Origin of the sequence: Pseudomonas baltica, assembly GCF_014235765.1 — a bacterium.
Classification (GTDB): Bacteria; Pseudomonadota; Gammaproteobacteria; order Pseudomonadales; family Pseudomonadaceae; genus Aquipseudomonas; species Aquipseudomonas baltica.
On the sequence record NZ_JACMYH010000001.1, the window covers coordinates 113737 to 165631 of the forward strand.

Sequence of the window (51895 nt, forward strand, 5' to 3'; positions counted from 1 at the left end):
TATGGCCGCCACGGTTTCGAGGTGGTGGGGGAGCAGGACAGTTTCCTGCGCATGGAGTACGTGCTGCCCAGCCCCGCCCGTTGACCATGTGCGGTCAGCGCTGGCCGTTCTCCAGTGCTGCGCTGATGGTGCCCAGTTTCATGCCCAGCAATACGGCGACCCGGTGCGCCTCGCCACGCCGCCCCTTCTTGCGTCCTGCCAACACCTGATAGGTGGTGGCAGGGTCCACGCCGTGCTCGCGCGCAAACTCTTGTACCGATTTCCCTTGCTGATCGAGCCAGGCTCTGGCTTGTGCGGCAGTCCGTATACCATGCATAGTTCAAGTCCGTTTTAGAGGGTTCAAAGTAGTTTTATTTCGCACCGTTTCGGGTGTTTCGATAAAGGATTATACATTCAAATGACTGGAATCGGTCCCCGACTAAGGGAAGAGCGCGAGCGTTTGGAGCTCACGCAACGAGAGTTTGGCCAGGTGGGTGGTGTCGAACCCAATGCGCAGGGCAAATACGAAAACGGCGAAAGATCACCACGGGCCGATTACTTGGCTGCCGTTTCGACGATAGGCGTCGACGTTCTCTACGTCGTGCTGGGCCGCCGGACGCCATTGGCCGAGCAGGCTCTCAGCGGCCGAGAAGAAAATGTCCTAGAGACATATCGGACGCTTCCTACTTCCGGCCAAGCCGTCTTGAGCAATCTGGCCAGCAGCCTGGCCGAGATGGCGGCGAACTATTCAACGCGCAGTACGGTCCAGAAAAAAACCCGGGCGAGAAATACCCCGGACTGATCTTCCGCACCGACGCCCCACGCCATATTCATGACGCTTTGAGCTAGGTCCGAGGCGGCAATGTTTGGTAATGTGGCAGCATTCCCCGAGACCACTATTACGAGGTGTCCGTTTGATTCGGGTTCTAGTAGTCGACGATCACGACCTGGTCCGTACCGGTATCACCCGCATGCTGGCCGATATCGACGACCTGCAGGTCGTGGGACAGGCAGAGTCGGGCGAGGGAGCGTTGCAGTATGCTCGCGATCTCAAGCCGGACGTGGTGCTGATGGACGTCAAGATGCCCGGTATCGGTGGTCTCGAGGCGACTCGCAAATTGCTGCGCAGCCATCCCGACATAAAGGTGGTGGCCGTCACTGTCTGCGAGGAAGACCCGTTTCCGACGCGCCTGCTGCAAGCCGGTGCCGCCGGTTACCTGACCAAGGGGGCAGGGCTGGCCGAAATGGTCCAGGCGATTCGCCTGGTGTTCGCCGGCCAGCGTTACATCAGTCCGCAGATTGCCCAGCAATTGGCGCTCAAGTCGTTCCAGCCGCAGACCAGTAATTCGCCGTTCGATCTGCTGTCCGAACGGGAAATCCAGATTGCCCTGATGATCGTCGGCTGCCAGAAAGTCCAGATCATCTCAGACAAGCTGTGCCTGTCGCCAAAAACGGTCAACACCTACCGCTACCGGATCTTCGAGAAGCTCTCCGTGACCAGCGATGTGGAATTGACCCTGCTGGCGGTGCGGCATGGCATGGTAGACACCAACCTTTGACCATGACTGCTGCATTCGATCCCAGTGCCTTTCTTGCTACCTGCAGCGGACGTCCGGGCGTGTACCGGATGTTCGACGACGCCATGCGCCTGCTCTACGTGGGCAAGGCCAAGAACCTCAAGAAACGCCTGGCCAGCTATTTTCGAAAAACCGGCCAGGCGCCCAAGACCGCTGCCCTGGTGGGCAAGATCCAGCAGATCGAAACCACCATCACGGCCAACGAAACCGAGGCGTTGCTGCTCGAGCAGACCCTGATCAAGGAGTGGCGGCCGCCCTATAACATCCTGCTGCGCGATGACAAATCCTATCCGTACGTGTTTCTTTCCGACGGCGAGTTTCCGCGACTGAGCATCCATCGCGGCGCCAAGAAGGCCAAGGGTCGCTACTTTGGTCCCTATCCGAGCGCAGGAGCGATTCGCGAGAGCTTGAGCCTGTTGCAGAAGACCTTCTTCGTTCGCCAGTGCGAGGACAGCTACTTCAGAAACCGCACGCGCCCGTGCCTGCAACACCAGATCAAGCGGTGCAAGGCGCCGTGCGTGAGGCTCGTGGAGGCGCCTGAATATGCCGAGGACGTGCGCCATTCGGTGATGTTCCTGGAAGGGCGCAGCAACCAGTTGACCAACGAGCTTTCTGCCAGCATGGAGAAGGCGGCGATGGACCTGCAGTTCGAAGAGGCCGCGCAACTGCGCGACCAGATCGGCCTGCTGCGGCGCGTCCAGGACCAGCAGAGCATGGAAGGCGGCAGCGGCGACGTCGACGTCATCGCTGCCTTCGTCAACCCGGGCGGCGCATGCGTACACCTGATCACCGTGCGCAGCGGCCGGGTGCTGGGCAGCAAGAATTTCTTCCCGCAGGTGGGTATCGAAGAAGAAGTCGCCGAAGTCATGTCGGCGTTTCTCTCGCAATACTACCTGGGCAGCTCCGAGCGCGACTTGCCGAGCGAGTTGATCGTCAACGTCATTCCCGAAGACCACGAAGCGTTGCTCGATGCCCTCGATACTTTGCGTGGCCGTGAATTGAGCCTCAGCCATCGCGTGCGCGGCACCCGCGCACGCTGGCAGCAGCTGGCCGTGACCAACGCCGAGCAGGCGCTGGGTGCACGGCTCGCCAATCGCCAGCACGTGGCCGCGCGTTTCGACGCGCTGGCCGAGGTGCTGAACCTGGACGAGCCACCGCAGCGGCTGGAATGCTACGACATCAGTCACTCCAGCGGCGAAGCCACCGTGGCGTCGTGTGTTGTGTTCGGGCCCGAAGGGCCGATCAAGTCGGACTACCGCCGCTACAACATCGAGGGCGTCACCGCAGGCGATGACTATGCGGCCATGCACCAGGCCCTGATGCGCCGCTTCAGCAAGATCAAGGCAGGCGAGGGCAAGCTGCCCGACGTGCTGCTGGTGGACGGCGGCAAGGGCCAGTTGAACATGGCCCGTGAAGTGCTGAACGAACTGGCCATCCCTGACCTCATTCTGCTCGGCGTGGCCAAGGGCACGACCCGCAAGGCCGGCTTCGAAACGCTGTATCTGAACGATGTAGCCCATGAGTTCACCCTCAAGGGCGACTCGCCGGCGCTGCACCTGATCCAGCAGATTCGTGACGAAGCCCACCGTTTTGCGATCACCGGCCACCGCGCGCGACGTGGCAAGACACGTCGCACCTCGACCCTGGAAGGGGTTGCAGGCGTGGGCCCCAAGCGTCGCCGCGAGTTGCTCAAGCATTTCGGCGGGCTGCAGGAAATCGCCCGCGCCAGCGTCGAAGAAATCGCCAAGGCACCGGGAATCAGTAAAAAGCTGGCAGAGTCGATTTATGCAAACCTGCACAGCGAGTAGAATGCCATCTCACCTTGCAGCCAGTTGTGCCGATGAATATCCCTAACTTGCTTACCGTACTGCGCGTCCTGCTGATACCGTTCTTCATATTGCTGTTCTATCTGCCCTACCATTGGAGCTACATGGCAGCCAGCACCGTGTTCGCCATAGCAGCGGCAACCGACTGGCTGGACGGCTACCTGGCCCGCCGTTGGGAGCAGAGCACGCCATTCGGTGCGTTCCTCGATCCTGTCGCCGACAAACTCATGGTGGCGGTGGCCCTGGTACTGCTGGTGCAGGAACATGCCAACTTCTGGCTGACCCTGCCGGCGGCGATCATCATCGGTCGCGAAATCGTCGTCTCGGCGCTGCGCGAATGGATGGCCGAGATCGGGGCACGTGCCCAGGTCGCAGTGTCCAACATGGGCAAATGGAAAACCGCCGCGCAGATGCTGGCTTTGGTCATCCTGCTGGCCAACCCCAAGGCGGCCACCTTCTGGGTCATCCTGGGCTACGCCCTTTTGCTGGTCGCCGCCGCACTGACCTTGTGGTCCATGCTGCAATACCTGCGCGCCGCCTGGCCGCACTTGCGCATCACAGCCGAGAAGAAATAAAACTATTTTTGAATCAAGGGCTTGACGGGTGTCGCCGATTAGATAGAATGGCGCCCGTCAACACGATGCGGGAATAGCTCAGTTGGTAGAGCACGACCTTGCCAAGGTCGGGGTCGCGAGTTCGAGTCTCGTTTCCCGCTCCAGTTTGTTTGCGTGCAGCAGTTTCTTGCTTCACGTTTGGGGCCGAGTAGCAAAGTGGTTATGCTGCGGATTGCAAATCCGCCTACGCCGGTTCGATTCCGACCTCGGCCTCCATCATTGAACCCCCGTAGCCATTGGGCTGCGGGGGTTTTTTTGTGCCTGCGGATTTTGTAGGCGGGGACATTGGGGACAATTCTGGGACACTCAGATCATTTGCATGTCCCACAGTGTCCCTGCAAAATCCGCTACATGGCTACTATCGAACAGCGCCCCAACGGCACATGGCGGACGAAGATCCGCAAAAAAGGCTATCCCGCGCTTTCTGCCTCGTTCGACACGAAGGCGGTTGCTCAGCGCTGGGCAGCCGAAATCGAAGGTGATATGTCGCGCAAGCGATTTGTCGATACCCGTGAGGCCGAGTCGACCACGCTTGCTGATGCGCTCGGCCGCTATCAGCGCGAAGTGACCGTGCACAAGAAAGGTGCTGTTCAGGAGAAGACCAGGATCAAGACTTGGTCGGAGAGCAAGTACGGGAACAAGTCGCTGGCCGAGATTCGCTCATCCGATTTGGCTGCATACCGCGATGCGCGGCTGGCAGAGGGCGCTTCCACGAACACCGTTCGCCTGGGGCTGGCCCTGATCAGCCATCTCTACACGGTCGCGATCAAGGACTGGGGGATAGAGGGACTGAGCAATCCTGTGACGAAACTGCGCATGCCGAAGGGCAGCCGAGAGCGGGATCGCCGGCCAACAAAGGCGGAGCTGTCCGCGGTCATCAAAGCCGCTGGAGAGATCCATGCTGAAATGCCCGCAGTGATCGAGCTCGCGATCGAGACTGCTATGCGGCGCAGCGAACTGCTGATGCTCCGGCGTGAGCACGTACGAGGCAAGCACGCGCTGCTCGAAGACACCAAGAATGGCTCGCGAAGGATGGTGCCGCTTTCCGTTCGCGCCCGAGCGCTGCTTGAGTCGCTGCCTGCCCGACTGGATGGCAAAGTGTTCTCCCTCGCGCCTCATTCGGTGACGCTCTACTTCGGCAAGGCCTGCCGCGCGGCCCAGGCCGACGACCTGCATTTCCATGATTTGCGCCATGAAGGGACCTCCAGGCTATTCGAGAAGGGACTTTCTATGATGGAGGTGGCATCCATCACCGGGCACAAGACACTGAGCATGCTCAAGCGCTACACGCACCTTTGCCCGGATGCTCTCGCCGACAAGCTTGGCTAACAGACGCTGGCCAGGGTTGGGGGCGTTTGGCGCTTTCGCCCTGGCCGGACCGGCGCGTGCCGGCCTTCCTCGCACTCCCTTAGAAAGCGCCGCACAGTGTCGATCCGCCAGCAAATTCGACTGCCCTGTTTGAAGTAGGGTGGCAGCCAGGATGCGCCGGCCTGCCGCGCACTGCGTATCGAAGACTCGGTGCGTCCGAGCATCTTGGCCAGCTCGGGGATGTGAATGATTTCTGGTTCCATAGAGTGCTCCGTGCCGCTCTTGGCGGCAGAAGGGGTTATTGAGCGGGGTTTGTCGGGTGAGCGATGCCTTCAGCAATTACGTTTTCGACCGAGAGCGCCAGGCTCACTGCATCGCCCAGATACGCCTGATTAACCGAGCTATCTTGATGTGCAACGATTGAATCAGTCAGTTCGTCCATCTCACTCAGGCCTTGCAGCGCGTGATTCCGGACCTGCTCTATCGTCAGCCCCTCAGGCACTTCGAAGACGGTGGCAACCGTGGTGATGACGCTTATTTTTGGCATAGCAATCTCCGGCCCGCCGATCACCGGCAGGCTGCATGGATGGGAGGGAAGGGGTTAGCGTTTTGCGATATTGGTGTTCAGGATCACAGCAGATCTGCACCGGCTTCCAGCAGACTGTCTCGGTCATCGCGAAGGCGATCTCGCTCAGCCCGGACTTGGCCCAGATCTCTGATCAAGCATTTGATAGCGGTCGAAATATTCCGGTGGCCGAGAGGAATCGTGAGCGCCTGGGCCTCGTCGAACAGCTTGACCTTCTGATCTCGGTCCTCTGCTGTGCGCGTGGCGAGCTCCTTCATGCGGATCCTGAGGCAGCGCTTGCAAGTCACGTAGCGCCAATCGTTGGATAGCTGTTCATCTTCCATCGCCCCGTCAGTGCCGCAGTGCACGTGCTCTGGGGGATCCTGATCAGCCTCGGTTCCGCCGTCCCACGAATACATGTGAATCGCACGTTTACTCATGCCGCCTCCTGCCCGCGCTGCCACCAGTGCCAGGCGCTGGCCATCTTCGGCAGCCGGTAGCTGCCATTGCTCAGCCGTTGCGCCCGCACTTTGGCTTCGGTCATTTCGTTGTCTTCGCCGTAGGCCTGTTCGAAGCGTTCGCGGGCAGTCATGGCGTCACCCGCTTGAACTCGACCACCCAGCTCCATGGGTTGGCGTGCCAGTTGCCACCTGTGGATTCCCACAGTTCACGCCATGCCGCCGGGTACCAGTCTCGGTAATTCGGTGAGACGTCATCGCTTTCCATCTCTGGCGGACATTGCAGGCCTTCCGCCCGGATATCGGCCCGGCTGATGTCCTGCAACCGCTCAACGCGCACGTCGGTGATCTCCAGCAGGATGCGGGATGCGGCGCGCGGCATGTGGATGCTGGGATGCCAGGCCGAGCGAGTATCTCCGCCTCCGTCATCATCGCCAGCCCATTCGGCTTCGCCGTCGGCGCGGTAGATAACGTGCCCAGAGTAGTAGCCGCGCCCGAAGGGCAGCTCGCGGATTGCCGTGGCCGGGCGATCTGGGTTCCAGTCGATCATGTTGCCCTGTTCATCAAAGTCATGGCTGATCACGCCCCATGTCTCGCGCACCCACATCCGATCTCCAGGCCGTCCGTATGGGCATCCCGGATTGCGCTTCGTCGCATCGGGGTTTCGAATGAACGGCTGCCCTTTGCCATAGCTGCCGATGTCGGCGCGCGAGCGCGGCTGGATCTTGGCCGCTCGCCGCGTCACGGTCTTCCGGCCTTCCAGGATGGCGCGCACCATTAGCGCTGAGAAAAGGATCGGATGCTCTTTGATTTGCTCGGTCATGGGCATAGCTCCAATGGGGCGGTGGCTTTCGCGGCGACCTCTTCGACTGCCAGCGCATACACGTCTGGATGCTGCTTATCAAAAGCGGGCATGTGCTCTGTTTCAATCCACTGGCCTCGGGACGTGCCGCGCGCCAGCCATCCAGGCTTGCTGCCAGGCGCCTGTGTCCAGGCGGTGACGCCTATCCCATAGGAGGCGATCTGTTTGGCAGTGATGAACCCTTGCTGGCGCATCTGAGCGATCACGCGAAGGGCCGACTCTTTCCAAAGTGTGAGCCTTACGGGAGAAGGCACACCTGCAGGGAGGGTTGTCACCACGCTGGGTACACGGCAACGCTCGGTCGGCCACCAGTCAAACATTCGATTCGAGTGGCCCCAGCGGGGTATTTCTTTTTCGGGCCAAAAAAGCTCGGATTGAATGCTGAATCCATGCGAGCAGCCTTTTACTCTGGAGTACTTGGTGGCTACTAGCACCCGCACTCCTAGATGCTCGAGCATCTTCATGATGCCTGCGCTGGCCTCGGTGACTCTGCTGACAATGACAAGGCGGTGATCGGGGCCTGGCCGGCCGTAAAACTCATCACCCAGCGACGGGAGAATCTGATCGGCAACCTTCGCGTTCAAGGCCAACTTGGCCTCGACCCCGATCTGGCGGCCGTCCTCATGTACAACAAGCACGTCGAACCCTGCGGCTTCCGGATGGCAGGTCCAGCCAGGCAGGCTGTTGAACTCCAGCATGAAGACGGTACACAACTGCGTTTCGGTGGTTATGGCTTCAAGTTCCATGGGCATAGCTCCGCCACACCGCTACAGCGGCTGACTTTGAATTGAAGGGGAAGGGGTTACTTGGCGATGACGTTGGCGCTTGCGATGTAGCGGCCAATGATCATGCCCAGGGGAAGTTGTAGGCAGAGCCACACGATGACGCATTGAGCGGCTAGTAGGCTCATTTTTTCCTCGCTTGTGCATACCGCTGCTGGCGCCTCTTGGAGCAGGAGCGGTGGTTTCCGTGGGCGCGGTATTGGCCGCATTCGTCGCATACCCCGTTGAGCTCGAGGCAGGGCATGGGCCTGGCGCGGGGTGTGGTGGTGCGGCGCAGGGCGGTCACGCTGCCACCGCCTCACGCGCCGCGGCGCGCCAGGGATCATTCGCGCGGGCCAGCGCCGCCATCGGCGGAGGGCTCACGCTGTTGCCGCACATGTGCACCTGCTCGGTCTTCGTGAACTTCCGGCCGTCTGCGCCTTTATCGATGATGTAGTCAGCCGGGAAGCCCTGGGCGCGGTACAGCTCATGCGGCTGCAGCATGAGCAGGCAGATTTCGACGATCCAGCGGTAAGGCACTATCCAGTAGCAATACTCAGGTTTACGCAGTACAGCAAAGCGTTGATACTCAATCGTTGCGCCTTCCGGCCCAGACGATTCGACGTAGCGGAAAAGGTCAGGCCAAATTCTTTTCTTTTCTTCAGGCATGAGTTCGTCCTTGCCGCCTACCTGGCAGCATGTTGAGGGGGAGGGGGTTGCTACAGAGATCTCCGTAGGGGGGGGCTTGGCGACTAAACGTTTCTCATGCTTCTACGGAGAGATATCGACTTGATCAGGTTTTCCGGTCAGATTTTTACCACATCACTTATGCACTGCGTAGAGTATGATAGAATGTGGTCGGGACAGCTCTTGTGTGACTCTAACTCTTTCTTTGAGCTAACGGTGGAATTGTGAACAAAGTTTATGTTGGGGAGTTTGAGGTTTTATTCTCTGGAATGGTCGCCGTTCCAGCTAATGAAAATGTTGTAAAGATCTGCCTAAGCGACCTGACTTTTTTATTTGAGTTTATAAGTGATAAGAAAGCAAAGGATAGGATTGAGACGGAAGCTAGTAACGCTAGCTTAAAATTCAAGCTTTATAACTATGAGGAACTATCTGGTCAGGGAGTGCTTGGGGATGGGTTTGCGAACGTGGCAACTTTTAACAATCGCAAAGTTGGTGTCGCCTTTATGTGTTATACAAACGTCAACTCAAGTAGGATGTTTCATTACACTTTTGCCTATCTGGAACCGGAGCGATAGGGAATGGCTGTGGACGATGTCAGAGATCGGTCTAATCATATTACGGCGCCAGACTTATCAAGGCCCGAGCCGAAACTTTCTACTATTAGGTCCTGGTTCAAGTTCGAGCCTTTTTCAAATTTAATTGGCAAGGGTGACCAGGCAAAAGACTCGGTTGTTTGGTATTTGATAACAAGAATGGTAAGGTGGTCAGCATTTTTTACGGTCATGCTTTGTGGGGTTGATGTTTATTATAAGCAAGGTGTCAATTGCTTAGATTTAATAAAGCAGTGCTGGGGTATATTTGCTCCAATCATAACTCTCGCAATGGGCTATCTTTTCGGTAGGCGGGAAAAAGTTGGAAAGAACGACGAGTCTTGAGTTGTTTATTCCAATAGTAAATCTAACTAATGATCGGTTTGAATTGAGGTCAGTGCAACGCGTGCAGTCATGCATGATCAATAGACTCTGGATTCTAGCCATTTCATAGGATGTTCGGCTGCTCGCCGCTCGTGGTACCTCATTTGCCATTTTCGAAGTGGTAATGCTTGCGGTCAGCATAGAACTTGAGTGCATCCGCTCTACCTCGGCTTGAAGTCAGGCTCCATGGCCACTTAGGTTGCTTATGTAGCTGTAGTCCAGCGTGATAGGTGAAGGTAGGGGGAGGGTCAGGCCGCTGGCGCTGAGTCGCGAAACACATCCATCTGCGCAGCGCCATCCAGCCAAGCGGCGTCGATCCGGGCGCGTGCCAGTGCCGCGTACTCTGGGTTCAGCTCGCAGATGATCGACCGTCGACCTTCCTGCATCGAAACTAGCGACGTGGTACCAGCGCCACCGAAGGGGTCCAGCACCAAGCCTCCACGTGGTGCGCCGGCCAGAATGCACGGGCGGATCAGATCCGGCGGGAATGTCGCGAAGTGGGCATCCTTGAATGCATGGGTTGCCACGGTCCAGACGCTGCGCTTGTTGCGCGTCGCGGTGTCATAGGAGCTTTCATCCCGGTCAGGCCGGTGCGTACCTTTGGACTGGCCAGGAATGGCCTGTTCGCGCTTTGAATCGTCACGTTTAAAGCTGTCTCGCCGCTTCCGTTCAGCACCATCCTTGTGGAAGGCCCCGTGACCACCTTCGCCGGTTGACGTATCCCACCCGGTAGGCACAGGTACACGAGAGCGGCTCCGAGAAGCCTTGTCGGTACCGTGACCCCAGCCGACCCCGTTGGTCGTCACCGTGTTGCCAGGGCGGGTACGCTTGCCGCCTTCTGCATTAGCGAAGGTGGTGCCATTAACGTAGGCCCCACCACGGTATCCATTGGCGTTTCCTTTGCCAGTGAGATTGGCAGGCTCTCTGATCGCGTTGCTGTCATAGTGGTACCGACGCGACTTACTGAGCAGGAACAGATATTCATGAGCCTTGGTGCAACGGTCGCGCGTCGACTCCGGCATAGGGTTGGGTTTATGCCAGATGATGTCCTGCCGGAGATACCAGCCGTCGTCTTGCAAGGCGAAGGCGAGACGCCAAGGCATTCCCATCAGGTCTTTCGGTTTGTACTCGGCGTGCGTTGTTGCCTTGGATTTCCGATGACTCGCCATGACCTGGCGCTGGCTGATAGTCGAAACACCGACTCCCATATCGTCCCGGCCATGAGCGCCCCAGCTACCAGCGTAGCTGTCGCCCATATTCACCCAAATCGTTCCGTCAGCTCGGAGCACTCGGCGTACTTCGCGGAAAACCTCGACCAAGCGGGCAATGAATACGGCCGGCCTTTGTTCCAGGCCGATTTGACCGTCGACACCGTAGTCGCGCAGGCGGTAATAGGGCGGGCTAGTCACGCAGGTGTGCACGCTCTCGTCCGGCAGCGTCCGCATCATACCGATGCAGTCACCGACCAGAATGCGATGCTGCTGGCTCATGGTTATCTCCATTAATTATGTCGCCTATCGGAGTGGTGGCATTTGGGTAGTTTGTGTACGATTAGGTGCAGTTCTGCTTAATGGCAGTCCTATTTACTAGCGCAGGGATGATCATGTATTTCTATGTAGATGAGAGCGGGCAGACCGGCTTGAATTTGTTTGACGAAAGTCAGCCAATCCTGTATTACGGAGTTCTCTCGTCCAGGCTCAATCTCGATATCTCTGCTAGGGCTAAAGTTGAAGCTATCAGGAAAAAACTTGGCGTCGATCGGCTGCACGCAGCCGAGTTGGGCGTCGGAAGGCTAACAGGCATTGTCGCGGGCTTGAAAGACATACAAAAAGAATGCGCCATCTCATTTGATATTTATAAAATCAATAAGGTTGATCATGCGATCATCAGTTTCTTTGATCAAATATTCGATCAGGGATTGAATAAAGCAGTGCCCTGGTCAAGCTACTGGACACCTCTTAGATATGTTTTACTACTGAAGCTTGCGTATATTTTCGATAGGGATACAGCTCGAAAAGCTTGGGATGCGCGCATCCATAACAATGAAAATGAAGCTAACGAAATGCTGCGCGCTGTCATTGGTACGCTTCTGAACCGCGTTGAGTGGCTGCGAGATGCCAGAAGTAGAGAAATAATTGGAGATGCTCTTCGCTGGGCGCACAAGAATCCTGAAGAGATTCATTATAACGTTTATAGCAAAAAGGATGCTCTTCAGATATCTCCTAACCTAATTGGCTTCCAGTCAGTTCTTCATGGCATTGCGTCTCGGCTTCAAAAGATGGGTGGCGGGGCATCTAGTATAATCGTTGATCGGCAATCTCAGTTTAATAAGGCGCAGGAGTGGATTACAAGCGTATTCCAGAAAGCCCGTGACGTCCCTATGGAGATCGGGCCTGGGTTACCGGTAGCAGATATGAAACATATGCCGGATATTCCGATAAGCTGTACAGCGGGTACAGATAGCGTTGGATTAGAACTTGTCGACATCTATTTGTGGGCGTTCAAGCGCCTTTTCGAAAACAAGGAGCTAAGTGGGCCATTGTTCGATCTTGTTAAAAAGCAGTTTTCACTTGGCTATACCGATGAGGTAAGTTTGTCTGGTATCTCAAATAGATGGGAGCCGATTTTCGCAAAAATGCCCGAGCCGACATCTGAGGAGATGGCGCGTGGTCGTGAGTTACATAGTCTGCAAGAGGAACGCCGCAAGCAGCACATTGTAGACCTTTAGATGCTTTGAATGGTGTATAGCCCCACCTCAGGAGTGCTGTTGGCTCCGGCGCCGAAGCTGACCATTATTGGCATGGCAATCTCCATTGCAGGCGCCGCCCTCCGTATCCGGAAGGAAGCAATACTGCTTGAATGAGTTTTTCGTTCTGGATGTCACAGGCATGGACGCATAGAAAAATCAGGGAAAGCTCTTGATCTACAACGGGCATACAGTGAGGGCTTTCGCTCCCTGGACGAGTGGATCTGGTGAATCGCATCCGCTGCGCATCATCAATTTGGTTGTTGGTATGAAGACCAAGGTTATCTATGGGCCTTGGGAGTCCAATGAGGCTGCCGTCGAGGCCGTGCTAAAAGCAGCCAGCGAAATTCTCGACGCCTGACATCACGCTTTGCCCCCTTACTCAGATATCTCGGTGAGTGGCAAATAGGGGTTGGTTTGGGGTATAGATGGTGGCCGGCATTGGGCCGGCGTGAGGAGCAGTACAGAATGACCGAAATCAAACTAGCAGTTGATTCGCAGCGCTGGATTCGCCATACCCATAACGGAATAAATATCCGAATTCTGCCCGAGGGTAATGAGGGCGGATCCGCACCTACTGGCGCGAAGATTATTGCTGAGGGATCGACCGATCGGGTGACTTGGCGCCCGTTGGAAGCCAGTAACTACGCTGATGCTATCGACGAAGCCAAGGATTACGCTAATCAGTGGGTCGATCAAGGTATGCCCAGTAGCGGGACCTTCAAGCCAATTGATTTGGCGGAATAACCTCATCCCCCGGATCCTGCTGAATCATCAGCGTGCTCTACCGGACGTATGCTGCGGGCGATGCCCGGCGTCTTGGTGATCAGGTTAAACTTGACCAAGGCGCCCAGGCGCTCGGCGATGCAGTTGGGACGCACCTTCGCAGTCTCGGCTAGCTCGGCCAGCGTGGGCGAATAACCGTGCTTCTCGACGTACTGGCGGATGTGCTCCAGCGTTTCGAGCTGGGGCTTGCTGGGATTTTTACTGGCTGGCATCGATGCCTCCGGATTCTGCAAACTCGCGAAGCTGACGCGCGTGTTTTGGTTTGATTTGAAACGATGACGCGTCAGGGCGCTTGAGCATGGATTCGACCAGGTCAGCCGACGCGGTCGACAGGTTCAGGGCCAGGGTCTGGAACAGCTCTTCGAACTGCTCGAATCCGTGGTCTACCATCAGCTGCGCCAAGCGAGCCTCGACACCGGTCGCCACGTCAATGCTGATCTGCTTCACGCCCAGCGCCTCGGACTTCATCTTTTGGCGCTCGCGGTATTCCTTCGAAGCCTGCGCGGCTGACTTCGCCATCGGTGACCCCTTTCTTGATGCCTGATGCTGGTAGAGCGAGCCAGGCGTGCCGGCGGCGCTGGTGCACGCGGCGGTTTATCGTTCTCTTCAAAGCCGATGCCCGATCGCGATACCGTTCTCGCAAGCCATCAGCCTGATGCGTTTGTCGCAGGTGCCCATGGCTTCTGCTGCCTCCCTGACGCTGTAACCCTGTTCGGCCAGGTAGCGCAGGGTCGGTGCGTCCTTGTCGCGCTCGGTGCGCAGCTTGGCATGGTGGGTGGCCATGGACTTTCCGCCGATGAGTTCACCTGATACCCCGGTGGGCACTACCTCAACCGACTTGCCGCCGGCGAAGAACTGGTCGATCTGGCTCGACAGTCGCTCGATGCTGAGCTGCCGAGGATCCTGCTGGGGCCCGATCACTGCACACCAGCCATGGCCGCCTTGGCGTCTGCCCGGGCTTCCAGTTCTTGGGCGAAGTTCACCGCGGCTTTGTAGGCGAAGCGGAAGCCCCGCACGCGCCCGGTGGCCAGCTCAACGATGTGGTAGGCCTTCTCGCCCTTGGTGACCACTTGGTAGCGGATCTTCTGCACGGGCGCCTCTTGCCCGATCAGGGCGTACATCTGGTGGGTAGCGAGGTTCATGCGAGCGCGCAGGGCCTGAAGGCCTTCGTTGCGCTCCTGGATACGTGGGTGCATGTCTTTCTCCTTGTCTGAAGGCATTGGTCAGGACCCTGGGGCAGGGTGCTGGCTCATATCGACGGCCAAAGAAAAGCCCGGACATGCCGGGCTTTGCGCTCAAGTGGTACCACCCTACGAGAGCGTTGCGTGCTGCCCTGGGCGGGCGCTGGTCTATGGCTTCATGGTTCAACCCTCCATCCGTACGCCGCTGTGAATTGGCAGCGGCACCAACAGGTTCATTTGGAGCTTCCTGCCGCCAGCAGAAGCGATGTCACGTGAATGGCCAACAGGATCGTTGTGGTAGCGATCCGCAAAAGACTCGACGCGAACTGAGCAATAGGAAGGGCTCGTGAGGTGTCGATCTGCCTATTGGCTACAAGGTCCGCCACTCGCTTAGATCGCATATGCGTAGCCCTCTGTCCGGCGCGCAACTCGCATCTCTGCAACTCGGCGATCCGGCGCGCGGCGGTCGCGGCGGATTGACTGATCATCGACCACCGCGTGCATCGCGATGAGAGCTGCCAGCACAAAGCACAAAGGCGAGATGATCTGACGCTTCATCGCCTCGGCCACCAGCGCGGCCCGGCGGTGCACGCCGAGTTTGAACATGGCCACGTCCAGGCGCTTCTTCACCGTGCCCGGCGAGATGCCGAACACCTTGGCGATTTCCTTCGCCGTCATGCCAGCAGCGACGGACATGCAGTACTGCAGTTCTTTCGGCGCAAGGCCGCGCCCGAGATGGCCTTTCCATTCGCCGCTGATAATGGTGTCCATGCTGATGCCTCTGATGTGGCTGGGCCTGGGCGGTGCACGCCGCGGCGATTTGTTGGCTGGGAAGTGGTGTTATGAGCGGATGCTGCGAATCAGCTGGCGCGCAAGTCCATGAGCATGTGCGGCATCAGCCAGCGACATCTCCGCGTACTTGTGGTCACGCCGATCCCTGAACCGCCTTGCGTCCTCGATATGGCCGTGGGCCAGATTGAAACAATGCCGAACCGCAGACCGTGGCCAAGCGTGGCTTGAACCGCGCCGCGGTTGTTGCTCCGTACGCTCGGCCATGGTGCCGTCCTCCTTTGGTTGATTTCCCGTCTGGCCCTGTCGCCAAGGCCAGCCAGTGAAATCGTCAGGCAGCAGCTTTGCAGTCGGCCGCTGTCATCCGCTGCCCGTCCCTCAGCTCGACTACGTGCACGCCATTGGTATAGCCGCGCTCTGCGTTGAGCCGGTTCGCCTCGCGGATGCAGACGGCCAGGTCGGCGTCGATAAGCACCTGCAGCTCTCCGTGCAGGTTTATGCGAAGTACTTTGTTCATGCTGTTCTCCGTCGTATTTCCAAAACGCCCGGTCGTCCAGGCGCTTCAGTAAATCGTCCGGTCAAGCAGCTCGAGCTAGTTCCGCCCGGGCCAGTAGCTCAGCTACAGCCTCGGCCGGGGTGCAGCTATCGGCGTAGAGGTCATGCAAATCGCTTTCTTCGTGCGAACCCAGCGCGACGTGCTGGCCGAGCAGTTGGGATGCCTTATCTATCCAGCGGTAGTAGGCGCGCTCTTCAGCGTCTTCGCGGCATTCGTCAGCCGCCATGGTTGCCATGTTGAACATTGCAGTGCCCTCCGGGCGGTTGATTTTCCGGATGCCCCTCGCGAGAAGGGCACCGAGAAAATCTGGTGATGCAGTCGCTTCAAGCGCCTATAGATGCCCTTTTAGCTGGACCTTTCAGGGAGACGTTTTGAAGTGCGCCCCTTGGCTTCGCTTGCGTGGCCGAACCTGTGTTGCTGGTCAGCTGACGATCACTTGGCTTCGAGTCGGCGGGTTCTCCCGCAATATCCAGTTCCAGAGCTGGCATGGGATCGACTGTTTGTTGCTCGCACTTACCTGTGAAGGGGTAGTCGGTCGCGAGGATCTTGGCGGTGGTAAAGAGCGGACCGATCCGCTGAGCGCCTCGTGAGGGGCTGTTGCGTCTCGATGCCTAAAGATACCTCAGGGTAAATGTTTAGGTCAATACCTATAGGTAAATTAACTAGTTTTGGCATCGGGACTTCGATGGACGGCATGCTTCATCACAGGACGAATCTGCTAACGGTAAGCCTACTTTTTGGCTGATTGTCTTGACCCAAGTATGATCGGGAAAAGAGCCGCTCCTGCCGGCCGCTTACGACACCAGCAAAGGATTGAGCATGCGCCCACTTTTCGTAGTTTTTTTTCTGCTTCCCTTGGGCGCGCATGCGCAGGTGTATAAGTGCACCGACAACTCTGGCCGCGTCGCGTTTTCTGATCAGCCGTGCTCGGCTGAACACTCGGGAGGCCCGGTAGAGCTGAAAACGAGGCTTCCTGCCAGGGATCGAGGCCAAGTGATTCAGAGTCACTCAGGCGACGGCCTGGAGCGCTCACTTTATGGCCAGATTCCTGCACTTGAAAGACAGGCACAGCAAGCTATCGATTCAGGCGATCCGGCACAGGCCAAGCTAGGTGAAGAGCTGATGTGGAGAGCTCACCAGCAGAGAGAAGCAATCAAACGAGTCGAATCGGCAAAGGCGCAGCAGGCTGAGACCAACCGGAAGTATGAGCGCGCGCTGCGCGAAATTGGGCGATAGCCGTCCGGATGTTCAACCCTGCGCGTAGGTTCGTTGCCTGCAATGAGGGTGTGTTTTGGTTATGGTTGGTACCTCCCCAAGTTCAGGGGCTCCAGCCATGGCCTGCTGTAGGAATGATGAGGGCGGAAAGCGGAAGCGAGAAGCCAGGCGCTGAGCTGGCCGGGCTGAGGCTGGCGCGGATCGGGGATTGGGCCTTCCTGACGTGCCTAAAAAAATCGCTCAGTGGCGGGCTATGGTGTCAGGCGGGGAGGGCGGAAACGAAAAGCCCGGCGCTGGGCCGGGCTGTGCGCGGCCCCCAGGGTCAAGCTGCTCATTTTCTCGAGAAGCAGAAATCCTTGCTGGAATTTTCGCTCAATACGTCGTAGACGAAGTGCGTCTTAACTCCAAATGCCCGTGCCGCATCAGGTATCTGAATTTTGTTTTTTCTGTCAGGGTTGCTCAGCTCGTGCGTTATTATTTCGTAGCCGTGGGCCATCGCGACTGCGATAAGAAACGCATCTGCAATGTCACTACGGGCAAACTCTTTTTTTGCAGCGTCCTTGAAATGGGTGTTCTCAGCGGTCCACTGCATTACCTCTCTGTATTTAATGATAACGCGAGCATCTGTGTCGTCAGGTACGAAGAAAGTATCCGGCAATTCAGATATCCATAATTTTACTGGATCATCGTCCCTTCCCTTAGTTAGCTCTTTTTTCACCTTCTGAATAGAGCAAACCATGCCGTCGCCATGAGCCTGTTTAACCCAGCTCCAAAAATGGCTGCAGAATTCAAACCTATAATGAAGATTCTTAGCCTGCAAAAATATATTCGAATCGATTAAGTATTTATGCATGAGAGCGAATATTCTTCTTATACAGGTTTGTGACAGTATCTGGGGTGATGTTAAGAAGCCGTGCGGCATCACGCATCAAAATACTACCTTCCATGGCGCTTTTTACTAAAGCGTTGGTGACTTTTTTGCTGTTCCTAACGGGAATAGTGGCGTAAGGGTTTCCCCCAGATCCGCCGGCCTTATAGCTGAGAGCATAAAGCTGCGAATACTGAGCTTTCGATATCTTACCCAGCTCATAAGCCCTTCTGCCAACGACGAGCTTGCTCACCTTGAAGTGTCTGCTCGCTTTATCAATAGAATCGCTGTCACCCTCATTCCACATAGATAAGAATTCGCTGACAGGTACGAGAAGCTCGGCAGCGACGCTGTTGCAAAAGCTTTCGACATTCCGTCCTGGGGGGAAGTCTTTGGGGGATGGAATGTCGGACACTCCGCTTTCCCCAACCCAAAGATGCGCAACCTCATGAGCTAAAGTAAATATCCAGGCCGCCTCAGCATCCTTTCCATTGATAAAAACTGCAGGCGCATAGTCGTCGCATATTGCGAAACCTCTAAACTCAGATACGGATAGCCCTCTTTTGGAGTTGCTTTTTACGATGCTGTTCTTAAATACAAGAATTCCGATAGACTCAAATCTTTCAGATAGCGCCCTGAAGTACTCGGCTTGAGTGGCGCAAGACCTCTTGAGGCTATGGTCAATGCCCGCGGATTTGGCGATGTCACATGCAACCGCCGCTGCGTCGGCTGCCAGATCAAATCTACCGATGAATGGTAATGGATCAGCGCCTATGTCGCTTAGGTAATCAAGATACCAATTCTGTTTTTCGACTACGTCCTCAAGTACCGCAAAAAAATCAGGGCCGAGAGGGTCTGCAAAGGCAATCTGCCTCATATCAGGTAATTTCGGTTTAGCTACCGCAGGTGGAGATTCGAGCAAGAGGTAGCCGAAAGGGGTTTGCGTGACGTGGGCGTACTTCTCAAGCTGCCTGATCGTCAGGTTGCCCGCCAAAACTTGGTCAATACCCTTGCCAGACGCGATGACCGAAGCGATGTCTTCAAGGGTTTTCCCAACCTGACCTGCCGCCCAGTCAAGCAGGTCGAGAGATATTTTCAGCGTTTCCATAATGTCTTTTTCATCGATTGTCCCTTCGAATTATGGGCCTCATAGACACCTGTGTCAGCGACAAGCTGAGTACTCTTCCACTTGAACTGCGGTTTTCAAAGCGCGAATCTCCATGCGCCTATCATCCTAATGAGCATCTACGTCGCGGCCCCTAAGGCCCTCAGCGATACCCACTCAGCCCTTTCCCGAACAATCCGCCCATCCCGCACCTCATCCGCATACCCCGCGAGGTCGGAGTTCGCCGCCTCGCCAGACAAGCAAGCCTCAGAAGCTACGCCCAGTCCACCAGTAGATGATCTGCGCCAACACAGTGATGTCTTCTTCGCGCTCGCCTGGCACCTCTATAGGCGGGTACTGGCCGTTGTCCGAGATAATGGTGAGCCCATCCAGGCCACGCTGTATGCGCTTGATCTGGAGCTTCCCACGCATGAGGAAGAAGTAGATCGCGTCGTCCTCAACCGTGTTGATTCCAGAGTCGACCAGAACGGCGTCGCCGCTGCGGATCGTGGGCGCCATGCTGTCGCCACGCCCCGAGATCAGCTTGAGGTTATCGATCTTGGTGTACGTGAGGTTATTCCGAACCCAGTTCGCATCCAAGCTCATGTTCTCGACGACCATGTTCATTTCAGGCGGCTCCGTGCCAGGGCCCATCGAACCAGCTACGTCGTAGCGGGGAACCTCTACTACCTGCCTATAGCCCGCGATCTTTTGCGCAAGCGGTGCAGGCAGGCCTTCAACGTCGATGGTTTTTGCAGTATCGCTGCCCAATCTCTGCTGATCCATTGCATACACAGGAAGGCTGAACTCGCGTTCGATCTCTCGAGCGAAATCCTCACCCACATTCTTCCCGCCCTTCTTTTCTGCTGGGTATAGGCATCGCGAGATGTAGTCCGCCTGCTTTCCAAGCCGCCTAGCAAATTCCGCCTTCGCGCCATGCTTACCGATGCCGTATTCACGGTCGATCAACAACTGCAGGTTCGCTTTTCTGATCAAGTTCGTATCCATCCTACAAATATGCGTTTCCGTTACTCATAGGTAAATGGCCTATGGGTATTGCTTTGTGATTACCCATGGGTAAGAATTAGGGTATCACCGAGGAGAAATCGTGATGAAGACCAAGCACACCCAATTGCTGGAGTGGCTCAAGACTGCCTCGGACGAGGCTGTAGAAAAAACTGGGACTACTCGGGGCTACCTGAAACAGATCGCGTACGGCAATAAGCAAGCATCTGCAGGCGTGGCCTCATCGCTTGAGCGTGAATCCTGCGGACTGCTCACTCGACAGTCTCTGCGCCCCAACGACTGGGCAGTGATCTGGCCCGAGCTGGTCTCGGCTGCTTAGGTTTGACGCGCCGAAAAGACCGCCTGATTGACCAATTATCTAGTTCGCGGGGGAGGGGTAATAGTTACCCCACAGTGCTGTTGATTTAACCAGTATAGAACTCGAAGACGAAAAAAAACCGCCTGGCCGGGCGGCTTCTTAAACAACATCGAATCTGAGGTCGATTATGCATATCCAGATCGCTCCCCGCAATACCCTCAATGATTCGGCATCTATGGGGCAAAACCAATCCATGACGCGTCACGTCATGTCGTCGCGCGAGATCGCCGAGCTCACCGGCAAACGCCACGACAACGTCAAGCGCACCATTGACACCTTGGTTGGGGACCGCGTGATCAGTTCTCCTCAGATTGAGGAATATCCTGCCAGCGTTGGCCGTCCGGGGAAACACTACTTGATCGGGAAACGTGACAGCTTCGTGGTAGTTGCCCAACTCAGTCCTGAATTCACCGCCCGTTTGGTCGATCGGTGGCAGGAGCTCGAAGAGCAGGCCGCGCCGCGCATCCCCGCGGACTACGCCGAGGCCCTGCAGCTTGCCGCCGACCAGGCACGTGAGAACAGCCGGTTGCTCGGCGTGATCCAGCTGCAGGCCCCGAAGGTTGCCGCGATCCGTCGCCTGGCTGCCGCCGAAGGTGCTATCTGCATCACTGACGCGGCCAAGCAACTGCAGATCACCCCTTCGAAGCTGTTCACCTGGCTTCAGGCCAACCGCTGGATATTCCACCGGGGCAGCTCCACTCGATGGGTCGCTTATCAGCCGCGCATCACCGCCGGCTTCATGGTGCACAAGGTCACCCAGCTCAAGCCTGACGCTGAGACTGGCGCCGATCGTGCTGCCTACCAGCCCCTCATCACCCCGAAAGGCCTCGCATGCTTGGCCGAGAAGAATATTGGAGCCTCGCTGTGAGCGTTCAAGCAATGTCCTGGGCACTGTCCCGCCGCGACCTCGGCAAAGACTCGAGCGCGCGCCATGTGCTGCTGTGCCTGGCCAACTATGCCGCCGCCGACGGCCGTGGCGCTTTCCCATCGGCCAAGACCCTGACCGAAGACACTGGCCTGTCCGAGCGCACCGTGCGTTCGAAGCTCGATCTGCTTGAAGGCCAAGGCCTCATCGTTCGTGGCAACCAGGCCCTGGCCGCCGTTTACATTGATCGCCATGACCGCCGCCCGGTGGTGTACGACTTGATGCTCAAGCGGGGTGCAGTAGATGCACCCCGTGAAGAGGGAACGGGGTGCATCCAGCAACAGAACGGGGTGCAACCTACGACAGAACGGGGTGCAGCCATTGCACCCAATACATCACTTAACCATCAATTAACCGAACAGCAGCATCCGCACGAGATTTCGGATGTGGTAGCGGAGCAAGACCTGGCCGCCGCTGCAGCGTTGGATGGATCTACGGAAGGGCGCCAACGCTTCTCGATGTTCGCTGGCTGGTCGATAAATCCAGCCGCCCTTGCCGCCCAATTCAAGATCATGGGTATCCCTGACACGCTCACCGACGAAGCCTTTGGATCGTTCATGGGCTTTCACATGGCCAAGCCTGACATCCGCGATACCGATGGCGGCTGGCATCATCGCCTCGCCAAATGGACCAAGCGTCAAGCGACCGAGAGCGCCACTGGTTCCGAAGATGGTTCGGCCAACTGGGCAGCCAAGGGGGTTCGCCTGTGAAAAAGCCCACCAACGTCCGCGAACTCATCGCGACTCGTCGTACCGACCCAACGTACCAGGCACCTGCCGAGCCCGGCACCGTCACAGTGGACCAAGCCACCCAGCGAGTAATTGACGACCTGTTCCTGCGCCTGCGCGGCGCGTGCGGCGCCTGGCGCCAATCGTGGCCGACCGAGGCTGTGATGAACGCCTCCAAACTGGAATGGCTCGCCGAGTTCATGCGGGCGGGTATCAACCGCATGGAGCAGATCGACCACGGCATGCGCGTCGTGAGCGCGAGCAAGCGGGCATTCGTACCGACCCCCGGTGAGTTCGTGAGCTGGAGTTTTGCGCCTGAAGGTCTCGGCCTGCCCAGTGTCGAGAAGGCCTATGCCCAGGGCCTGCGCAACTGCCATCCGGCCATGCGCGCCGAGGCCAAGTGGATGCACTCGGCCGTCTACCACGCCACGGCCGCCGCCGGTTTCCACAGCCTGCCGCTGCTCACCCGCGAACTGGGCATGGCCTCGTTCGAAAAGCACTACCTGGAGCAGTGCCGGAAGATCTGGAAGGGCGAGCAGCTGGGTGCTGTCCCGGTAGCAGAACTCGCTGCGCCGGCCGCGCCGCGCAACCCAGAGGTGGCCCGAGCTGCCCTGGCAAACCTTCGTTCGAAAGTATCGGGAGCACGCCCATGAGCATCCGCCAAACCAAATTGACCAAGGCCGCCCGCGGCCGCGATTGCCAGGTGCGCGTGCCCGGCGTGTGCAACGGCAATCCGGAGACGACCGTGCTGGCGCACTACCGCTTGGCTGGTACCAGCGGCATGGGCTGCAAGCCGAACGACTTCCAAGGCGCCTGGGCGTGCTCGGCCTGCCACGACTACGTCGACGGCCGTCGCGGTAGCCGTCGCGCTGATGATCGGCTTGTGGCTCGCCAGCTTCACGCCGAGGGCGTCATGCGCACCCAGGACATCCTGATCCGTGAAGGGAAGGTGGCCTGATGGCTATGTCCGAATCGCGAGTAGTCCAGCTTCTGGCTGGCCAATCCTCGACAGCCCGCAAGGTATTCCCGCATGTGCCAATTCAGGAAAGCTGGAGTGCCCACGATATCCAGATCGCTGCTCTTGCGGCGAATGCCACCTCTGTCGCCGTCCACGCTGTGCGCCGTGCTCTCAACGAAATGAAAGACGCCGGGATCATCCGTGAGCCCACGGGCGGCAAGTTTCAGCGCGACGCTTACTCACAAAAAACAGTCAAGGAAATCGCCATGCCCGTACCGGCCAAAGAAACCGTCGTCGCCATCAAAAAGCCGGAAGTTCAGGCTCTCGATGCGCTGGCCAGCCTGTCTGCTGAGGTCGTCGCGCTTTCGGACGATATCTCGGCGCGCATGAAGCGTTTGGCCGGGCGGATCGAAGAGGTTGCCTTGTCAGTGGAAGTCGAGCGTGAGGGCAACGCTGAGGCGCTGGGCAAGCTCAAGCAGCTCCAGTCCCTGCTTAAGAGCCTGTAAGTGGAGCGACCGCCTGTGATGAAGCCATTGGCTCCGAAAGTCATCAAGCCGCGAGCGGCGCGTGCACCGTATGTTGACCGTGAAGGCCTCGAGCAGGCTGCTCTGCTGCGCGAAGTTGCCTTACGCCACCCGGCTGCCGCGAAGCTGATCTATCACGTGCCCAACGGCGGCCATCGACACAAGGCAGTGGCGGTCAAGCTGAAAGAGCAGGGCGTCAAGGCAGGCATTCCAGACCTTGTCTTGCCGATGGCCCGTGGTGGCTACTTCGGTCTGTACATCGAGTTCAAGGCCACGCCGCCTTTTGATGCCGCTGTATCGCCCAGCCAGGATGCCTACATCCATGCGCTGACCGAACAGGGCTATCTGGCGATCGTGTGCCGTGGGCACTTCGATGCCATGGAGCAGTTGCGGGCCTACCTGATTCTGCCACCGACGAGGGCTGCAGCATGAGCAAGACCCGCGCGGTGAAACTTTCCGATGCCGAGATCCGCCGCCAGGCCTCCGACCTCTCGGTGCGGGACCTTCGCGACCCCCGGCACCCTGGCCTGTACCTGCGCTTCGGTCAGGATCGGCAGCGCGGGTCGTGGTACCTGGTCAAGGGCAAGGCGTGGAACCAGATAGCGCGCTACCCCGACCTCGGCGCCGCTGCGGTGCTGGCCGAGCTACCAGCGCTGCGTCAGCGCCTGCTCCGCGACCCTGCAGCGGTCGTTGCCCTGGGCGGCCTGGCCACAGTAGGCCAACTGCTCGACTGGTACGGCGATCGCATGAGCCGCGATCGATCCCTTTCAGCCAAGCGCAAGGCCGGCGCCAAGTCAGCCATTGCCTGCCACCTCAAGCCGCGCCTGGAGGACGTGCCCGTGCGCGAGGTGACGGCGCCGGTGCTGGACAAGCGCCTTATGTGGCCTGCTCAGGAAGACCTGTCGCTGTCCTACGTCCACCAACTGTTCACCCTGCTGGTTCTGGCGTTCCGCCAGGCGCACAAGCTGGGCATGATCGAATCGAACCCGGTGGCGGGCCTCAAGTTTGTGGACTTCACCAAGGCGCGCATCATGCCCAAGGCAGCCCGGCTGCGCGGTGTGCACTTGGCAACCGTGGTGCCGATGCTGGCAGAGCTGTTCGATACCGAACCGGCCGAGGCCATGCTGGCGCTGATGATGCTGTGCCACGGTACCCGCGTGGGCGAGACACGGCTGGCACGCTGGCCCGATATCAGCCTGGCCGACGGCGAATGGTTCATCCCTGCGCAGAACACGAAGACCCGCACCGAGCATCGCCTACCGCTGACCGCCCAGGCCCAGGCGCTGCTGGCGCGCTACCGGGCCATCCAGATCGCCCAGGGCTACGACGGCACCTACCTGTTCCCATCGCGTCGTGGCCGCGCCCTCAGCGAAGGCCAGGCCAGTGCCATATTCACCCGGATGGGGAAGGGCGAGTGGACCAGCCACGACCTGCGGAAGGTGGCGCGCACCGCGTGGACCGACCTGGGCATCGACGGGCACATCGGCGAGATGCTGCTGAACCATTCCCTGGGCAAGATCGCCTCCACCTACATCAACACGCAGGCCCGGGCGCAACGCCTGCTGGCCTTGGAAAAGTGGCATGGCTGGTTAGATGAGCGCGGCTTTAAGGCCATTCACAACCTGACAGACGCCCAATACGAAGAATCGGATAAACCGCTGCACGCCACGAACGACGTGGGCTGTGAGGCACTTTCGAAAATTGTGAATGGCGAGGTTTCAAAAGCATGAAAAAGAGCCACGGGCCCGCTTTCCGTGCTGCTCGCACTGAACTTGCCAGGTGCTCGGCATGCCGTGGCCGAGCGGTGGTGCAGGGCGTTTTCCATGAGCTGCCATGCGAGCGGTGCAATGCGTCCGGCTGGGTTTCGGCTGAGACCGGCCAAGCGCTACCGCTCGATGTGCTGGTGACTCAGCTCAGCATCAGGCTGCAGGCCGCCGAACAGCAGATCGAACAGTTAAAGCGGCCGGTGCGGATAAATGGCCCGTCCGCCCAGTACACACAAAACAACCGCCGCGGCGCCGGCGGAACGAATTTTACCGGCGACTGAGCCACAGATTTTTGATTGGAGAGCACACCATGAAACTCATCGGCGCCCGTCAGGCCTGGACCGACTCGCAGCACGAATCCAACGCATCCATCACCGCCGTGGCCAGTGAGAAGGCCGAGTCAGCATCGAAGATCAGGCGATCCCGCATCACCCGCCATGAGGTTGTCTTCCCCGCCCTGGGTGACGAGAAGGAAGAGCGCGTGCTGATGGCTCGCCAGCGTATTTCGATCAGTGAAACCCGTCGCACGCCTCTCGGCCGCTCGACTGCTCGAGCTGCACACCTATTGGCACCGTCCGCCGTCTGAATGAACTGCTAGATTCCGAACGCGCCCGGGCGAATGCCGCAGAGGCTCGCGCGGACCAGTTTGCGAAGGAACGAAACGAACTTGCTGCCGCAGTTGGCCGTATGGAGGGCAAGATCGAAGCCCTCACTGGCCAGGTCGCCCAACTTACCGCCCAGGTCACCAGCTCTAGTGCAGAGGTTGCACAGCTGCGGGCCCGGCTTGGAGGCTTTAACTGATGGACAGATGTGCAATGGAATTTATCGCCCGACGATGGTGGAGGCGTGTAGAGGTGTGGGTGATTGCGGTGCTGTTGGTTGCCGGGGGCTCGGTCCTCGGATTCCAGGCAGCCCAGTGGTCGCTTGCCAGTTCCTACGTCGCCCAGGTCGCCCAAGTTCGACACGCGTATGACGAGGCCTTGAAGCAGCGCGACCTTCGCCTGACCAGGCTGGCCAACAGCACGACAGAGGCAGCTGTGAAGGTCGAGCAGGCCGCCACCAGCGCTACCCAGGCAGCCGACACCGCCAGCAAAGCCGTCGACAAGGCGACCGAAGCGGTGGACCGGGCCAATCAGTAACATACGTTCGAGGTCGCCATGTTCAAGGTGCAATCGAGAGGCCTTACTGATGGCCTGGCCGAACTCACCGAGATCGAGCAGCGCCAAATCCCATTTGCTACTGCGCTGGCACTGACCGAGACGGCGAAGCTGATCAAGTCCTCAATCGAGGACGAGATGCGCGCTGTGTTCGATAGGCCTACACCCTTCACCATGAACGCCCTGCGCCTGATCCCTGCTACCAAGCAGAAGCTCGAGGCTCGGGTACCCGCAGGTGCACCCGCGCGGCCTGACCCTGATGGGCTCGATCGATACCCAGGATGACCGGTACGAGGGCAGAGTCTGGGCTTTCGGTCTGGGCGAAGAAGCCTGGCTGGTCGACAAGTGGGTGCTCATGGGTGACCCGGCCAGCGAAGAGCTCCGCAAGAAGGTACGCCTCAAGGTGCGGCAGCAATACGTGCGCGGTGACGGCGCGAAGATGGGCGTGGAGCGCTGGTGCTGGGACTCCGGCGGCCACTACACCGACGAGGTCTACGCCGAAAGCCGTGCCCTTGGCGACACTTGGGTGATCCCGGTCAAAGGTGCCAACGTTCCAGGCAAACCGATCGCCAACTGGCCGAAGTCGCGCAACGCGAAGAAGGTCTACCTCACTGAGGTGGGCACTGAGAACGCCAAAGAGTTGATCTACAGCCGTCTCAAGATCCAGCCCAACACTTCCGGCGTACCGGTACCGGGCTGCGTTCACTTTCCCGCCAATGACGACATCTGCGGTGAGGACGAGCTGAAGCAGCTCACAGCCGAAACCAAAGAACTGAAGATCGAGAAAGGCAGGCGGGTGTATCGCTGGACGGCCAAAGGTCGCCGCAACGAGGCACTCGACTGTTTCGTGTACGCCCTGGGAGAAGGCGCGATTGTCGACCTGGCGCCCGGCGAAGAGCCCATGGTTGCCAACCCAGCCAGACCCAACGCCCAGTTCGATCCTTTCTTTTCGGCGATCGTGAAAGAAATCGGTGCTGCATTGGAGCTTCCTCTGGAAGAGCTGATGTTGCACTACAGCAGCAGCTACAGCGCCGCGCGCGCGGCCATGCTGCAGGCCTGGCGCTTCTACACCATGCGGCGTTGGTGGCTGGTGTGCGACTTCTGTCAGCCCAGCTATGAGCTGATGTTCGATGAAGCTGTGGCGGCCGGCCGGATTCGTGCGCCGGGCTACCGGGACCCGGCTCTGCGCCGCGCCTATACCCAGGCCATCTGGATCGGCCCGGCGCGCGGTGCTATCGACGAGCTCAAAGAGGCCAAGGCGGCCCGCGAGCGCATCGACGTGGGCATCAGCAACGAAACCATGGAAACAGCGGCGATGTCCGGCGAGACCTGGCAGCAGGTCAACCGGCAGCGCGCGCGCGAGCTCAAGCAGCGCCGCGACAACGGAACAACCCCGGCAACCGTGGCTGCCGCGCCAAAGCCGCTCGTTCCCGAGCCTGAACCACCTGAAGACGAGGAATGACCCATGCCAAGAGCCTTTGAGCTGGCTTCTGCTCAGCCTTGGCTGATGCTCCCCAACGCCTTGGAGAACCTGCTCGCCATATCCGAGCGAATGGGGGATCCGGTGGCCTTGGAGACAAAGCTGGGTCGCAAGCTGGACAACAGCCACTCGGTCAGCATCCGCAATGGTGTGGCCATCGTGCCTGTGATCGGCCCGATTTTTCGCTACGCCAACTTGTTCACCGAGATCAGCGGCGCGACCAGCACCCAGGTGCTGGCAACCGACATTCGGGAAGCGCTGGATAACCCGGCGGTGCAGTCGATCATCCTGAACATCGACAGTCCGGGCGGCGTGGCAAGCGGCATCAACGAGCTTTCCGAAATGATCCACACGGGCCGAGCGCAGAAGAAGATTGTGGCGTACATCGGCGGCAGTGGGGCGAGCGGTGCCTACTGGATCGCCTCCGCCGCGCACGAAATCGTCATCGACGACACAGGAATCGCAGGCAGCGTCGGCGTAGTGGTCGAGGCGGTGGTCGATAGCGAGAAGGCCACCGGCCGCAAGAGCTACCAGATTGTCAGCCGTAACGCCCCGAACAAGCGCCCAGACCTGGCCACCGAGGAAGGGCGGGCAAAGGTCGCCGAGACAGTCGATGCGCTCGAGGACGTGTTCGTGGCCAAGGTCGCGCGCAACCTGGGCGTTGATGCAGAGAAAGTACCTGGCATGGGTGACCATGGCGGGTTGCGTGTGGGGCAGGCGGCCGTAGCGGCTGGTCTGGCTCACCGAACGGGCTCGCTTGAGGGCCTGATCACCGAGCTGTCCAAGCCGGCAGCGAAAATCACGAGGAAAAACACCATGACGAAAGTCAGCAACACCGCTGAGTTGCAGGCGGCCATCGCTGCCGGCGGCGATCTCACTGCCATCGAGGTCAGCACCCCGGAAAAGATCGATGTAGAGACCCTTCGCAAGGAAGCGGCAGCGACCGCTACCGCCAGCGAAAAGGACCGCATCACCGGTATCCAGGCGTTGGCGGCCCCCGGCTTCGAAACCGAAGTGCAAGCTGCCATCGACGGCGGACTCACTGTCGAGGCCGCAGGCCTGAGCTTGTTCAAGGCTGCTCAGGACCGCGGTGTGACCTTGGACAGCATCAAGCGTGATGCCAAGAAGGTCGATCCTGCCTCCGCTTCCGCGGGTAAAGGCAAGGTTGAGTTTTCCACCAAATCCATCTGGGCCTCTCGCAAAGGAGCGAAAGCATGAACTACGACATCGTCACCCAGGGCGCGCGCACCGCGGCCTTCCTCCTGAACGAGGCCTCCGGCGAGCGCTCTCGCGAGCAGATCTTGCTTCTGAAAGGCAATGCCGCATACCCGCCAGGCCAGATCCTGTCGAAGAACGCGGCCGGCAAGTACGTGGCGTTCGCCGCACCTGCCGAGGGCGCCGCCGTTGAGGTCGCGATTCTGTATGAAGGCCGGCCCGCTGATACCACTGCCGATCGCTACGCGGCCGCCGTAGTGCGCGACTGCGAGGTGGTCGAAAGCCTGCTGGTCGGTCTGACTGATCCTGCGCGCGCCGCCCTGCTCGCCGCTGGCATCATCCTGCGCTGATTTTCAGCACCTCATTACCCTAACCGCCGCTGGCGGTTTTTTTGTTTTTGGAGATCGGAATGGCCGATTTGAGCATTTTCAACGGTGATGCGTTTGGCACCATCGCCATGACCACCGCTATCAACCAGCCTGTAGAGGGCCAGGCGGTGCCCACCCGCTTGGATACGCTCTTCGAAGAAGAAGGCGTAACCACCACTGCTGTGTTCATCGAGCGTGAGCACGACAACCTGACCCTGGTGCCGGCCGCCGAGCGCGGTGCGCCAAGCGACCCTACCACAGGCGCAAAACGCGACGCGATCCCGTTTCAAACCATCCACCTGCCGACCCGCGCAGTCATTCGCGCTGACGAAGTCCAGGGCATCCGCGCGTTCGGTTCTGAAAGCGAACTCGAGACCGTCGAGGCGATGGTTGAGAAGCGCTTGCTGAAGATGCGTAAACGCCTGGAAGCGACCATCCGCTACCAGCGCGTGGGCGCCATCACCGGCAAGGTGTACGACGCCGACGGCACTCGGGTGCTGCTGGACCTGTATGCCCGATTCCAGATCGAGCAGCAGACCGTGGCTTTCACCATGGGCACCACGACCACCAAGTTGCTGGCCAAAGTGACTGAAGCCAAGCGCCGGGCGGAAGACGCGGTGGGCGGTACCGGCATCATCGCCGGCTGGCTGGGCATTGCCGGACGCAACTGGTTCGATGCATTCACGAACCATGATTCGGTGCAGAAGGCGTTCGATCGCTGGAACGATGGCCAGTTCTTGCGCGATGACCATCGCCGCGATGGGTTCAGCTTCGGTGGTGTGAACTGGGAAGAGTTCTACGGCAACTTGGGCGGCATCCAGTTCATGGATCCCGACGTTGCCTACCTGGTGCCGGTAGGCGTGGATGGCCTGTTCATCACCAACTTCGCGCCGGCCGACTACATGGAAACGGTCAACACCACCGGTGTGCCGTTCTATGCCAGCCAGGAAATGTTGCGCCACAACAAGGGCGTGGACATGGAAGCCCAGAGCAACCCGCTGAGCATCTGCACCCTGCCGCGCGCCATCATCAAGTTGACCAAGTAATGGGCCGCTCGGAGTTCGACCAGGCCTTCGAGGGCGCGGACGACGAGCTGTTCAGCACCTTCGGCCAGCGGGGTGAGTGCTTCTACGACTCACGGGAAGGGGCGCCGCCCCAGGCCGTGAGCGTGGTGCTGCAGACAAACGTCAGCGATCCGGCTGGCGGCAGCTTCGTTGCCGTCCACTTGGCCGCCGACCTGCGCATCAGCCAAGTGCCCAATCCATGCAAGGGCGATTTGCTCACCGTGGACTGCAAACGCTACCTGCTCGATGAGTACGTGGGCACAGACGGCCTCATCAATCGCTTTTCACTCATGCCGGCGGACTGACTATGGACAACCCACTGACCCGGGGTCGAAAAGCGCTGATCGAGCGACTTACCACGATTTCCGTGGCCAACGGTTACTTCACCTCGACCGGCGCGAACGTGAAAACGGGCTGGCTCAATGAGCAGCTTCAGGCTCGCACCGTCAGCTTTCCCATCATCGTTGTGCAAAAGGGACGGGGCCAAGCGCCGATGCCCGGCCCAATGGCGCTCAAGGCCTTCTCAGGCTTCAGCATCGTGGGCGCCGTGGACGCGGGTATGGACGACTACGAGGACGCTATCGAAGCGCTTGAACATGACCTGCTCAAATGCCTGGTTCCCGTGCAAGGCCGCGCCCTGGACTGGCTGCCGAAAGGTGTTACCGGCATCACAGTCGGCACACCCGAGACCTTCCCGCCAGGTGAGTCACTGAAGGCCGCAACGGTCCTCATTCCCGTGCAGCTGCACACCATCATTCAGGGGGAACACCTTAATGTCCGACAAAGCCGATAAAACCGACAAGCCACTAGGCATTCCAGTGCCCAGCACCGTCAAGGCCACCGAACCGGTCGCCGAGGCGGAGCGTGCATTGCCGCGCTTCGAAGTGGAGCTGCTTAAGCCTCACACCCATGCCCGCACGGATTACACGCCGGGCGACAAAATCAAAGTCACTGCCGAGCAGCGCACCTGGTTGAAAGACCTGGGCGTGATCGCTGGCGACACCTCGGAGAAGTAAGACATGCCACAGATTGAAACCTTCCTGGTCGGTGGCCAGGTGAAGATGCGCAAGTACGGTGTCGGCGGCCCATTCATGCCCGTGGGCCTGGTCTCGACGCTGACCCAGGCCATCGAAACCAACGACATCACCCTGGCCGATACCACCACCCCGCAGGGTGGCGAGTACGACTCCATCAGCCGGATCAGCAGCATGTCGCTGACCATGAACTGGCGCGAGTTCTACACCGCGAACCTGGCGGCCATCTACTGGGGCACCATCGACCGTGTGCCTGCTTCGACTGTCACCGACGAGCCGCACCGTGCGAGCAAGGGCGGCACCATCCTGCTCGACAAGATGCCGCTGAGCATCACCTCGGTGAAGCTCGCGGCCGGCGGCGCGACCACCTATGTCGACGGTGATGACTGGCAAATGACCGGCTCGGGCATCGAGATCCTGGAAGCGGGCGCGATCGCTGAGGGTGCTGATCTGCTGGTGACCTATGCCTCTGCGTCGGTGGACATCATCGAGGCTTTGACCGGCAGTGGTGACGTGTACGAGTTCCTCTTCGAGGGCGCGAACGCCGCCGGCACGAAAAACCGCGTCAATCTGCAGTACTTCCGCTGCCAGCTCAGCCCGGCCGCCAGCGCGGACTGGATCAGCACCGATGATTTCATGGGCAGTGAGGTCACCGCCAAGGTGCTTTCCGATCCCAAGAAGACCGGCGCCGGCAAGTCGAAGTACATGCGCATCATGAAAGAAACCGCTGCGGCCTGACACCGCGCCTGTAACCCAGCCCGCTTCCGCGGGCTTTCTTTACTGGGAAGTGCAGCATGAGTGAAATGACCGCCTCGAAGGTCGTTATGATCGATGGAAGGGAAGTGATCTTCCGAGAGCTTTCAGTTGCGGAGATCCGCTTGATGATGTCGGAAGAGCCTGAGTCTGACGGGCTGGGCGGTTCCTTTTTCGAGGATATCCGCCTCTCTGATTTACGGCGCTTCACTAATCTGGAAGTCGGCCAGGTGGAAGGCATGAGGCCAAGTCAGCTCCGCGCCGTAATCACCCACATAAAGGGGCAGAACCCCGATTTTTTCGCTTGGCTGGCCAGGGTCAACAACCCGCCGGCCAGGCTCTGAAGAACCTCGACGACTGCATCTGCGCCCTGATCCGAATCGGGCACCACCAGGTGCTTTCCTACCCATGGCGCCTGTTCCTGCGCGCTTTGAAGGGCTGAAATCATGCGTGACATCGAACTCCGGCTGACGGCTGACCTGGACGGCGCCACCAAGGAAGTAGCCGGGTTTCGCAAAGAATACGGCGAGATGGTCAAGGTGGTTGAAAAGCCCCTGCGCCAGGTCAATGCATTCCGCGAACTGGAATCGAACGTCGAAAAGACCGGTCGAGCTATGCAGGATGCTCGGGAGCGGGTTCGCCAGCTCGGCGCCGAACTGGCTCGAGCCGAAACACCATCTCGCAAGCTGCAGGAACTGTATCGCGCTTCGGTCCGCGATCTGGAGCGCCTGAGCCGCGTCGACGCAAGGCCAGCTGACCGCTGATGTCATTGTGAACACTTTGTTAGGTCAGTTGCCAAAACTCACCGCCGAAGCCAAGCAGTTGCCGGAAACGTTTGGTGGGGCTTTGACCCAGCTCAATAACCAGTTGACCGTCTCGACAAAGTTATTCGATGACTGGGCGCAGATTTCCGCAAAGGCCACGGACGGTGTCAAAACGTTCACCGCCGCGGTTGCTGCGCTGAACAGCGGCGAGTTCGGTGACTTTTTCCGCAATGATAAGAAATCTGTAGAGGGTTTCAATAACGAGATCAGCGTCGTGATGGCGCGAATTCGCGATTTGCAAAATGTCCGATCGGGGCTGAAGAACGATTCCCAAACAGCCCTGTTCCAGTGGAAGTTTTGGGACCGCGCACAGATTGACTCTGAGTTGGCCGCTTTACGCAGGTTTGTAACTGATATGGCTGCCCAGCGCGATAAGCTAGAACAGGATCAGCGTGGCAGTAATGAAGAGCAGGATAGGCTCGCCGCTGAGCGATTGGCTTCGGCTCAGAAAAGCGCCGACGAGCAGAAAAAGTTGCAGTCTCAAGTGGTCACCGATACGGAAGCTGCACTTAAAGCTCTGGTATCCGCTGAGACGAAAGCCACTAACGATCTGGAAAAAGCGAAAGCTGCCCAGCTTAAGACCCAGGAAAAGTACAGCAAGGCTCTATCTGCACTGGGGGCAGCTACAGGGAACGATGGGTCTTTTGCCTCGGCCCAATCACTGAAAATTGGCGCTCGCCAGGCACTTCAGCGCGGAGATGTCGAGGTGGCCAAGGAACAGGCCAATGCTGCACTCGATATTTTGCAGAAACTGGCTGATTCAGGTGCAAATACCTATGGCTTTGCCGGTTTCATTAAAGAGTTACAGGGCATTGAAATTGCGGCTGATGAAATCAATGTCAAAAAGGCCGAGGACAGCATTGAAAAGGCGAAAGATAAGGCGGCCGTACTTAAGTCGAAGCTAGACGACTTGAAGTCTGTAGTCATCACCCCGATGATGGATCCGGAAGCTTTGGCAACAGTACGTAAGCAGATTCAAGATTTGAAAATCCTGATCGGGCAGAAATTTGAAACGCCCATCAACGTAGCGCCAACCACTGAGATGCTGGCCATCGCCGGACAGGTTCCTGCCGTAAAGTTTCCTACCGCAGGGCAATCGGCACCCACAGTGCCAACATCGCTTGTCCCGCCTAAAACCTCCACAAAATCCCAGAAGCTCAACTATCAACCGGGCGTCAACAGCTACTCGCTGCAGGATACGGTAGTCCCGGTTCAGCCCGTGGTTGAGGAGGACGCGTACCAGAAAATGGTGCGCGAGGTCGCCGCGCGCGGCAAGGTGCAGGTACCGGTAGAGCCTCTGATTCCAGATGGGGCAATAGTGGACATGGATGTCCCGGTGAGTCCAAAACTGGACGAAGCCTCAGTGGCTGCTGCGAAGAGCCAGGTTGCGGTTATTGCGGAACAGATGCGCCAAGCGTTGATCGTGCCTATGACTATCGTCGCACCTAACGGATCTACCAGCGTCTCCGGTCCTGATCCGGATGTTCCGCAATTCGCTCGCGGCGATATGGTTCGTGGCCCTGGCACCGGATCCAGTGACAGCATTCTTGCTCGGCTTTCGAATGGCGAGTTCGTGATGCGAGCAGCGGCGGTCCAGCACTATGGCCCACAACTACTGCGGCAACTTAACGAGCGCCGTTTACCCAAGTTCGCAACGGGTGGGCTGGTAGCACCGCGAATGGTGCCCAGTATTCCAGCGCCTGCGGCCTCGATTCTGAACCAGATTGATCCGCCTACGCCGGAAAGCATGGGGACCGTAGCTCTTTCGGTGGGGGGCGAGACGTACAACTTGCAAGCGCCTCAACAGGACTTCCAGCGAATCCTTCGCAACCAGCGGCTGAAGTTCGGCAACTCTTGAGGTTGGGTCATCGGGTCCGCGGATGGTAGATTGCCAGCTTCGACAGGGAGGCAGTTCATGGAGTATTTAATTGTCTGGGTGGCGGTGGCCTGCGTGTCCGCCTGGTACGCGAAGCAGAAGGGACGCAGCGCTGGCGCATGGTTGCTTCTCGGCCTTCTGTTGCATGTCTTTGCACTGATCATTCTGTGGTTCCTCAACCCGGTCGGCATCGATGACGCCAAAAGCCAAGCTATCGCCCGCAAGTTTGGTGTATCAGCGCGGTACCGCAAGTGTCCGCAATGTGCCGAGCTTATTCAGCGTGAGGCACTTAAGTGCCGTTATTGCCAAGCTCAGTTGGAGCCTGTTCTCGACTGAGCAATGCACCAACAATCAAACCCGCCTCGGCGGGTTTTTTCATTTCTGGAGTAACGGATGAGCCTGCCTCTGATCATGCTGGGGGGCATCCCCATTGTTTTGGATGCCGGCGCACCGGATCAGTCCGACAACCCGCTGCTGGGAGAATCCGTCATCCGGCTGTCCGGCGGCGAAGGCGTCAAAATGACCCACTGGGGCAAGGCCGCCGGCACCATCAGCGGCCAGGGCTGGATGCCGCCGGGGTTGGATGGCCTCGACTACAGCCAGCCGCTTGAACTGCGCCTCACCGCGCAGGAGAGCATGGTAAGCAATGCGCAGATCCTCGTGCTGCCCAGCACTCCGCGCGACGATTGGGCGCCCTGGGCATTCGCTTTGGTCGGGGCCCGGTGGGTCGAAGCGCCGTGCATGATGGATGGCCTGGTCGTGACGATCGAGAAGATGGTCGGCGCCACCAAGTACATGGCGCAGTGGATGCCGGTCTACAACGTGTTCGCCAGCAAGCCTCCCAAGACGCAGAGCTCGGGCCAAGGCAGCTTTGGCTGGACCATCGCCTGGGAAGAGGTCTGATGCTGATCAACGGATTGCCGCTCAATGCCGCGGCGCTGGGTGGCCTGCAGGGTGATTCCAGTGCAACCGAGCCACTACCGATTGTGCCAGGCCGGGCGTTCCGCTGGCGGCTGCGGGTCACCGTAGGCGGCAGTGATGTAACCGCCAGGCTCACCGGCCAGGTGCATGTCGACCGCGAGCGCGGCGCTGCCGGCCTGGCGGACTTCACGCTGCAGATGGATGCGGGGCCTGTAGTGCCGATGGATTGGATAGGGGCCGAGGTCGTGATCGACTACATCAGCACTGCTGCGGGTGTCACCAGCGAGAAGCGCCGCTACACCGGCCGAATCGTCACCACGGAATGGGGCTCGCTGGCCAGGCTGCTGGTGTGCCATTGCGGCGATCAGCTGCAGCAGCGCGTCGAGGCGATGAGCACCGACGCAGTTGGGGCGCTGATCCCTTCCTACTGGTCAGACGAGGTGTTCGAAGCGATAGACGGGCGCAGCCGATGGGACTATGCCCAGGAGCGTTTGACCTCTGTGCAAGGCAGCCTGGACTCGTCAGCTACTGGCGAGCTACGGCTCACCAGCTGGTACGCGGGCAACATCGACTTCACGTTCGGCGGCGGCACCACGGTCTACGACTCGGTTGCACTGTCCTATGCCGATCTCACCAGCTTGACCAACACTGTCGAGATTGAAGCGAACTACCGTTTTCCTCGCCTGCGCCAGCTCAACGAGAACTTCACCTGGGTGCATCCGGATACCAATGGCCTGGGCGGGCTCAGCGGGTTCTGCCAATGGCGGCCCGACAGCACAGAGCTGCCGGATGTGGCCATGGTTCGCGATGCAGTCACCGGCAGTGGCCTGAGCCTGGTGCGCAACCCCGGCTACAACCGAGTGCCGCTCAGTGCTCCTGACCCGTGTGGGAACGGCCAGCCCTGGGTGAACAACTACGCCGACCTGCTGCTGGCGGCCTCGCTCACGGGCGGCCGCCGCTGGAGCCAACCGGTAACCGAGAAGTACACCCTCAAGGTGGTGGCCGAGACCAGCGTCGCGCAGGCCGGTGAGGTGATCGCCAGGGAGTCGTTGTCGATCGAGTACACCAACGACCTGGCCGATGGCTGGGAAAGCACAGCATTCGGTATTGATGCGCCCCGGCCTGCGGCGCCCGGCACTGGCAATGGCGTAGGCGGTAATGGGGCCGGCGGCGTCGGCGGGGCGCCTGCGCAAGATGGTGGCGAGACCGGCCACAAGGACCAGCGTGATGAGGCGCAGCGCCTGGGCGCTTTCCGGTGCCTGCTGCATCAGGCCAAGACCTCGATCATCCAGGCGCACAGCGGGACCCGGGTCAGCTGGGAATCGCCGACAAGCATGGTGATGGACGTCGATCTGGTGCACACGTTGGCGATCAGTGACCAGGGCATCAGCGCAGCGGCGCGGTGCAGCCATATCTACGACACTTTTGACCTGGCTGGCGGCAGCGCCATTACCACCCTGACGATCACCGTCATGCGTGGTGGCGGCACCGCCGAAGATGCGCTCGAGCCGCCGGCCGCCTCAGTCGAGCCGCAACCTGAGCCAGATGGGCCTGACCCCATAGGGCGGAGCCTGCCGACCCAGCTCGGCGGCAAGAGGGGCGCGCCGGCATACAAGGAAGACCTCGATGGATTCGCGGGCAACTATGACAACGCTGACCCGACGCTGGAGGTATTCCCCCGGCGTTTTCAGGTGACCTCAATCGACATACCCGAAGAGGACACCGACGAAAAAACCGTCGATATCGCGGCGACCTACCGGGTCGTCATCCCCAACGACCTTCTGGAGTTGTAAGCCATGTCAGAGACCGAGCGGCGCGCCTTGGGCGTTGCCCTGGAGACGAACCGGCGGGCAAGTGGCGCCGCCATGGAATTATCCCGGCGCGCAATTGGCCCGGCAATGGAAGCAGAGCGCCGCGGCTCAGGGACCCAGATTGCCGACGACATCCAGCGCCTGGGTGGAGTGCAGCGCCGAAGCACGACCCTGTCGCGGATCGAGCGCCGCGGCGGCATAGGCGGGCAGACTGGATCCGGTGTCTGGGCCGCTCCCAACGTCGGCACCGGGGGTGGTATCGCCAGCCCACTTACCGAGGCCGATTATACCAAGCGCGAATACTGGCCCGACGGAATTCTCAGCAGCGATGGCCTGTTCAACATGCCGGCGCTGAAAACCTTGGTGATGACCGACAACGATGGCGCGAGTGTCACCGTCAATTTCGCGAAGCCGGTCACGCCGGCGAAGGTGCCATAGATGCGCTTCATCAATAACTGGATCACCCAGCTGACTCAGCCCATGGCGGCCGCGGCAACCACGCTGCCTGTGCCAGGCGCAGCGCTCTCGCGCCTGGCGGCCGGCACGTACTTGCTCACGCTGGTCAACTCTGCGAGTGAACTGGATCAGACCCAGTGGGAAGTCATCGAGGTGACTGTGGCCAATGGCGTCGCAACCGTCACCCGCGCTCGGGAAGAAACCACGGCACGGGCCTGGCCAACCGGCACATTGATTTATTGCGGCGTTACAGCCGGCACTATCAACCGGTTCGCACAGACGATTGAATCGCTCGTCGCGCGGGTGACGGCGCTCGAAGGCGGGGGCGGAGTTGATCCGGGGCCGGAGCCATCCGATGGCGCACTTACTGACCCTGCCGGAAGCGCTCTTACCGACCAGGCACAGAACACTCTCGTACCGGCGGCCTGATTCCCGCCGCCTTGATAAAACGGACATTCCAATGGCAAACGTTCAGCACACTGATAGCGGCACCACCGATCCACAGGTCGCACCGCCGAGCATTGGCGCCCACTACACCAATACGGCCAGCGGTCAGACTTGGGTCGCCCATGGCACGGCTCGGGTCGAGGATTGGGGTAGCCCTCTCCCTGGGCACGCGCTTGTGGCGACTGGTAATGAGCTGGTGCTCAACCACAAGCAGCCGATCACCGTGTGGCGGCTGACCCCCGGGCAATTCAATCCGCTCCTGGTCCTGCCCGATATCACCGAGCCCGGATTCTATGAAGTATTGCTGGTGCTCGAGAACACGTCGGGTGTCCAGTTCGAAATCAATGTGGTGGGGAGCGGCAATACTGAGCGGATAGACAAAATTCTAAGGGCTTCCGTTAGCTCTGCTACGGTGTATCGCTTTCATTGCTGGGTGCCACTCGAATCAGTTGGGGGGTCGAACTTCTGGACTCAAGCTGAACGCACTTATCATGTTGAAGGTAGTGATTACATCCCGAGATCAGATAATACGTCGCTCACAATTGCCGGTGCTGACAGGAAGTTTTCATGGAGTTTCAACAATACGCGCTCCGCTGACCTCATCCTTAAGGAAGTAGGTAATAGCAACCGTATGGATCCTATAGTTGATGTTGAACTTTTGATCCTAAATTTCACCGGGGGAGTTGTTACGATCACAGTTGACACGGCTGAGGGTTATCCGCTGAAAGACGTTACCCAAATCATAGTGCAGCCCAATACTGGTCAGCGTTACACACTTACTTTCTGTCGCAGCAGATGGTCGGTGGCCAAAATACAAGAGGTTTAGGGGGCGAGATGGAGCGAACGTTGGTTTGGCCTTGGCATGGCATGATAACCGCCGAGACATTACAACTTCCCAATGGCGCTACCCGCCCGACACAAGAACTGTCGTTTTCACCCGCCAATGCTGCAGGGCCCGGCGACAATCACAGGATTGTAGTGGAAGGGGTAGCGTCTATCTCTGACGCCGAGGCGGCGCTAGCGCCGGCTGGCGGCCAATACTGGTCGGGTCGAGCGCTTGTTACCTCGGGCCGGCTTTATGAAAAGGAGATTGGCTGGCTATATCAGGCCTTGGATGGTAGTCGCTGGTCGGTGACTATGCCGATTCGCAATATCCAGCCAGTCACCTCAACGCTCCGGCTTACATTCAAGCGTTTTGGCGAGTTCACCAGAGCGCCGGAGTCGATAAGTCTCACTCAGCAATTTCAAGTGGGGTTGCTGTCTGAAGATGATCGGAAGTTATATTTCGCTGATTTTGGAAACAGTCAGACTCACTCTATACGCCTGCATAGCGTGAGCGACACAGGCCGCACAGCTATCATTTCATGGTGTATATCGAACGCGGGAAATGGCTTTGATCCCCATGCTCGGCCCTACACTTATCTGAAAGTCTCGCTGACTGGAAGTGGAAGTGAGATCGCCGCCAGCTACGAAATTCTGTACGACAAAACCCGAGTGCGTAGGGATGACCAACCGATAGCGATAGAGGACTACGGCTTTGCTGTAGATCCAAGCCGGAACTGGGTGGAGACCAACCGTGAGCCCTTTGGGGATGGGGGACCCAATTCAGGAACCCGGTATTTCTACGACTACGTGCCAACCACGACGTTGAAGGTCATGAAGGGGGATGACCTGTTCCCCGGTCCAGTCTCGGTAAACAGGCGTCAGACCTGGATACCCTTCATTTCTTTCCAGGGTGAGACCCCTGTCCCGTGCACTTTCAGTTGTGTGTACCGGGCTGAGCGGCCAATGCCGGTCATCAACGTAGTGACTGACGAGCAGGTCGTGCACCTCATATACACCGACGGGCACGGCGGTGTTGAGAACGACGGCAAGTACCATTTTGAGGGCAGTACCGCCGCCGAGGGCGCACTCACAATCACGATCGCTCACGGTGATTACCGCTGGACCAGGTCCTACACGTTCTCGTCGCAAAGCGTATTGAATGACCTCGTATACACCACGGCCTATTTCAACGGTGAGCAGCTTCCGAACATCGGTACCGGCCGGGCTGGATTTGGAATCATAGCAACGGGCGAGCTGTGGGCGGACGTTGGCCAGTTTCGACCGTCGGTGGGGGTCAGCATGGCTAATGTCAGCGACGTGACCTACTTCTACCTGTACAGCAACAACTGTCTGGCCCTGGCCACTGTCACCGATTACCCCAAGCACAAGTTCTATGGGGCGATTACCCCGGATGGATTTATTCCACCAGTGGGCGAGCACCCGACTGACTTCAGCCCTCACTTCGGTAGTTATCACCCTTTCACCGGTCAACTGATGCTGGGTTCTTCCAAGCCGGTCAACTGGATCTAACCCCTCTTTTGAAACAGGAGCAGCCAGCCATGCAGCCGGCCCGCCAAGACCTGCCCGTCGTTCCGGGCGCAACGTACCGCGACACGATCCGAATCATGCAGCCGGTGTTCGTGTACCGGGATATCACCGGCATTGTCGGTGCACCGGTGGTGCTGCAGGTGCCCGATCACGGCCTGGCCTCGGACTGGCCAGTGTGGGTGCGCGGCGCAGTCGGCATGCCGGACTTGAATCGAGAGCCGTTCAAACAGCTGCCGCACCGTGCCAGGCGGCTATCAGCCGACAGCCTCGAGGTGAACAGCCAATCGGCCGTCGGGCTCAGGCCGTCGGGCGGCCAGTTGGTGTACCGGCCACCGGTGGACCTGACCGATGCCACGGCGGTGCTCACCATCTTCAGCGGCGCCGATGCGCTGTTTGTCCTGGGGGAGGGGGCAGGGCTGGAAGTCACGGCGCCGGGCACCATCGCGCGCACGCTGACGGCGGCCCAGACCCTGCTCCTGGCACCGGGCGGCATGACCTACACCTTCGACCTGCTGTTCCCCGGCGGGGTAGTCACGCGCTACTTCACGGGGGCGTTCACATGACCTGCAGCCCCAACGTCATCACCTTCGAAGTCGAGAAGCCCGGCGCCGCGGCGCTCGAGCGTGAATACGCCATTGCCATCGACTTGATCGAGCGCGAGGTCATCACGATCGGCGAGCAGGGTCCGCCCGGCGTGGGCATCCCGGGCCCCGCCGGCGGATCCGCAGTGCAGCGCCTGGCCGGCGAAACACTCAGCGCGCTGGTGGCCGTGTACGAGCTGGCCGGCGTTGTGTTCCGGCTCGACCAGGCCGACGGCGAGCATATCGCGCTGCTGCTGGGCATCACCCTCACTGCTGCCGATGCCGGCGCCACGCTGAATATCCAGCGCACTGGCGTCATCGACGATGCAGCCTGGGCCTGGAACATCGGCCGGGTATGGCTGGGCGCCGACGGTGCGCTCACCCAGGTGCCGCCCACTCAAGGTTTCAACCTGCTTATCGGTGCGGCGGTTTCGCCAACCCGCCTGATCCTCAACCTGCAAGACCCTATCGAACTGGAGTAATACCCATGCCTGCACCCCGTTTTCTTCGCCTCGTTTCCGGCTTCCAAAAAATGGTTGAGGCGCTGCAGGCCTCGGCCGGTGCCGCTGATGCCGACAAGGTTGTCGCCACCGGCGCCGATGGCCGCCTCGATGCCAGCCTGATGCCCCTGGGTATCGGCGCCAACACCACCATCGTGCCGGCGTCCGAGCCGCTGACCGCTGGCAACTTCATCAACTTCTTCAACGACGCCGGCACGCTCAAGGCGCGCAAGGCCGACAACACCAACGGCCGCCAGGCGGATGGCTTCGTGACCAGCGCTGTTGCGTCTGCCGCCAGCGCCACCGTCTACCCCATGGACGGTGTGAACTCGGGCCTGACCGGACTCACCGTGGGCACCAAGTACTTCCTGGGTACCGCCGGCGGAGTCATTGCGGCGCCCTTGGACGAAACCTTGGCCGCCAACTACGGCAAGCTCTCCCAGCAGCTGGGCGTGGCCAAGTCGGCGACCGAGCTGGTTACCTCGGACTATGAACCGGTGATGATCTAATGACCGAACGGACTCCGCTCGTCCTCATTGGAGGCGTGAAAAAACAACTGCCTGCCGGGGATACTCTGGCGAAGTCCATCGTGGGCCTGGACCGGGCGGACAACACGCCCGATCTGGAGAAGCCGGTCAGCCAGCCAACGCAGGATGCCCTGGCAAAGAAGGCTGACCTGGATTCCGGCGGCAAGGTCCCTGCAGCCCAGCTGCCGTCCTATGTGGATGACGTGCTCGAATACAACACGTTCGCCAACCTCCCGAGCTCGGGTGAGGCCGGGAAGATCTACGTCACCCTCGACCCGTACACGGATGCGCAGGGCCGAACCAGCTCGCAGTTTCGGTGGACCGGTTCGGCTTACACGCCGATCATCGCCAGCCCGGGCACGACGGATGCTGTAACCGAGGGACCGACCAACCTATATTTCACCACCAACCGGGTGCGCCAGGTTCTGCTCGCAGGATTGAGCACCGCGGTCGGCGGGGTGATCGCGGCCACCGACAACATCATGCAGGCGCTGGGCAAGCTCCAAAACCAGATTACAGTGCTGTTGGGCTCGCGGCGCGCCTGGGCGGGTAACGTGATCGGAGTCAACGATGGCCGGGCGGTGCTGGCGAGCGAGGTTGGCTACTGCCTCCGGCTGACCCCTGCCAAAGCCATCACCATGACCCTGCCCGGCGGCACGCAGCCTGCTGGCGGCTATGGCTATCTGTTCCGCAACGAGAGCGACTTCCCTGTCACGATCACTGCCGAGACCTTGATTTACTCGTCGGTGGGAGCTCAGGCGAACTCCTTCTTGTTGGCACCCGGCCAATGGGCGGAGATCGCTTCAAACATTGGCAGTTGGGTGGTGCAGCAGCGTGGTCGCCTGGACAGCCTGCCTCCGCTGAATCTCGTGGACAACACTCCCGATGTGTCCAAGCCGGTCAGCACGCCTACGGCGGTTGCACTGGCAGACACCGGTGGCCAGAACTTGGCGTACAACAGCGCCTTCTTGAAGATATCGGCCGCAGACTCTCGCCTGGCTGACGGCTGGGAGTTTGATGGGCCAGGTAGTCCGGGAAACTCGACCGGTGTACTGTCGGTGGTGCCTTCGTTCATTACCCCTGCAGAAAATGCCCAGCGTTTGACCGTCACCAACCTGACAACCAGTGCCTACTATCGGTCCTTGGTGAACTCGCTGGCGCGGATCTTTCGTGTTGGCGCTGGCCAGACGGTGACTGCTTCGATCAGGGTGAAGGGCACCGCCGGGTTGCAGATGCGAATCTTCATCCAGGCGGTTGACTCCAGGCCCACGGCAATTGCCGCTCCGGCAAGTGGTTTCTTCATGATGACCGGAGATCCGCAGACCATTTCGTTCTCCTATCCAAACCTCCCGGCCAATACTGCTGGTGTGCGGGTGTTCTATCGGGCGTATGCAGGTCCGAGCGTTACCGATGGCGTCATTGACATGGCTCGCCCGAAGCTTGAGATCGGTTCCTACGCCACCGGCTGGTGCGAAGATACGGTGAGCATTCGCGAGGACGTTGCCAGCAAGGCGCCGTTGGCGAGTCCTGTGTTCACGGGTGACGTGCTCAGGATCAACTCGCCGTCAACAATGATCGGTGCTGGTATCACCGGCAACTCCGGTGTAGAGCTTGGCTCATGGCAGGGTGCGTCCACCCCCTTCATCGACTTCCACTCAGGGGCAACCCCTGTCGACTATGACGCGCGGATTCTGGCCAGCGGTGGCAATGGGGTGTCCGGTAACGGCACCTTGACGGTCACCGCTGCTGTGGTCGACTTCAACGCCGACTTGGGTGTCAGACGAGGGGCTCAGTCCGCTGCAATTCTGATCAGGGCCAATGCTGGTCAGAACCGCTTGTTGCGTTTCATGACCGATAACGCTGTGCGCTGGGACATCGGCACCAGCAACTCAGCCGAATCTGGTGGCAACACTGGTTCGGATCTCTACGTGAATGCGTTCACCGATACCAGCGGGTTCATCAACAGCCCTTGGGGCATCAACCGCTCGACTGGTGAAACTCGAATGACGCGGGCGGCTGTATCCGGCCCGTTCAAAGTTGGGCAGTACACCCTTGCAACATTGCCCGCCGCATCGGCCTACGAAGGCTACGAGATAGATGTGACCGACGCTGCCGGCGGATCCAAGCGCTGCAGGTCCAACCGCACCAACTGGCTGATCCTCAATACCACCACCCCTGTGAGCTAATACTATGGCCCTCACCGAACGCAGAATCCGATACGAAACCCTCATCCGCTGGCATGAAGACGGCTCTATTGGCGCGCACCAGGTGGACCTCGACCAAATGCTGCGCGATGGCGTTGTTATCTCCAGCACGTTGACCACCACCATGCCGCTCGGCACAGCTGATTATCCTGGCGTGACGCCGCTGAGCGACATCCTGGGTGAAGCAGCGAGCGCGGCACTTGCGCGCGTGGGTGTGCTTGAACAGGCGCTTAGTGAGGTCAGCAGTCTAGCCCAGCAGCAATTGGAGCAGCTGAGCCAAGTTCGTGGTGAGCTGGGCACGACGCAGGTCGACCTTGCCAGAGCGCAGCAGACGGTCGCCGATCTGCAGGTACAGTTGGCCCAAGGCCGAACCGCCGAAGAAGCACCGGGCGGAGTGATTGCCGCAAGCGAACCGGCCGCCTGACCGCCGAAACACCCAGTGCCCTGTCACCCCATAGAGAGGACGTGGATCAATTCTGCCCAAGCTTGAACTTTATGCTTTCCAGCGGGCGCCACGAAAAAGACGGGGGCGGTGAATAGCATCCAGGCTGGTTTGGTGGTGTGGCATCACAACGAACCGTGTAGCCCTTGCTACCGATCTCGCGGTTACCTTCCCCAGTACCTCTTTCGCTGTACGCAGCGCAGCCACCGAGCGCCGCCATCACCAGCATTGCAAATACCTTCTTCATTTCTGACTCCCTTCATAAAGCGCACAGCTTAGCGCTGGTACACGCCTAATCACCATACCCGCCATCGAGCGGTTTTTTTTCGCCTGGAGAAAAGTATGCCCCTCACCGAGATGCAGTTTCTGCAGATCATTCCCAACGCCGACCAGACAGCCGGCGTTTTTGTTCCTGTGCTGAATGCGGCCATGGCCACCTTCAACATCGTCACCCCGGCGAGGGCTGCAGCCTTCGTTGCCCAAGTAGGTCATGAGTCCACCAACTTCACCCGCCTGGTGGAGAACCTGAATTACTCGGTGGAGGCGCTGCTGTCCAAATTCAGCCGCGAGCGGATCACCGAGGCCCAGGCCCGGCAGTACGGCAGGACCGCTGCGCGCAAGGCCGACCAGGTGTCCATTGCCAACTGCATCTATGGCGGGGAGTGGGGCAGGCTCAAGCTGGGCAACACAGAGCCAGGCGATGGGTGGAAATTCCGCGGGCGATCACTGATCCAGGTCACGGGACGCGCGAACTACAAGGCGTGCGGGCGATCGCTCGGGCTGGATCTACTCGCAAGCCCGGAGCTGCTCGAGCAGCCCAGGCATGCAGCAATGGCCGCTGGTTGGTTCTGGTCGTCGCAGAAGCTGAATGTTCTGGCGGACGCCGGCAACCTGGGCGATATCGGCAGCATCATCAACACCGGCAAGCCCGGGCGTGTGCCGCTGGGCGCGGAGGAACGCGAAGCCATCTATCAGCGGGCTTTGAAGGTGCTGGCGTGAGCGCTTCGCAAAGGGTGCTGGCCTGCATCGCCATCGCGCTGGCCTTGGTTGGGCTGAGTGGCGCTGCGCTGTATGCCGCCTACAGTCACGGCGTCACCGTGACCAATGCCGCGCGGGATGCCGAGCGGTCGCAGGCCGTGGCCACCCAGCAGACTGAACGTGCGCAGGCGGTGCAGGCCGCGCGCACCGAAGAACAACGCCTCCAGCGCGAGGCCAACCAGGTAGGAAACGATGCGAGAGAAAAGAACGCTGCTGCCGACGCTGATGGCCGCGGCCTTGATGCTGCTGGCGACCGGCTGCACGTCCAGGCCGGAAAGCTTGCCGCCAGCGCTGGCGCCTGCACCAGTGATACCGGCTCTGCCGATCGAGGCACGTCAGCCACCCGCGCCGCCATGGTGCTCTCCCAACTGCTCGAACGCGCTGATGCGCGAGCGGGAGACTTGGCAAAGGCTTATGACCGAGCCCGAATAGCCGGGCAGGCCTGCGAGCAGGCGTATGACTCGCTGCTAACAGTGAAGACATTGCCCGTGAACTAGCGGCAACGATTCGCATCGTTGGGGTTCGCACAATTGCCCGAGCGCGCTGAGAAAGATAGGGAAACCCAAAAGGGATTTATGAACGCACCCGAATAATGTGGTGGGTGAGCGATCAGCACAGCCGTTAAAGCGGATTGGAAGCTATTCGCCGTCGGTATCGACTATGTGCTTGAGATGCTTCCAAGGTTGTAGGTGCAGCTCCTGTGCAGAGCAATGCGCCGAATGTTGAAACACTGTGTCACCGAGTTCTTCAGGCTGCCCCGCGCCACATTGCCGGCAATACAGCATGTCTCCGTTCAGCAGCCAAGCATGGTGCCAATTGAGCAAATGGACAGTATTCACGGTGGTGATCCAGAGAATGGGTGTTATCTAGGCATCTCCACCTATCAATAGTTCAACTGATGTGACAAAAGCTTGACAGGGCTCTCGGGCTAGCCCTGTCCGTTGTTAAAATGTTGGCGTGCATTCCATCTGCTATCAGTATTCGCTCGTATGCAGATAGTCTAGGATGTCGCGCCGAAAAACCTTGGAGCAGCAGCATGCGTGTTTCAGTCCGAACGCTCAGCGCCGAGATCTTACCTGCCTGCCTCAGGCAAGGAGACAGCCCCTATGCCTATGAGGTGACCAGCTACGACGGCGCTGTGACATATTTCAGTACTGGAGTAGAAGCCGCAGCCTACGCAACGGTCCTACATAGACAACATTGCGAACTGCTCGGCATGGAAAACGATCGGGAGTTTTAATGCGCCTTTTTCGCCAACCGAATCTGGTTGGGAACCTCCTACAGGTCATTCCCAGAACTGTTTCCAACGATCCACAGCAGATCGCGCCACGGGAACCTGCTCTGACCGCCCATCAGCTTGCAAGTCGGACTGTGCACGAACGGCTTGCTTGAGTCGCGAAGCTGCTGGTACCCATCGCAGGTTCTGCAGCGAATGTGAGGGAAGGGGTCATCGTGCACGGACCAGAGCTTTGCCCAGGTGTCGATGTCACTCAGCTTGGGTGTGAGGTTCAGCCATTCCAGCGTGTCCATGTGCGCCTCCGTTGTCCTTGGCAAATCATAGCCGCCTGCGCCGTTCCTCGCCGCAGGATTGCAAAGTCTCGCTGGCCGGTGCAAGAATACTGTACAGATGAACAGTATAAGAGTCATGCCATGGACAGCCCATTCCAATCCGAAGCCCTCGATATCTCCCTCGACGACCTACTGTGCATCCGCGCGCCCGGCACCTACCTGGTGCGCGTCGCCGGTGACAGCATGACCCGCGCTGGGATATTCGACGGTGACCTACTGATCGTCGACAAGGGCGCGGAAGTGAAGAAGGGACAGGTGATAATCGGGGTGGTGAATCAGGAGCCGATGGTGAAGCGTCTGGACTATGTTCGGGGCATGCCGGTGCTGAAGTCCGAAGGCGATGGCCACCACCACCGCTTCATCATGGAAGGCGACGAGTTCACCGTGTGGGGCGTCGTGACGCACAGCGTGCGCCAGCACGGCATCGAGCCATGAGGTGCCAGGTGACGCGCAGGATGCGCCTGGGCAAACCGATTGAGGCGGTCGAGATCCGTGGCCTGCCCGCAGCGGTAGGTGATCTACGGATTAACGAAGAGATGTGCCAGGCCCTGGGCCGGAATTCGAAGACGGCCAGCGTGAAGGGCGTGAACTGCATTGGTTCCGGCGAGCTCCCTTTGCTGCATGAGGCGGTGCTTTCGTGGATGGCGCCGAATGGGTTCGTGCTAAGTGGGCTGGAAGAAGAGGACGGATGCCTCTATGCGCAATCGTGGTGGTGCAGGAATGTGGGGTGAGAGTGAGCAGAACGCTCGGAGAAAGGGCTGAAAGGCTGTCTAAAACTGGCGGTTCCTACCCTGCGTTTGTTGCCTTTAATTGAGCTTTGAGGCCCTTGCGATTTAGACAGGTAGGCCCGCGAGGGCACGCCGATCACGGCCTTGAGCACCTTTTAACCACTAATGCTGCATTACTAGGGTGTGTCTGAATCCTCTCCATAGGGGTTAATCTGGCGAATCTTATGAAGCGCTTTAGCTAACCTCTCCATTAATGCTTCTAGGTTCTCACCCTGTAAATCAACCGGATTGATTTCGGGTATTTCTATAGGCGCTCGCTTGGAAAATTTACCCATAAGCATGACGTTGTGTTTTTGATCTCTCAGCGCAAACTGAGCAATTGTGATGTTGCGACCTGCTTGTTTTTCACTGAAGCCCTCAGCTGGTTGCGACAGGCGGCCCTCTGCGAAGCCGACGTAGAGAGATTCATTTTTTCGATTGTTTCTATGCTCGCTGGCCGCTGTAACATTTTTCAGCATCAAGCTCCCGATCTCCGAACTGCCTACACCTAAAGCGAATAAGCAGTTCTGTAATCCTTCTGAGATGAGCTTTTGCTCATGATTTCTCAGTCTCTTGAAGAGCTTTTTGAAGTCTACTTTATGTCCTGCTAAAATCCTCACTCCTGTAGCTTGAAGCATTAGGCACTTTGCGATCTCCTCTCTCGCTATATGTGACAGCGTAAAGGCCCGGGCATAGTGCTGATGCGAATAGAGAATTTCGGCTTCCGAGATCAAGGACTCAGCGTTGGCCGATAGGGCGTCTATGTAGTCGTCTATTTGTGCCAGTGAGAGCATTAAAGGTCCTTTGCGGTATTTTGATCTTCACTAGAACGCATCGGTTGCGTCAGTGTTTATTGGCATGGCGACAGCATAGAAAATGCAGGTCGTTTCATGGTAAATGTTTAACTATTCTTGGATTTATGCACTATATGCTATCGCGACTCTAAGCACTGTCTCTCAAATTTTAAAGCCTCGGTTCGATCACCCAGATATCTAGGAACTCCTTGGATAGCCATAAAACCGCTAATTTCCATTTTGGTGTGGCCAATAATTAGTCCACCATAGCAGTTGTGTGCGCGGCAACCGGAGATAACTGCTGAGTTGTTGGTGATGAGGATGTTGTCGGGTCGCACGAGTATCTCGACCCCGTTTCTCAGGAAGCGCCCCCTGGTAATCTTTACCTTGTTCGGAGGAGAAAACACGAACTCGATCAAAATCTTTCTAGCGCCTTCTCTTAGAGTCAATGTGGTACCAACCAACTGGATGTCCCAAGGGGTGATTGAGTAAACGAGCTGGTTATTCCTGATGTGCAGCACTGGCGCGTTAAATTCGTCAAAAATGACCACGTTCAGTAAGAAATGACCATCAGACAGGATGATTCCGATCAAGGCTGTGTTGTCTACCATCAATGGGATCATCACCGTCCCGTGACCTTGGTCCTGGCAAGTGAACGAATTACTTCCTATCTCAACCGTCGCTTCTGTTCCAGAGAAGTGCAAAGCATATGGCTTCGAAGTGCCCTCTCGCAGGTTGTATGGGGCAGCGTCTGCTGCACGGACGGTTTCTTTAGGAAGGAGGCCATTGGTCTTTTCTCGATGATGCTGATCGCAGAGTAGGGTGATCTCGTCCGCGATATGTCGTTTCACTTGGGCCCATTCTTCCATGTGCTCATATTCATAGAGAGGCATCCCGCAGATGACACATCCGAAGCCACAACGCTGCCGGACCTCTCTTTGGATCGGAAGCGGAATATCTCTGCTATCAGCAGACTGGTCCATGGCGAAAAAGCTCCCTTGTTTGAGGTGCACCTGACAAGCCAGTGGAAAATCCATCTAGCTGAAATTGGCAAAATCGTCTCGGAATTGAGGCAGCCGAAGGCGATTGGCCTACTGATGAGATAGCATTCTGTGCAAATCATGCAGCAGAGCGGTACGAGGCACGTAGCGAAATCCGATTTTTTTGCCACTTGTGTGCTGATCAACAGGTGGGTACCTAGAAGGCTCTGCACAGCGAAGCTACGCGGCTTATGGGTGCGCGCACGATCATGCTGATGTTTCGAGAATAGGTAGGAAAAGGCAGAACGCCAAGGAGGAGCAGAGGAATATCTTCCGTGGGACAATTTTGGGACAGCAGATGTCCCAGATATGCATTAATGCAGATGCATGGTTATGTAGTTAAGATCAATGAATCCGGGCTTTACCGGGGATAACCTTAATGAAGCCTAAAGAAAAAAACGGATTGCAAATCCGCCTACGCCGGTTCGATTCCGACCTCGGCCTCCATCATCGAGAACCCCGCAGATTAACGTCTGCGGGGTTTTTCTTTGGGCGATCGAAAAGGCATGTGCTCCAGAACTTCTGGGGATGTGTTCCAGAACCATTCTTCGACAGCTCCGCGATTGCGTTGACTCGTCGGTAGATCTTCTTGGCGATTTCGCGCCGCTGAGACATAGCCTCAAGTATCGAATTCAAATCATTGCTGGCGCCCAAGAATCTTTATCCGATCCAGCGGTCAGTTACTCCCGACGTATCCTGTGTGTTGCCATTTACGGCAGCCCGACTGATAAAACTAATTGGGAGCTGCTGAGGCGTGAGTGAATTAAGTATCTGGCTGGAAGCCATTATTCTGGGGTTGGTCCAGGGACTGACCGAATTCTTGCCGGTATCCTCCAGCGCGCATTTGCGCATTATCGGACCATTGTTACCCTCTGGCGGCGACCCAGGCGCTGCGTTTACCGCCATCACCCAGCTGGGCACCGAAGCAGCAGTGCTGCTGTACTTTCGCAAGGATATCCTGCGCATTGCCATGGCTTGGATCAAGTCGCTGGCTGACGCCTCTTGCCGCAGCCATCCGGACGCCAGAATGGGCTGGCTGATCATCATCGGCACCTTGCCGATCTCGATCCTTGGACTGCTGTTCAAGGACTATATCGAAGGAAGCCTGCGCAATCTTTACCTCACGGCAACCATGCTCATCGTGTTCGCGCTGATCTTGGCCGCAGCGGACAAGATGGGGCGCAAGGAGCGCAAGCTCGATCAACTGACCTGGACCCATGGCCTGGTTTTCGGCTTTGCCCAGGCGCTGGCCCTGATTCCGGGCGTATCACGCTCAGGCGGCACCATCACCGCCGGGCTGATCATGGGCTACACGCGTGAGGCTGCAGCGCGCTATTCATTCCTGCTGGCGGTGCCGGCGGTGATCGCTTCGGGCTTCTACCAGCTGTACCGCAGCTGGGGTGAATCCAGCACTTTCTCCGGCGGCCCAACATTGCTGGCAACGATCATTGCGTTCGTCGTCGGCTACGGGGTGATCGTGGTCTTCCTCAAGCTGGTTTCGACCAAGAGCTA

At 58.8% G+C, this 51895-nt stretch carries 71 protein-coding genes, 2 tRNA genes and 4 pseudogenes (2 of these 77 running past the window's edge); 54 read left to right on the forward strand and 23 right to left on the reverse strand.

Annotation, left to right across the window (positions count from 1 at the left end; translation table 11 throughout):
• Window positions 1-84, forward strand: the final stretch of a protein-coding gene (locus H7993_RS00515; RefSeq protein WP_185793062.1) for a GNAT family N-acetyltransferase. Its footprint begins 360 nt before the window's first position; the window shows 84 of its 444 coding nt (coding positions 361-444); its start codon lies beyond the left edge, outside the window; the stop codon is at window positions 82-84.
• Between the two features lie 10 nt (window positions 85-94).
• On the opposite strand, the gene H7993_RS00520 is transcribed toward H7993_RS00515, so the two are convergent.
• Window positions 95-316: a DNA-binding protein gene (locus tag H7993_RS00520; RefSeq protein ID WP_122477415.1), complete on the reverse strand. Its 222-nt coding sequence runs from the start codon at window positions 314-316 to the stop codon at window positions 95-97.
• An 81-nt stretch (window positions 317-397) separates the two neighbouring features.
• Between H7993_RS00520 and H7993_RS00525 the strand changes: the two genes are divergently transcribed.
• The 7 genes from H7993_RS00525 to H7993_RS00555 all read left to right on the forward strand — a co-directional run bounded on the left by H7993_RS00525 (window position 398) and on the right by H7993_RS00555 (window position 5325).
• Complete coding sequence (locus H7993_RS00525) at window positions 398-781, forward strand: helix-turn-helix domain-containing protein (RefSeq protein ID WP_185793063.1); 384 nt, start codon at window positions 398-400, stop codon at window positions 779-781.
• A gap of 112 nt (window positions 782-893) precedes the next feature.
• Window positions 894-1538: a response regulator transcription factor GacA gene (gacA, locus tag H7993_RS00530; RefSeq protein ID WP_122477418.1), complete on the forward strand. Its 645-nt coding sequence runs from the start codon at window positions 894-896 to the stop codon at window positions 1536-1538.
• A 2-nt stretch (window positions 1539-1540) separates the two neighbouring features.
• Entirely contained in the window at window positions 1541-3364 is a 1824-nt protein-coding gene (uvrC, locus tag H7993_RS00535) for an excinuclease ABC subunit UvrC (RefSeq protein ID WP_122477420.1), read from the forward strand.
• A 32-nt stretch (window positions 3365-3396) separates the two neighbouring features.
• Entirely contained in the window at window positions 3397-3957 is a 561-nt protein-coding gene (gene pgsA / locus H7993_RS00540; protein ID WP_122477422.1) for a CDP-diacylglycerol--glycerol-3-phosphate 3-phosphatidyltransferase, read from the forward strand.
• A 67-nt stretch (window positions 3958-4024) separates the two neighbouring features.
• Window positions 4025-4100 (forward strand) — tRNA-Gly (locus H7993_RS00545).
• A 38-nt stretch (window positions 4101-4138) separates the two neighbouring features.
• A tRNA-Cys gene (locus H7993_RS00550) sits at window positions 4139-4212 on the forward strand.
• A 135-nt stretch (window positions 4213-4347) separates the two neighbouring features.
• Complete coding sequence (locus H7993_RS00555) at window positions 4348-5325, forward strand: tyrosine-type recombinase/integrase (protein WP_185793064.1); 978 nt, start codon at window positions 4348-4350, stop codon at window positions 5323-5325.
• On the opposite strand, the gene H7993_RS20735 is transcribed toward H7993_RS00555, so the two are convergent.
• The 7 genes and pseudogenes from H7993_RS20735 to H7993_RS00585 all read right to left on the reverse strand — a co-directional run.
• Window positions 5322-5567 carry a helix-turn-helix transcriptional regulator gene (locus H7993_RS20735; protein ID WP_244646797.1) on the reverse strand — a complete coding sequence of 82 codons (246 nt, stop codon included), beginning with the start codon at window positions 5565-5567 and terminating at the stop codon, window positions 5322-5324. The genes H7993_RS00555 and H7993_RS20735 overlap by 4 nt on opposite strands.
• 35 nt (window positions 5568-5602) lie before the next feature.
• Window positions 5603-5851 (reverse strand): hypothetical protein, encoded by a 249-nt coding sequence (locus H7993_RS00560; protein WP_185793065.1) that lies wholly within the window; start codon window positions 5849-5851, stop codon window positions 5603-5605.
• Between the two features lie 83 nt (window positions 5852-5934).
• A complete protein-coding gene (locus tag H7993_RS00565; protein WP_185793066.1) occupies window positions 5935-6309 on the reverse strand; it encodes a hypothetical protein in 375 nt (124 codons plus the stop codon).
• The gene (locus tag H7993_RS00570; RefSeq protein ID WP_185793067.1) at window positions 6306-6461 is read right to left on the reverse strand and encodes a hypothetical protein; all 156 of its coding nucleotides are present in this window, start codon (window positions 6459-6461) and stop codon (window positions 6306-6308) included. The genes H7993_RS00565 and H7993_RS00570 overlap by 4 nt, the downstream gene beginning before the upstream one ends.
• Complete coding sequence (locus tag H7993_RS00575; RefSeq protein WP_206682947.1) at window positions 6458-7150, reverse strand: hypothetical protein; 693 nt, start codon at window positions 7148-7150, stop codon at window positions 6458-6460. Before H7993_RS00575 ends, H7993_RS00570 begins: the two co-directional genes overlap by 4 nt.
• On the reverse strand, window positions 7147-7935 hold the full coding sequence (locus H7993_RS00580) for a hypothetical protein (protein ID WP_185793069.1): 789 nt from the start codon (window positions 7933-7935) through the stop codon (window positions 7147-7149). Before H7993_RS00580 ends, H7993_RS00575 begins: the two co-directional genes overlap by 4 nt.
• A gap of 318 nt (window positions 7936-8253) precedes the next feature.
• Window positions 8254-8475: pseudogene (locus tag H7993_RS00585) on the reverse strand (DNA cytosine methyltransferase); the annotation flags it as partial.
• Window positions 8476-8861: 386 nt separating this feature from the next.
• Here H7993_RS00585 and H7993_RS00590 point away from each other — a divergent pair.
• Window positions 8862-9212: a DUF6864 domain-containing function gene (locus H7993_RS00590; protein WP_185793070.1), complete on the forward strand. Its 351-nt coding sequence runs from the start codon at window positions 8862-8864 to the stop codon at window positions 9210-9212.
• Between the two features lie 647 nt (window positions 9213-9859).
• On the opposite strand, the gene H7993_RS00595 is transcribed toward H7993_RS00590, so the two are convergent.
• Window positions 9860-11101, reverse strand: coding sequence for a DNA-methyltransferase (locus H7993_RS00595; protein WP_185793071.1), 1242 nt, complete (start codon window positions 11099-11101; stop codon window positions 9860-9862).
• A 113-nt stretch (window positions 11102-11214) separates the two neighbouring features.
• Between H7993_RS00595 and H7993_RS00600 the strand changes: the two genes are divergently transcribed.
• The 3 genes from H7993_RS00600 to H7993_RS00610 all read left to right on the forward strand — a co-directional run bounded on the left by H7993_RS00600 (window position 11215) and on the right by H7993_RS00610 (window position 13104).
• Complete coding sequence (locus H7993_RS00600) at window positions 11215-12339, forward strand: DUF3800 domain-containing protein (RefSeq protein ID WP_185793072.1); 1125 nt, start codon at window positions 11215-11217, stop codon at window positions 12337-12339.
• Window positions 12340-12529: 190 nt separating this feature from the next.
• A complete protein-coding gene (locus tag H7993_RS00605) occupies window positions 12530-12718 on the forward strand; it encodes a hypothetical protein (protein WP_185793073.1) in 189 nt (62 codons plus the stop codon).
• 107 nt (window positions 12719-12825) lie between these two features.
• Window positions 12826-13104, forward strand: a complete 279-nt coding sequence (locus H7993_RS00610) for a hypothetical protein (protein WP_185793074.1) — start codon at window positions 12826-12828, stop codon at window positions 13102-13104.
• A gap of 2 nt (window positions 13105-13106) precedes the next feature.
• Here the strand turns inward: H7993_RS00610 and H7993_RS00615 are convergent, their stop codons facing one another.
• The 7 genes from H7993_RS00615 to H7993_RS00645 all read right to left on the reverse strand — a co-directional run bounded on the left by H7993_RS00615 (window position 13107) and on the right by H7993_RS00645 (window position 15913).
• Entirely contained in the window at window positions 13107-13355 is a 249-nt protein-coding gene (locus H7993_RS00615) for a LexA family protein (protein ID WP_185793075.1), read from the reverse strand.
• Window positions 13342-13662 carry a hypothetical protein gene (locus tag H7993_RS00620; protein ID WP_185793076.1) on the reverse strand — a complete coding sequence of 107 codons (321 nt, stop codon included), beginning with the start codon at window positions 13660-13662 and terminating at the stop codon, window positions 13342-13344. Before H7993_RS00620 ends, H7993_RS00615 begins: the two co-directional genes overlap by 14 nt.
• An 87-nt stretch (window positions 13663-13749) precedes the next feature.
• On the reverse strand, window positions 13750-14064 hold the full coding sequence (locus tag H7993_RS00625) for a hypothetical protein (protein ID WP_185793077.1): 315 nt from the start codon (window positions 14062-14064) through the stop codon (window positions 13750-13752).
• On the reverse strand, window positions 14061-14339 hold the full coding sequence (locus tag H7993_RS00630) for a hypothetical protein (RefSeq protein WP_185793078.1): 279 nt from the start codon (window positions 14337-14339) through the stop codon (window positions 14061-14063). The genes H7993_RS00625 and H7993_RS00630 overlap by 4 nt, the downstream gene beginning before the upstream one ends.
• Window positions 14340-14714: 375 nt before the next feature.
• Window positions 14715-15095 carry a helix-turn-helix transcriptional regulator gene (locus tag H7993_RS00635; protein ID WP_185793079.1) on the reverse strand — a complete coding sequence of 127 codons (381 nt, stop codon included), beginning with the start codon at window positions 15093-15095 and terminating at the stop codon, window positions 14715-14717.
• A gap of 349 nt (window positions 15096-15444) precedes the next feature.
• Window positions 15445-15630, reverse strand: coding sequence for a hypothetical protein (locus tag H7993_RS00640; protein WP_185793080.1), 186 nt, complete (start codon window positions 15628-15630; stop codon window positions 15445-15447).
• Window positions 15631-15691: 61 nt separating this feature from the next.
• The gene (locus H7993_RS00645; protein ID WP_185793081.1) at window positions 15692-15913 is read right to left on the reverse strand and encodes a hypothetical protein; all 222 of its coding nucleotides are present in this window, start codon (window positions 15911-15913) and stop codon (window positions 15692-15694) included.
• Between the two features lie 575 nt (window positions 15914-16488).
• Between H7993_RS00645 and H7993_RS00650 the strand changes: the two genes are divergently transcribed.
• Window positions 16489-16905: a DUF4124 domain-containing protein gene (locus H7993_RS00650; protein WP_185793082.1), complete on the forward strand. Its 417-nt coding sequence runs from the start codon at window positions 16489-16491 to the stop codon at window positions 16903-16905.
• Window positions 16906-17215: 310 nt separating this feature from the next.
• On the opposite strand, the gene H7993_RS00655 is transcribed toward H7993_RS00650, so the two are convergent.
• From H7993_RS00655 to H7993_RS00665, 3 genes are all read right to left on the reverse strand, one after another.
• Window positions 17216-17737 carry a DUF4411 family protein gene (locus H7993_RS00655; RefSeq protein WP_185793083.1) on the reverse strand — a complete coding sequence of 174 codons (522 nt, stop codon included), beginning with the start codon at window positions 17735-17737 and terminating at the stop codon, window positions 17216-17218.
• On the reverse strand, window positions 17730-18860 hold the full coding sequence (locus H7993_RS00660) for an ImmA/IrrE family metallo-endopeptidase (protein WP_185793084.1): 1131 nt from the start codon (window positions 18858-18860) through the stop codon (window positions 17730-17732). The genes H7993_RS00655 and H7993_RS00660 overlap by 8 nt, the downstream gene beginning before the upstream one ends.
• A 264-nt stretch (window positions 18861-19124) precedes the next feature.
• Window positions 19125-19853, reverse strand: coding sequence for a S24 family peptidase (locus H7993_RS00665; protein ID WP_185793085.1), 729 nt, complete (start codon window positions 19851-19853; stop codon window positions 19125-19127).
• Window positions 19854-19968: 115 nt separating this feature from the next.
• Here H7993_RS00665 and H7993_RS00670 point away from each other — a divergent pair, with 115 nt between their 5' ends.
• The 36 genes and pseudogenes from H7993_RS00670 to H7993_RS00850 all read left to right on the forward strand — a co-directional run bounded on the left by H7993_RS00670 (window position 19969) and on the right by H7993_RS00850 (window position 45157).
• Window positions 19969-20202: a helix-turn-helix domain-containing protein gene (locus H7993_RS00670; protein WP_185793086.1), complete on the forward strand. Its 234-nt coding sequence runs from the start codon at window positions 19969-19971 to the stop codon at window positions 20200-20202.
• 166 nt (window positions 20203-20368) lie between these two features.
• Complete coding sequence (locus H7993_RS00675; RefSeq protein WP_425311952.1) at window positions 20369-21109, forward strand: phage antirepressor KilAC domain-containing protein; 741 nt, start codon at window positions 20369-20371, stop codon at window positions 21107-21109.
• The gene (locus tag H7993_RS00680; protein ID WP_342345021.1) at window positions 21106-21876 is read left to right on the forward strand and encodes a helix-turn-helix domain-containing protein; all 771 of its coding nucleotides are present in this window, start codon (window positions 21106-21108) and stop codon (window positions 21874-21876) included. The genes H7993_RS00675 and H7993_RS00680 overlap by 4 nt, the downstream gene beginning before the upstream one ends.
• Complete coding sequence (locus tag H7993_RS00685; protein WP_342345022.1) at window positions 21873-22547, forward strand: replication protein P; 675 nt, start codon at window positions 21873-21875, stop codon at window positions 22545-22547. The genes H7993_RS00680 and H7993_RS00685 overlap by 4 nt, the downstream gene beginning before the upstream one ends.
• A 2-nt stretch (window positions 22548-22549) precedes the next feature.
• Complete coding sequence (locus H7993_RS00690; RefSeq protein WP_185794139.1) at window positions 22550-22852, forward strand: DUF1364 domain-containing protein; 303 nt, start codon at window positions 22550-22552, stop codon at window positions 22850-22852.
• On the forward strand, window positions 22852-23358 hold the full coding sequence (locus H7993_RS00695) for a hypothetical protein (protein WP_244646800.1): 507 nt from the start codon (window positions 22852-22854) through the stop codon (window positions 23356-23358). Before H7993_RS00690 ends, H7993_RS00695 begins: the two co-directional genes overlap by 1 nt.
• 18 nt (window positions 23359-23376) lie before the next feature.
• Entirely contained in the window at window positions 23377-23808 is a 432-nt protein-coding gene (locus H7993_RS00700) for a VRR-NUC domain-containing protein (protein WP_185793088.1), read from the forward strand.
• Window positions 23805-25106 carry a tyrosine-type recombinase/integrase gene (locus H7993_RS00705; protein ID WP_185793089.1) on the forward strand — a complete coding sequence of 434 codons (1302 nt, stop codon included), beginning with the start codon at window positions 23805-23807 and terminating at the stop codon, window positions 25104-25106. Before H7993_RS00700 ends, H7993_RS00705 begins: the two co-directional genes overlap by 4 nt.
• Window positions 25103-25423: a hypothetical protein gene (locus H7993_RS00710; RefSeq protein ID WP_185793090.1), complete on the forward strand. Its 321-nt coding sequence runs from the start codon at window positions 25103-25105 to the stop codon at window positions 25421-25423. The genes H7993_RS00705 and H7993_RS00710 overlap by 4 nt, the downstream gene beginning before the upstream one ends.
• Window positions 25424-25452: 29 nt before the next feature.
• A pseudogene (locus H7993_RS00715) lies at window positions 25453-25707 on the forward strand (hypothetical protein); the annotation flags it as partial.
• Window positions 25707-25959: pseudogene (locus H7993_RS00720) on the forward strand (chemotaxis protein); the annotation flags it as partial. The pseudogenes H7993_RS00715 and H7993_RS00720, both read left to right, overlap by 1 nt.
• Window positions 25943-26281: a hypothetical protein gene (locus H7993_RS00725; RefSeq protein ID WP_185793091.1), complete on the forward strand. Its 339-nt coding sequence runs from the start codon at window positions 25943-25945 to the stop codon at window positions 26279-26281. The pseudogene H7993_RS00720 and the gene H7993_RS00725, both read left to right, overlap by 17 nt.
• 18 nt (window positions 26282-26299) lie before the next feature.
• Complete coding sequence (locus tag H7993_RS00730; RefSeq protein ID WP_185793092.1) at window positions 26300-26584, forward strand: hypothetical protein; 285 nt, start codon at window positions 26300-26302, stop codon at window positions 26582-26584.
• Window positions 26544-27761 (forward strand): annotated as a pseudogene (locus H7993_RS20740) (terminase gpA endonuclease subunit); the annotation flags it as partial. The gene H7993_RS00730 and the pseudogene H7993_RS20740, both read left to right, overlap by 41 nt.
• 3 nt (window positions 27762-27764) lie before the next feature.
• Entirely contained in the window at window positions 27765-28997 is a 1233-nt protein-coding gene (locus H7993_RS00745; protein WP_185793093.1) for a S49 family peptidase, read from the forward strand.
• Window positions 28994-29344 carry a head decoration protein gene (locus H7993_RS00750; RefSeq protein WP_185793094.1) on the forward strand — a complete coding sequence of 117 codons (351 nt, stop codon included), beginning with the start codon at window positions 28994-28996 and terminating at the stop codon, window positions 29342-29344. The genes H7993_RS00745 and H7993_RS00750 overlap by 4 nt, the downstream gene beginning before the upstream one ends.
• 59 nt (window positions 29345-29403) lie before the next feature.
• Window positions 29404-30408 (forward strand): major capsid protein, encoded by a 1005-nt coding sequence (locus H7993_RS00755; RefSeq protein WP_185793095.1) that lies wholly within the window; start codon window positions 29404-29406, stop codon window positions 30406-30408.
• Window positions 30408-30731, forward strand: coding sequence for a head-tail joining protein (locus tag H7993_RS00760; RefSeq protein ID WP_185793096.1), 324 nt, complete (start codon window positions 30408-30410; stop codon window positions 30729-30731). The genes H7993_RS00755 and H7993_RS00760 overlap by 1 nt, the downstream gene beginning before the upstream one ends.
• A gap of 2 nt (window positions 30732-30733) precedes the next feature.
• Entirely contained in the window at window positions 30734-31219 is a 486-nt protein-coding gene (locus tag H7993_RS00765) for a hypothetical protein (protein ID WP_244646802.1), read from the forward strand.
• Entirely contained in the window at window positions 31200-31442 is a 243-nt protein-coding gene (locus H7993_RS00770) for a DUF7210 family protein (protein WP_185793097.1), read from the forward strand. Before H7993_RS00765 ends, H7993_RS00770 begins: the two co-directional genes overlap by 20 nt.
• A 3-nt stretch (window positions 31443-31445) precedes the next feature.
• Window positions 31446-32198, forward strand: a complete 753-nt coding sequence (locus H7993_RS00775; protein WP_185793098.1) for a phage tail tube protein — start codon at window positions 31446-31448, stop codon at window positions 32196-32198.
• 56 nt (window positions 32199-32254) lie between these two features.
• On the forward strand, window positions 32255-32557 hold the full coding sequence (locus tag H7993_RS00780; RefSeq protein ID WP_185793099.1) for a hypothetical protein: 303 nt from the start codon (window positions 32255-32257) through the stop codon (window positions 32555-32557).
• A 102-nt stretch (window positions 32558-32659) separates the two neighbouring features.
• Window positions 32660-32977, forward strand: coding sequence for a hypothetical protein (locus H7993_RS00785; protein ID WP_185793100.1), 318 nt, complete (start codon window positions 32660-32662; stop codon window positions 32975-32977).
• Between the two features lie 7 nt (window positions 32978-32984).
• The gene (locus tag H7993_RS00790; RefSeq protein WP_185793101.1) at window positions 32985-34895 is read left to right on the forward strand and encodes a hypothetical protein; all 1911 of its coding nucleotides are present in this window, start codon (window positions 32985-32987) and stop codon (window positions 34893-34895) included.
• 57 nt (window positions 34896-34952) lie between these two features.
• On the forward strand, window positions 34953-35249 hold the full coding sequence (locus H7993_RS00795) for a hypothetical protein (protein ID WP_185793102.1): 297 nt from the start codon (window positions 34953-34955) through the stop codon (window positions 35247-35249).
• A 57-nt stretch (window positions 35250-35306) separates the two neighbouring features.
• Window positions 35307-35816: a hypothetical protein gene (locus tag H7993_RS00800; RefSeq protein WP_185793103.1), complete on the forward strand. Its 510-nt coding sequence runs from the start codon at window positions 35307-35309 to the stop codon at window positions 35814-35816.
• Complete coding sequence (locus H7993_RS00805) at window positions 35816-37627, forward strand: hypothetical protein (RefSeq protein WP_244646804.1); 1812 nt, start codon at window positions 35816-35818, stop codon at window positions 37625-37627. The genes H7993_RS00800 and H7993_RS00805 overlap by 1 nt, the downstream gene beginning before the upstream one ends.
• A gap of 3 nt (window positions 37628-37630) precedes the next feature.
• A complete protein-coding gene (locus H7993_RS00810) occupies window positions 37631-38083 on the forward strand; it encodes a hypothetical protein (protein ID WP_185793104.1) in 453 nt (150 codons plus the stop codon).
• The gene (locus tag H7993_RS00815; protein ID WP_185793105.1) at window positions 38084-38530 is read left to right on the forward strand and encodes a hypothetical protein; all 447 of its coding nucleotides are present in this window, start codon (window positions 38084-38086) and stop codon (window positions 38528-38530) included. It begins immediately after the preceding gene.
• A 31-nt stretch (window positions 38531-38561) separates the two neighbouring features.
• Window positions 38562-39374, forward strand: a complete 813-nt coding sequence (locus H7993_RS00820) for a hypothetical protein (RefSeq protein WP_185793106.1) — start codon at window positions 38562-38564, stop codon at window positions 39372-39374.
• Between the two features lie 8 nt (window positions 39375-39382).
• On the forward strand, window positions 39383-40903 hold the full coding sequence (locus tag H7993_RS00825; protein WP_185793107.1) for a hypothetical protein: 1521 nt from the start codon (window positions 39383-39385) through the stop codon (window positions 40901-40903).
• A 29-nt stretch (window positions 40904-40932) separates the two neighbouring features.
• A complete protein-coding gene (locus tag H7993_RS00830) occupies window positions 40933-41484 on the forward strand; it encodes a hypothetical protein (protein ID WP_185793108.1) in 552 nt (183 codons plus the stop codon).
• Window positions 41481-41984 carry a capsid cement protein gene (locus tag H7993_RS00835; protein ID WP_185793109.1) on the forward strand — a complete coding sequence of 168 codons (504 nt, stop codon included), beginning with the start codon at window positions 41481-41483 and terminating at the stop codon, window positions 41982-41984. Before H7993_RS00830 ends, H7993_RS00835 begins: the two co-directional genes overlap by 4 nt.
• A 5-nt stretch (window positions 41985-41989) precedes the next feature.
• Entirely contained in the window at window positions 41990-42511 is a 522-nt protein-coding gene (locus H7993_RS00840; RefSeq protein ID WP_185793110.1) for a hypothetical protein, read from the forward strand.
• Window positions 42511-44715 (forward strand): hypothetical protein, encoded by a 2205-nt coding sequence (locus tag H7993_RS00845; protein ID WP_185793111.1) that lies wholly within the window; start codon window positions 42511-42513, stop codon window positions 44713-44715. Before H7993_RS00840 ends, H7993_RS00845 begins: the two co-directional genes overlap by 1 nt.
• Window positions 44716-44719: 4 nt before the next feature.
• Entirely contained in the window at window positions 44720-45157 is a 438-nt protein-coding gene (locus H7993_RS00850; protein WP_185793112.1) for a hypothetical protein, read from the forward strand.
• Window positions 45158-45203: 46 nt separating this feature from the next.
• Here H7993_RS00850 and H7993_RS00855 read toward each other — a convergent pair whose 3' ends face one another.
• On the reverse strand, window positions 45204-45422 hold the full coding sequence (locus H7993_RS00855; RefSeq protein WP_185793113.1) for a hypothetical protein: 219 nt from the start codon (window positions 45420-45422) through the stop codon (window positions 45204-45206).
• 95 nt (window positions 45423-45517) lie between these two features.
• Here H7993_RS00855 and H7993_RS00860 point away from each other — a divergent pair, with 95 nt between their 5' ends.
• The gene (locus tag H7993_RS00860) at window positions 45518-46174 is read left to right on the forward strand and encodes a glycoside hydrolase family 19 protein (RefSeq protein ID WP_185793114.1); all 657 of its coding nucleotides are present in this window, start codon (window positions 45518-45520) and stop codon (window positions 46172-46174) included.
• Entirely contained in the window at window positions 46171-46710 is a 540-nt protein-coding gene (locus H7993_RS00865) for a DUF2514 domain-containing protein (protein ID WP_342345023.1), read from the forward strand. The genes H7993_RS00860 and H7993_RS00865 overlap by 4 nt, the downstream gene beginning before the upstream one ends.
• Before the next feature lie 781 nt (window positions 46711-47491).
• Here the strand turns inward: H7993_RS00865 and H7993_RS00870 are convergent.
• Window positions 47492-47743 (reverse strand): hypothetical protein, encoded by a 252-nt coding sequence (locus tag H7993_RS00870; RefSeq protein ID WP_185793115.1) that lies wholly within the window; start codon window positions 47741-47743, stop codon window positions 47492-47494.
• 120 nt (window positions 47744-47863) lie between these two features.
• On the opposite strand from H7993_RS00870, the gene H7993_RS00875 reads away from it, so the two are divergent.
• Both H7993_RS00875 and H7993_RS00880 read left to right on the forward strand, forming a co-directional pair.
• Complete coding sequence (locus tag H7993_RS00875) at window positions 47864-48217, forward strand: LexA family protein (protein WP_185793116.1); 354 nt, start codon at window positions 47864-47866, stop codon at window positions 48215-48217.
• A 20-nt stretch (window positions 48218-48237) separates the two neighbouring features.
• Entirely contained in the window at window positions 48238-48513 is a 276-nt protein-coding gene (locus tag H7993_RS00880) for a hypothetical protein (RefSeq protein ID WP_185793117.1), read from the forward strand.
• 173 nt (window positions 48514-48686) lie between these two features.
• On the opposite strand, the gene H7993_RS00885 is transcribed toward H7993_RS00880, so the two are convergent.
• Window positions 48687-49343 carry an AbiV family abortive infection protein gene (locus tag H7993_RS00885; protein ID WP_185793118.1) on the reverse strand — a complete coding sequence of 219 codons (657 nt, stop codon included), beginning with the start codon at window positions 49341-49343 and terminating at the stop codon, window positions 48687-48689.
• A gap of 137 nt (window positions 49344-49480) precedes the next feature.
• A complete protein-coding gene (locus H7993_RS00890) occupies window positions 49481-50326 on the reverse strand; it encodes a cell division protein (protein ID WP_206682949.1) in 846 nt (281 codons plus the stop codon).
• 811 nt (window positions 50327-51137) lie between these two features.
• Here H7993_RS00890 and H7993_RS00895 point away from each other — a divergent pair.
• A protein-coding gene (locus H7993_RS00895) for an undecaprenyl-diphosphate phosphatase (RefSeq protein ID WP_342345024.1) crosses the window boundary here: on the forward strand, window positions 51138-51895 show its 5' portion. 82 nt of this gene lie beyond the right edge of the window; only the first 758 of its 840 coding nucleotides appear in the window; the start codon lies at window positions 51138-51140; its stop codon lies off the right edge, out of view.

Excerpts from the sequence above, each read along its gene's own strand:
- H7993_RS00645 (WP_185793081.1), bottom strand. The coding sequence starts at position 15,913 with ATGTTCAACATGGCAACCATGGCGGCTGACGAATGCCGCGAAGACGCT.
- H7993_RS00555 (WP_185793064.1), top strand. The coding sequence starts at position 4,348 with ATGGCTACTATCGAACAGCGCCCCAACGGCACATGGCGGACGAAGATC.
- H7993_RS00560 (WP_185793065.1), bottom strand. The coding sequence starts at position 5,851 with ATGCCAAAAATAAGCGTCATCACCACGGTTGCCACCGTCTTCGAAGTG.
- H7993_RS00640 (WP_185793080.1), bottom strand. The coding sequence starts at position 15,630 with ATGAACAAAGTACTTCGCATAAACCTGCACGGAGAGCTGCAGGTGCTT.
- H7993_RS00765 (WP_244646802.1), top strand. The coding sequence starts at position 30,734 with ATGGACAACCCACTGACCCGGGGTCGAAAAGCGCTGATCGAGCGACTT.
- H7993_RS00780 (WP_185793099.1), top strand. The coding sequence starts at position 32,255 with ATGAGTGAAATGACCGCCTCGAAGGTCGTTATGATCGATGGAAGGGAA.
- H7993_RS00750 (WP_185793094.1), top strand. The coding sequence starts at position 28,994 with ATGAACTACGACATCGTCACCCAGGGCGCGCGCACCGCGGCCTTCCTC.
- H7993_RS00725 (WP_185793091.1), top strand. The coding sequence starts at position 25,943 with ATGGACAGATGTGCAATGGAATTTATCGCCCGACGATGGTGGAGGCGT.
- H7993_RS00635 (WP_185793079.1), bottom strand. The coding sequence starts at position 15,095 with ATGGACACCATTATCAGCGGCGAATGGAAAGGCCATCTCGGGCGCGGC.
- H7993_RS00660 (WP_185793084.1), bottom strand. The coding sequence starts at position 18,860 with ATGGAAACGCTGAAAATATCTCTCGACCTGCTTGACTGGGCGGCAGGT.
- H7993_RS00830 (WP_185793108.1), top strand. The coding sequence starts at position 40,933 with ATGCAGCCGGCCCGCCAAGACCTGCCCGTCGTTCCGGGCGCAACGTAC.
- uvrC (WP_122477420.1), top strand. The coding sequence starts at position 1,541 with ATGACTGCTGCATTCGATCCCAGTGCCTTTCTTGCTACCTGCAGCGGA.
- H7993_RS00630 (WP_185793078.1), bottom strand. The coding sequence starts at position 14,339 with ATGCACCCACGTATCCAGGAGCGCAACGAAGGCCTTCAGGCCCTGCGC.
- H7993_RS00615 (WP_185793075.1), bottom strand. The coding sequence starts at position 13,355 with ATGCCAGCCAGTAAAAATCCCAGCAAGCCCCAGCTCGAAACGCTGGAG.
- H7993_RS00580 (WP_185793069.1), bottom strand. The coding sequence starts at position 7,935 with ATGGAACTTGAAGCCATAACCACCGAAACGCAGTTGTGTACCGTCTTC.
- H7993_RS00820 (WP_185793106.1), top strand. The coding sequence starts at position 38,562 with ATGGCAAACGTTCAGCACACTGATAGCGGCACCACCGATCCACAGGTC.
- H7993_RS00760 (WP_185793096.1), top strand. The coding sequence starts at position 30,408 with ATGGGCCGCTCGGAGTTCGACCAGGCCTTCGAGGGCGCGGACGACGAG.
- H7993_RS00870 (WP_185793115.1), bottom strand. The coding sequence starts at position 47,743 with ATGGACACGCTGGAATGGCTGAACCTCACACCCAAGCTGAGTGACATC.
- H7993_RS00610 (WP_185793074.1), top strand. The coding sequence starts at position 12,826 with ATGACCGAAATCAAACTAGCAGTTGATTCGCAGCGCTGGATTCGCCAT.
- H7993_RS00810 (WP_185793104.1), top strand. The coding sequence starts at position 37,631 with ATGTCAGAGACCGAGCGGCGCGCCTTGGGCGTTGCCCTGGAGACGAAC.
- H7993_RS00745 (WP_185793093.1), top strand. The coding sequence starts at position 27,765 with ATGCCAAGAGCCTTTGAGCTGGCTTCTGCTCAGCCTTGGCTGATGCTC.
- H7993_RS00880 (WP_185793117.1), top strand. The coding sequence starts at position 48,238 with ATGCGCCTGGGCAAACCGATTGAGGCGGTCGAGATCCGTGGCCTGCCC.
- H7993_RS00675 (WP_425311952.1), top strand. The coding sequence starts at position 20,369 with ATGCATATCCAGATCGCTCCCCGCAATACCCTCAATGATTCGGCATCT.
- H7993_RS00805 (WP_244646804.1), top strand. The coding sequence starts at position 35,816 with ATGCTGATCAACGGATTGCCGCTCAATGCCGCGGCGCTGGGTGGCCTG.
- H7993_RS00730 (WP_185793092.1), top strand. The coding sequence starts at position 26,300 with ATGTTCAAGGTGCAATCGAGAGGCCTTACTGATGGCCTGGCCGAACTC.
- H7993_RS00595 (WP_185793071.1), bottom strand. The coding sequence starts at position 11,101 with ATGAGCCAGCAGCATCGCATTCTGGTCGGTGACTGCATCGGTATGATG.
- H7993_RS20735 (WP_244646797.1), bottom strand. The coding sequence starts at position 5,567 with ATGGAACCAGAAATCATTCACATCCCCGAGCTGGCCAAGATGCTCGGA.
- H7993_RS00520 (WP_122477415.1), bottom strand. The coding sequence starts at position 316 with ATGCATGGTATACGGACTGCCGCACAAGCCAGAGCCTGGCTCGATCAG.
- H7993_RS00695 (WP_244646800.1), top strand. The coding sequence starts at position 22,852 with ATGGCTATGTCCGAATCGCGAGTAGTCCAGCTTCTGGCTGGCCAATCC.
- H7993_RS00620 (WP_185793076.1), bottom strand. The coding sequence starts at position 13,662 with ATGGCGAAGTCAGCCGCGCAGGCTTCGAAGGAATACCGCGAGCGCCAA.
- H7993_RS00800 (WP_185793103.1), top strand. The coding sequence starts at position 35,307 with ATGAGCCTGCCTCTGATCATGCTGGGGGGCATCCCCATTGTTTTGGAT.
- H7993_RS00840 (WP_185793110.1), top strand. The coding sequence starts at position 41,990 with ATGCCTGCACCCCGTTTTCTTCGCCTCGTTTCCGGCTTCCAAAAAATG.
- H7993_RS00570 (WP_185793067.1), bottom strand. The coding sequence starts at position 6,461 with ATGACTGCCCGCGAACGCTTCGAACAGGCCTACGGCGAAGACAACGAA.
- H7993_RS00855 (WP_185793113.1), bottom strand. The coding sequence starts at position 45,422 with ATGAAGAAGGTATTTGCAATGCTGGTGATGGCGGCGCTCGGTGGCTGC.
- H7993_RS00710 (WP_185793090.1), top strand. The coding sequence starts at position 25,103 with ATGAAAAAGAGCCACGGGCCCGCTTTCCGTGCTGCTCGCACTGAACTT.
- H7993_RS00575 (WP_206682947.1), bottom strand. The coding sequence starts at position 7,150 with ATGACCGAGCAAATCAAAGAGCATCCGATCCTTTTCTCAGCGCTAATG.
- H7993_RS00860 (WP_185793114.1), top strand. The coding sequence starts at position 45,518 with ATGCCCCTCACCGAGATGCAGTTTCTGCAGATCATTCCCAACGCCGAC.
- H7993_RS00885 (WP_185793118.1), bottom strand. The coding sequence starts at position 49,343 with ATGCTCTCACTGGCACAAATAGACGACTACATAGACGCCCTATCGGCC.
- H7993_RS00845 (WP_185793111.1), top strand. The coding sequence starts at position 42,511 with ATGACCGAACGGACTCCGCTCGTCCTCATTGGAGGCGTGAAAAAACAA.
- H7993_RS00525 (WP_185793063.1), top strand. The coding sequence starts at position 398 with ATGACTGGAATCGGTCCCCGACTAAGGGAAGAGCGCGAGCGTTTGGAG.
- H7993_RS00825 (WP_185793107.1), top strand. The coding sequence starts at position 39,383 with ATGGAGCGAACGTTGGTTTGGCCTTGGCATGGCATGATAACCGCCGAG.
- pgsA (WP_122477422.1), top strand. The coding sequence starts at position 3,397 with ATGAATATCCCTAACTTGCTTACCGTACTGCGCGTCCTGCTGATACCG.
- H7993_RS00795 (WP_185793102.1), top strand. The coding sequence starts at position 34,953 with ATGGAGTATTTAATTGTCTGGGTGGCGGTGGCCTGCGTGTCCGCCTGG.
- H7993_RS00565 (WP_185793066.1), bottom strand. The coding sequence starts at position 6,309 with ATGAGTAAACGTGCGATTCACATGTATTCGTGGGACGGCGGAACCGAG.
- H7993_RS00775 (WP_185793098.1), top strand. The coding sequence starts at position 31,446 with ATGCCACAGATTGAAACCTTCCTGGTCGGTGGCCAGGTGAAGATGCGC.
- H7993_RS00705 (WP_185793089.1), top strand. The coding sequence starts at position 23,805 with ATGAGCAAGACCCGCGCGGTGAAACTTTCCGATGCCGAGATCCGCCGC.
- H7993_RS00755 (WP_185793095.1), top strand. The coding sequence starts at position 29,404 with ATGGCCGATTTGAGCATTTTCAACGGTGATGCGTTTGGCACCATCGCC.
- H7993_RS00835 (WP_185793109.1), top strand. The coding sequence starts at position 41,481 with ATGACCTGCAGCCCCAACGTCATCACCTTCGAAGTCGAGAAGCCCGGC.
- H7993_RS00815 (WP_185793105.1), top strand. The coding sequence starts at position 38,084 with ATGCGCTTCATCAATAACTGGATCACCCAGCTGACTCAGCCCATGGCG.
- H7993_RS00875 (WP_185793116.1), top strand. The coding sequence starts at position 47,864 with ATGGACAGCCCATTCCAATCCGAAGCCCTCGATATCTCCCTCGACGAC.
- H7993_RS00655 (WP_185793083.1), bottom strand. The coding sequence starts at position 17,737 with ATGCATAAATACTTAATCGATTCGAATATATTTTTGCAGGCTAAGAAT.
- H7993_RS00650 (WP_185793082.1), top strand. The coding sequence starts at position 16,489 with ATGCGCCCACTTTTCGTAGTTTTTTTTCTGCTTCCCTTGGGCGCGCAT.
- H7993_RS00700 (WP_185793088.1), top strand. The coding sequence starts at position 23,377 with ATGAAGCCATTGGCTCCGAAAGTCATCAAGCCGCGAGCGGCGCGTGCA.
- H7993_RS00890 (WP_206682949.1), bottom strand. The coding sequence starts at position 50,326 with ATGGACCAGTCTGCTGATAGCAGAGATATTCCGCTTCCGATCCAAAGA.
- H7993_RS00670 (WP_185793086.1), top strand. The coding sequence starts at position 19,969 with ATGAAGACCAAGCACACCCAATTGCTGGAGTGGCTCAAGACTGCCTCG.
- H7993_RS00600 (WP_185793072.1), top strand. The coding sequence starts at position 11,215 with ATGTATTTCTATGTAGATGAGAGCGGGCAGACCGGCTTGAATTTGTTT.
- H7993_RS00850 (WP_185793112.1), top strand. The coding sequence starts at position 44,720 with ATGGCCCTCACCGAACGCAGAATCCGATACGAAACCCTCATCCGCTGG.
- H7993_RS00770 (WP_185793097.1), top strand. The coding sequence starts at position 31,200 with ATGTCCGACAAAGCCGATAAAACCGACAAGCCACTAGGCATTCCAGTG.
- H7993_RS00785 (WP_185793100.1), top strand. The coding sequence starts at position 32,660 with ATGCGTGACATCGAACTCCGGCTGACGGCTGACCTGGACGGCGCCACC.